The following is a 57671-nucleotide window of genomic DNA, read 5'->3' as shown; positions in this document are numbered from 1 at the left end:
ATTTAGTAACGTTCCTATTATTATGGTTACCGCTCGTGATCAAACAGTAGATGTCATCCAAGGATTAAAACTCGGAGCGGATGATTACGTAACGAAACCTTTCCATGAAGAAGAACTTTTCGCAAGAATTGAAGCCGTTTTAAGACGTACAAATGAACATAAACAAATCCAATATCACGGTATTGTATGGGATGAAACAAAACACTTCGCTTCTGTACATAATGAAGAACTTCTTCTCACACCGATCGAATTCTCTTTACTCGGGTTATTTTTACGCCATGTGAATTATGTATTAAGCCGTGATCAGCTCATTGAACGAATTTGGGGATTAAACACAAATACAGAAGATCGCACAGTCGATTCACATATTCGTAATTTGCGTGATAAATTGCGAAAAGCAAATTTCCCTATTGATCATCATTTAAAAACCGTGTATGGAGTAGGTTATCGATGGATTGATACCGAACATTAAGGAGCAAAGTGATGAAACGAATCTCTATTCAATTCGGATTTTATTTTTTAATTGTCACACTTTTAATTGAAAGTGTTCTATTTGTATTGCTCTATTATAGTCTCGTAAACACTAGAGTAAATGAAGAAATGACTGCTTTATTAAAACGTGGAAACAGTCATCGTGATGTACTTGAAAAATATTATGATAAGCAAACAATCTCTCACGTAGCACTAATGGAATCTGAAGCTGAAACAACTGTCGTTATTACAAATACAAATAAAGAAATACTAGCTAAATCTAACGAAATAAACACGACTATAAACAATCATATTAGTAAAATGCAAACTCGAACAGACCATAATGGAGCGATTATAGAAAATCATTGGAAAACATCTAATTATATATGTACAGTTAGCCCTATTGTAGTCGATGGAAAACATGAAGGCTATGTGTACATGTTTCTTGGAACAGAATCAATTGAAAAGTTGGTTAATGGATTAACGAAACAATTCATTATTGCTGGTGCCATCACGTTTCTACTCACAGTCATCACAATTTTCCTATTATCACGTTTATTAACAAAGCCATTGTTACACATGAAACATGCAACTGAAAAAATGAGTAAAGGCGATTTGTCCGTTTCATTAACGACTACTCGAAATGATGAAATTGGTGAACTAGCATCATCTATTCAAACGCTCGCAAATGATTTACATTATATGAAAACAGAGCGAAGTGAATTTCTAGCAAGTGTTGCTCACGAATTACGAACACCGTTAACATACGTACGAGGTTATGCTGACATTGCTTTAAAAGAAAGCACCCCTCCTGAACAACGTTTGCGATATTTATCAATTATAAAAGACGAGTCTGATTACATTACAAACTTAGTTCAAGATTTATTTTCACTTGCACAAATAGAACAACATAGCTTTTCTATTCAAGTAAAGGAAGTGCATTTACACACCTTCCTTACTCGCATAGCTAAAAAAGTAAACGCCATGTATAAAGAAAGATACATTAAAGTTTCTTTCTCTTGTTCTCCTACATTGCTAGTAAACTTAGATGAACAGCGATTCGAACAAGTGATAGTGAACATTTTAAATAACGCTTATAGACATTCAAAAGAACATTCTCATATAAACATTTCTATTACAGACGAACATAAACGTATCTCCATTACAATTGAAGATGAAGGCGAAGGTATTCCACCTGAAGACCTCCCTCACATTTTTGACCGCTTTTACCGTGTCGATAAAGCAAGATCACGATCTACAGGCGGAACTGGTTTAGGACTCTCTATCGTGAAGGAAATTGTAGAACTACACGGCGGAAATATTACTGTAACGAGCGAAGTCGATTACGGGTCTTGCTTTATAGTTTCATTACCATCCATAAAGAAACACAACTATCATCAATAGTCGTGTTTTTTTATCCCGCATTAACGGGCAGTAAGACCCCTACATCAAAATTCAGCGGAAGCAAAGAAGTTAGGTGGGGGATCAACTGCCCGTAAAAGCCCGATTGGTTCAACTAATAATCAGTGGGAGATGAACAAAACCCCCACTGATTAAAGTTTCACTTTATCATTTTACTTTATAATATAAATTTACAAATTGCCCAAAACGTTTCGTATCCGTTAAAGTTAAATTAATTTCTGGATTCTTGTCTTGAAATAACGGAACTCCAGAACCTAATATATGCGGTGTAATTGTAACAACATATTCATCAATTAAATTATTCTTAAAGAACTCTCTCAGTAGACTCCCTCCACCGACCATCCATATTTTAGATCCTTCTTGCTCTTTCAACCTTTTCGTAAACTCCACTACCTCTTCATTTACAAAATCCACGTGTTCATTTGAACCTTTTTGTGAGTTAGAAAAAACATAACATTTTTTATCTAAATACGGGAATGTTTCCATATGCTCTACTACATAATCGTACGTTCTTTTTCCCATAATTATTGTATCAATCGTTTCGTACATTTCTGTATAACCGTTATCTCCCTCTCCTTCGGTTTCCATTAACCACTGTAAATCATCATCTTCTTTCGCAATATATCCATCCAAGCTAGCGGCTATAAATAAAACTATTTCACGTGACATATTTTTTCCTCCTTACATCTCATCTTGATAACATTATGCTGTAAACAATATACTAACAATAAAACACGACAATTTATGTCATGTTTAAAAAGAAAAAAGGTGATACATTTGTCAAAAGCTAAACGCTTATTAGATATTCTTATATTTGCTTCTGCAAAAAAAGCATTTACAGCTCAAGAAATAGCTGATGAATTTAATATTTCCGTTCGTACTGTCCACAGATACATTTTAGATTTAAGTGATATGGGATTACCTATTTATGCAGAACAAGGTCGTAATGGAGGATATAAAGTATTAACGAATAAAGTCATTCCCCCTATTTTATTTACTGAAGAAGAAGCGGTATCCATCTTTTTTGCTTTTCAATCTTTAAGTTACTATCGAGACTTACCTTTTAACACAGAAATCAATTCCGTTACGCATAAACTGTATAGCTCTCTACAACATGATGCGAAAGTGAAAGTTAATAAAATACGTTCTTATATCGCTTTTTGGAATCCGAAGAGAACAATTGATACACCTCTATTAAACGCAGTGTTAAGTGCGGCTATTGAAAATAAAAATTTACACTTTCAATACGAATCTAAATCGGGGATAAAAACAAAACATGTTCATCCTATCGGTGTATACGCTCATGATGGGCTATGGTACTTACCATCCTATGACTTCAGGAGAAAAAAAGTATTACTGTATCGTGTTGATCGTATTCTTTCTATATTATCAACAGAAAAAAATGAAAGTACGTTCATGAATTTAGAAGAATGGTTTACCTCTAGCTCTAACGTAGTGCACATTCCTACCCAATTACATGTTTTACTAACGACAGAAGGCGTGCGCCAATGTAAAAGTGTTCCTTACCTTGAAGAATTCGTGGTAATAAACGAAGACGGGACAGGATATATACATTCAACAATTGATAAAGGCGAAATCAACTTTATTACCCCTTTATTTTATAGACTTGGAAAAGATGCACGAATTTTAGAACCGAAAGAATTGATAGATGGTTTACTTATGCGTGCGAAAGAAGTTTTACATATGTATGAAGACGAAAAAAGCTGCTAAATATAAGCAGCTTTTTTCGTCCCGTTGTTCCTATTGTTTTATTATTGACGAATGTCAAACCACCAACGATTTTTCGAATTCATATTCTCAGTTCCACTAAAACCACTGTAACGGAAAGCATCAAGGAAAATTGAATCTAGTTTATCCTCATCCACAAAATAACCTAAATTAACTTTCATCGTTTGGCCAGGTAGGATACTGCCAATATTGTAGAAGCTTTTCCCATCTCCGTGAGGCTCTAAATAATCAACTTCTCCCGTCATAATACGCGTTGCATCCATTCCCTCTTCTTTAGCGTATTTCCATGCATTCCCTTCAAATTTAAGCTGCTTTATGGATGGATGCATATAGATTTCTTCTGTCGCCTGTTTACCAATATTTCTCACTGTTGTTGTCAAGTAGACAAATTTAACATTAACTAATTGCGAATCTACTAATGTATCAATTGAATCTTTACCATTCCCTAATTTATATATATCCCGTCTGTACGATAGCAGTTTTCCCGTCTGATCTAAAGCCTTCTTCTTGCTTAATATCCCTAGGCCAAGTTCATTAAAGTTCTCTTGTTTAAAATCTTTAATCGAATCAAAAACTTCAACTTTTTCTATCACATATTCAATTTGGCTGTTATCCATAGATATCGTTACTGGAACCTTTTGCCCTATATGAAATAGTCGTTTGCTATCTTTTTTCAAAGGAATCACTTTAGATTTTTTAGGTTCATCTGCTTGGCTAAAATACTTTTTATCATAATTTGATATATGTGATGCCTTTTCTTTTGACGTGGGCTCAAGTGAAATATTCCCTAAGACATCTATCATTTGTTCTTCATTTATATCTGATCCAATAAAACTTTCTAACATAATCCCTTCTTTCTCAAAAAAGAGAAAGACCTTCCTATCAAACATTACATTGTTGTTTCCAGTTTCTTTATGAACAATTACTGCTTTCTTGCCACCTATCTCTTTTTCTTCGTAGCTTTTTGAATATAAAGTTTGAAAGTCCGCATTTTCCCCTACTCTCCAAAGACTAAATGAAAAGCCTCCATTTGCGTCGTTATCTTTAAATGAATATTTCATAGCAGAGTCATCAATTGCTTCCATATTTTCTGGTAATTTATCAATTTTCAGCTTATACCACTTATCAGCCTTTTTCGTGTCCTTATTTGTTACCGACACATTTACTTCATAATTTTGTTTTTGAACAATCATATTATAGACTTTTACTGCACCAAAAACGGTTGTCGGCATACCAATCAATAAGCAGGCAGCAGCGATTAACATACGATGTCTTTTACTCTTTTTCTGTGGTCGCTCGTCCTTCAGCTTCATTTCCTCCATAAACAGTTTCTTTTTGCGCGTATATGTATGTGAAAATTCATGTTGTTCTTCGGATTTATCAAAATCATCTAAAGCAATTTTTTCAGCAAGTTCATATATTTCTTTGGAGTTCTTTGAATTCGTCATGTTGTATACCTCCTATCATATTTGGGACTCGTTTTCGAGCGCGTTCAAACTGCTTGCGGACATTAGCCTCCGTAATCCCCATTACACTTAAAATTTCTTGATACGTTAAGTTATAGAAGACTTTGTACTTAAACACCTGTCTGTTAGATTCATTTAACTCTTTTAGCAATGTATCAATTTGAACCTCAGACATTTTACGTTTTTCCCACTCTTCAATATTTTCATCTACTGCTTCTATTGATTCTCTTTCATATTCTTCTAAAAATGTTTCATGTCGTTTATTTTTCCGGTAACTATCAATCGCCTTGTTTTTCGCGATCCTCAAAATATAGCGTTTAAGCTCTTCAGTGCTCAAGCTATGGAGCTTTTCCAAGTTCTTATAAAGAGTAATAAACGTCTCTTGAACCGCATCTTCAGCCTGTTGAATATTATTTAAAATAGAATAAGCTACATAATAAATTTTTTGTTCATACAACTCATATAGCTCTTCCATCTTTTCATAATCGTTGTTTGTAACTTTCATATAATTCCTCCTCTCACTCTATATAACGAATGAGCACTGTACTTTGTGACACTGCAAAATCTTTTTATAGATAAAATTTAATAATAGAATAAACAAAAGCCCAATTTCTCTATTGTAACTGAGAAATTGGGCTTTTTAATATTAGAATTTTCCTGACTGTATCTCTAAGAAAAATTCTTTTACACCTTTTCAATATGCAGTATTTGCTCTATCGCTTCTTTTAACAAATTCTTTGTCTCTTCAAAGTTATGATTCTTCTTTTCCTCCGGTTGCACCGTATAAAACTCAGCAAACGAACGCTCTTTATATCTTGGTACGACATGCATATGGTAATGTGTTAACTCGTTAAATACTCCACCATTTTGACAAACTGTAATTCCATCTGGTTTATATAATGACTTAATCGCTTTTGCAATAATCTTAGAAGCATCCGTAATTGATTTTGCCACAACATCATCTAATTCATCTACTTCTACAACATGTTGCTTTGGCACAATTAAAGTATGTCCTGGGTAGAAAGGCGCATGATCTAAAAAGCAAGTTACATAATCATCTTCATATACTTTATATATTTTTCCCTCTTCGTTTGCTAATTTACAACCTAAACAGTCCATTACACTTTCCCCTCTTTCTAAAAACATAAAAACGTGAGAATACGGCTCTCACGTTTTTATGTTTCATCTTATTAGTTCGATTGTTTCCGTAACTTTTATGCTATCTTTTACAGATTGAACAATCGTGCAATTTTTCACTGCAAGTTGCAAAGCCTTGTCCAACTGTTCTTCTGTAATGTTTTCCGCTTTAATTTTATAGTGCAAATGAACACTTTCAACTGGTTTTGATAAAGCTTCACTTCTACCAATTTCAGTTTCAATTGTAAACGTATCGTATGTAATACGTTTCTTTTCTAAAATTGTTCGAAAGACAATTGCACTACATCCTGCGATAGAAGAAACGAGTAATTGTAGCGGTGAATACCCGTTTTCTTTTCCAATCGCTAATTGAGCGTACGATAAATCTGCCTTTATATCATCGTGTTTGATTGTTAGTTTCATTTGTTTTGTCCATCTCCACTTTCATCGGTTTCTGCTGTTTCTTACTCATATAATAATAATATATATAGCAGAAAATGATAAATGGAATACCGCAGTATAACGCCATTCTTTGTTCAGGAATAAACGCTAAACTAATAACAACGATGCTATTTGTAATTAAAGCTAAAATTGGAACAATCGGATATAGTGGTGTTCTATACTTTAAGTCCTCTAACTTTCCTCCGCCTTTTATATACTGACTTCTAAAGCGAAGTTGCGATAGAGCAATAATGATCCAACTTGAAACAGCCGATAAACCAGCTATCGATAATAAGTACATGTATACTGTATCTTCTGCAAGGAAACTTGTGAATAGGGATAATCCAGCTACCGCAATCGTTACGACTAGCGCTGTAATTGGAATACCACGTTTATTTACTTTCTTGAAAGAAGTTGGTGCCATTCCTTCATTTGCAAGTGACCATAATATACGTGTCGCTGCATATAATCCAGAGTTCGCTACAGATAATAACGCAGTAATAATAACAAAGTTCATAATATCAGCTGCATATGGAATACCGATTTTATCAAATACAACTACGAATGGACTTTCAATTACGCCTGCTTCCTTCCAAGAAATTAATCCTACTAAAATTGTCATTGTTAAAATGAAGAATAACATAATGCGCCATACTGTATTACGGATCGCACGTGGAATTGTTTTTTCTGGATTTTCACTTTCTCCCGCTGCAATCCCGATTAACTCTGTTCCTTGGAACGAGAAGTTAACTGTAATCATTGTAAGTAATACGGCAGCTAGTCCATTCGGGAAAAGTCCACCATCGCTTACAAAGTTAGAGAAAAGAGGTGCTGCTTCTTTTCCGTCATATGATATAAATCCTAATAATGCACTACCACCAAGAACAACAAATGCAAGGATTGTAATTACTTTAATACTAGAAAACCAAAATTCTAATTCAGCGTAGCTTTTCGCTGAGATAGCATTTGACGCATATAGAATAACGCCGAATACAAGGCACCATACCCAAACATCAACATTTGGAAACCATCTTTTCATCATTAAACCTATTGACGTTAATTCTAGACCCACTGTTACTGCCCAGCCGAGCCAGTATAACCAACCAATCATAAAGCCTGTTCCTGGTCCAATAAACTTCGTTGCATACTTTTGGAAAGATCCCGAAACCGGCATTGCTACCGTTAACTCTCCAAGACAAAGCATTGTTAAATACATAATAAATCCGCCTACTAAATATGAAAGGATGGCCCCCCCTGGTCCAGCCTGATTAATGGTGTAACCCGAACCTAAGAAAAAACCAGTTCCAATTACACCACCAAGTGCGATCATAAATAAATGTCTACTCTTCATCGTACGATGTAATTTCTCATTCGTTGGTTGCTGCATCTAAATCCTCCCCCTACAAATACCCCTATATCTTGTTAAAATTTTCTGATAATAAAAATATACACGAAAGCGATTACATTTTCTATATAAAATTAAAACTTTTCTGATAAAATAATATAAAAAATCTAATTATAGCTAGATTTAGATTCTATTTAGAGGAAAATAAGGAGAAACAAGGAAAAACCCTTACATATATTGTAAGGGTTAACGAAGTTCTAATCTTCTGGATAAAATTGATAAACTATAATTTACGATAAAGTACATACAAGCTACTACCATAAACGTTGGAATCATATAATTCACATTTTGTCCGCTAATAATTTGAGCATTATGCATAAGCTCTGGCAGTGATATAACAACTGCTAATGCTGTATCTTTCAGTAATGAAATAAATTGACTGACAAGCGGTGGAACCATTCTCCTTAATGCTTGTGGTAAAATGATATGCCAAAGCGCTTGCACATACGTTAATCCTGAAGATCTTGCGGCCTCAATTTGTCCTTTTTCAATCGATAATAGACCACTTCGAACAATTTCAGATATCATTGCTGCTTCAAATATTGTTAAAGCAACAATTACAGCTGTTATAATTTCTAATTTCAAGCCTGCTTCTGGTAGTGCAAAATACGTGAAAAATATAATCAAAAGTAGTGGTAAATTTCGAATTACTTCAACGATAATTCCTAATACTTGTGAGACGACAGGTATTTTCATGTAGCGCAATATCCCTATTACACTACCAATAATAAAGCTAAGTACAATTGCTACGAGCGCTACCTCTAACGTTATAAGTAATCCTTTTAATAAAAATAGAATATGATCCCCTGTAATTGCTCCCTTAAAATCCATTTACACCGCCTCCTTTGCTAAGCGTTTTTCTAAATAACGCACTAGCATACTGAGCGGAATTGTTAATATTAAATAAAACATCCCGACAAATATATATACATCAAACGTAACAAACGTCTTCGTTGAAATTAAATCTCCTTGATACATTAAATCAGCACCAGCAATAATTCCAAGTATTGAGGAGTTTTTAACTAAATTGAGAAACTGGTTTCCTAAAGGGGGAATTACAATTTTCATAGCTTGAGGTAAAACGACATGGTACATTGCTTGCGTATAAGTCAATCCTGAGGAACGTGCTGCTTCCATCTGACCTTTCTCGACTGATAGAATACCAGCGCGAATAACTTCCGCAATAAACGCTGCTGTATATACGGTAAGCGTAACTGTTCCTGCTACAAAACCATTTAAAGTAATTCCTATTACAGGTAACGCGAAATAAAATATAAATGCAATTAATACGAGTGGAATATTTCTTACAAACTCTACAAAAGCTGAACCTACCCAATTTAAAATACGAATCGGTGCGATGCGCATTACTGCCAAAATTACTCCTAAAATAAAACTGCCTATCAATGCAATTACACTAGACATAACTGTATATTTAAATCCTTCTAAATACATATCAATGTTATTCGTTAATATAGAAAAATCAGGCACATATTCTCCCCTCTTTCTTTACAAGAAGAGGATGAGCACTCTCATCCTCTCACTTTTACTATTTATCAAGAAAAATAAAGTTTCACTTTACTTCTCTTGTTTTTGACCGATCCATTTTTCATACAATTTATCGTATTCCCCGCTCGCCTTCATATCTTTTAGTAAGTTATTAATCTCTTTCGTTAAATCGTCTGCACCTTTTTGCACTGCAATTCCGTACGGTTCATCTGTAAAAATTTTTCCTACTACTTCATAATTAGAATCTTGTTTTGCCATTCCGTAAAGGATTGCATTATCTGTCGTTAACACATCACCTTTACCTGCCTTTAACGCTGTAAATGCCTCACTATAATTTTCAAATTCTAATACAGTCGCTTCTGGTGACTTTTGACGAATGTTATTTGTAGATGTTGATCCTTTTACAGCTAATACTTTAACGCCTTGTTTTATATCATCGATGCTCTTAATATTGCTTCCTTTTTTCACAAGTAACGATTGTCCGGCTTTAAAATATACATCTGAGAAATCCACTTCTTTTTTGCGCTCTTCCGTAATTGTCATTGTCGCAATAATTGCATCAATATCACCATTTTTCAGCATTGGAATACGTGTTTTAGACGTTACTTCTTTCAGCTCTAGCTTCTTTTCATCTCCAAGAATTTTTTTCGCAAGTGCCTTCGCAACATCAACATCGAATCCTTCTACTTGCCCTGTTGAAGGATTTTTTAATCCAAATAAATTCGTATCATTCTTCACCCCGACTACTAATTTTCCTCGTTTCTTAATTTGCTCAACAGCCCCGCCTTGCTTCGTATTTGTTTCCTTTGCCTCATCTTTCTTACTTCCGCATCCAGCAACAACAAGCACGAATAAACATGAAAATACGATTAAAGTAAATAACTTTTTCATTTTAAGCATGGAATTCCTCCTCTAATGATTTAGCACCCGACTTAAAAATAAACGAGCTCTTTCTTGTTCAGGATTTGCAAAAAATTGCGCCGGTGTCGTATCTTCAATAATTTGACCATCATCCATAAATAAAATCCGATCTGCTACTTCTCGCGCAAATCCCATTTCATGCGTGACAACGACCATTGTCATCCCTTCTTTAGCTAGCGTTTTCATAACATCAAGTACTTCCCCGATCATCTCCGGATCAAGAGCAGACGTAGGCTCATCGAACAGCATAATTTCCGGCTGCATCGCAAGTCCTCTAGCAATTGCTACTCTTTGCTGTTGTCCTCCGGATAATTGATGTGGATATACATTAGCCTTCTCCGGGATTCCTACTTTCTCTAAATAAAACATTGCTGTTTTCTCTGCTTCTTCTTTGGAAACTTTATTTACTTTAATCGGTGCTAGTGTAATATTTTGCAGAACTGTTTTATGTGGGTATAAATAAAAATGTTGAAAGACCATCCCAATATTTCGCCGTAATTCATTCATGTCCGTCTTTTTATTGTGTACCTCTGTATTTTGTACAATTAATTCTCCATCTGTAATTGCCTCTAATTGATTTATACATCGAAGCAATGTACTTTTTCCTGATCCTGAAGGCCCGACAACTACTACCACTTCTCCTTTTTTCACTTGCACATTAATATTTTTCAAAACTTGAAAATTACCATAATATTTATTTACATTACGAAATTCTATCAACATACTCCCCCTTCCCCTAACAACGCATGTACATTCTTTTTATATTCAAAAATAGTCCCAAAAATAACTTTCAGCTTCAATTTGTCCATAAAAAAAGCAAAGGGTTTCCCCTTTGCTTCTTCATTTCTATTCTATTAAGATACTTCTTCTTTCTTATCTTTCCCGTATTCATGCTCCCAAAAATCAGCATTTTTAATTCCTAATGGCTGCGGATCGAATACTGGATCTTTTCCTTCTTTTTTCTGTTTTTCATAATCCTTTAATGCGACTAATGCAGGTTTTTGTAATAATAAAATCGCAATGATATTTACCCATGCCATAATTCCTACACCGATATCACCTAAAGCCCACGCCGTTGCTGCTGTTTTAATACAGCCGTAGAATACAGCTCCTAAAAAAACAAATTTTAGTACAATAGACAACCAAGGACGGTCTTTATCACGATTTAAGTACGCGATATTCGTTTCTGCAATGTAGTAATACGCCATAATTGTTGTAAACGCGAAGAATAATAACGAGATTGCAACGAAACCGTTTCCAAATCCAGGGAAAACAGATTCTACCGCCGCCTGTGTATATCCTGGTCCTGGCTGAGCGCCATTTAATTTATTAACGATAAAGTTTTTTCCGCTTGCATCAAATACGTTATACATGCCTGTAATAATCATCATAAATGCTGTTGCTGAACAAACAAATAATGTATCAATGTAAACGGAAAATGCTTGCACTAAACCTTGCTTAGCTGGATGTGATACTTCAGCTGCTGCTGCTGCATGTGGTCCAGTTCCTTGCCCTGCTTCATTGGAATAAATACCTCGTTTTACTCCCCAAGAAATTGCTAAACCGATAATACCACCGAAAGCCGCTTCTAATGCAAAAGCACTTCTTATAATTAGCATAAATGCTTCTGGCAACTTTTCAATATTCATAGCAACAATAACGCAAGCTACTAAAATATAACCAACTGCCATAAACGGTACGACAACTTGTGCAACGTTAACAATTCGCTTTACTCCACCGAAGATGATAATAGCTAGTACAACAACTAATAAAGCCCCTGATACGGTAGTGTTAATTCCAAAAGCTGTTTCTAAACTTACAGCAATACTATTTGCCTGCACACCTGGCAGTAAAAGCCCCGTTGCAAGAATTGTCGCTGCAACGAATACTAATGCATACCATTTCACACCTAAACCTTTTTCAATGTAATAAGCAGGTCCACCACGAAACTGTCCTTGATGTTTCGTCTTATATATTTGCGCTAATGTAGATTCTATATAAGCTGATCCTGCTCCTAAAAAGGCCACTGCCCACATCCAAAATACAGCTCCTGGTCCACCGAAGGCAACCGCTGTTGCTACCCCAGCTATATTCCCCGTCCCAACGCGTCCTGATAACGAAAGTGCTAACGCTTGAAATGAAGAAACACCAGCCTCTGATTTTTCACCTTGAAATGTCAGCTTCACCATTTCTCCTACATGCCTTACTTGTAAAAACCTCGTTCGAATGGAAAAATATAAACCTACTCCTAAACATAAATAAACAAGTGCTGGACTCCAAACAATATTATTTAACCAATTCACGAAAGCTTCCAACATTCCCCCTCCTTCTTTATAAAGAATATTCAGAATATATATAAAATTATAAGTGTATACTGAATCTAGGACAATATTATTTTAATAAAGTAAACATATTTTTGTATAAAAAAACAAAGTATATATTTGTTTTATATACTTTGTTTCGAACTAAATGTATTATATATTCACAATTGCTTCTCTTTTTATAATTCTTTCATATAGCTCTTCTGATAATTCTCGGAAGTTATCTGGCATACCTTTCCCCTTAAACTTCTTTTGAAGTGTACCGTATAAACCAACATCACGTAGACGTAAAAACAACGGTAACGATTCATACCAACTATCCGCCAGTCTGTGCTCATGCTCATAGCCTTTTCGTAACACTTGTAGCTGTTTACGAGCAAAGTCTGTCTTCTCTTCCGCTGTCCATGGTGTAAATAGAATAGAGTAATAGAGAACCATCGCTAAATCATGTATAAAGTAATTATAAGCCGCATCATCAAAATCAAAGATTGTTAGCTCTTTACCATCATAATGAAAATTACCGGGATGGATATCACCGTGCATAAGACCGAACGTTTCTCTTTCAACTGGAAGAGCCTTAATCTCATCCATTAATACCGCTGCAATCTTTTTCACTTGATCATCTTCTAATTCATTAACAATTCCACTTTCGTCTTCTTCCCACGTATCACGATAGTCTGTTTTGGGATAGCTCATTGTTAGGCGATGCAGTTGTCCAATCGCTTTTCCCCATGCTTCAAAGTAAGCCTCTCCCCAATAAGGTGATTCCTCTCCTTTTACTTGCTCACCTTTTGCATATGTAAATAAAGAAGCAAAAAAGCAAGTGCTATCTTCCGCTCCAATTTCTTCTACAAGATTTTGAGAAGTTGAGTTAAGAGGTCCTGCTACCTTTGCCCCATGCTCCGCAACATATCGTAAAAAATCTAGTTCAGCTTCAACTTCTTTTTTAGAGCGATGCGAAGAATGCGTTAAACGTAATACATAGTCCTCATCATTATCTCCCTTCGCCTTAAAAATATAATTTTCAAAATCTCCAAGCGGCTTCTCTTCCACTGTTACATGAAATGCCTTTGCCGCTCTTCTTAAGATCTCTTTCGTAAAAACACGTTCTACAGCTATTTCCATATGTATCCCTCCTATATATCTTCTTAATTCGACACAAATGTGAGAAGTACTGCTATGAAATTGAATAATGCACAAAAGACAATATAACGTAACTTTCAATTCTCTTTTAAAAAAATAATTCAAGCATAAATTTCTCACAAACGACAAAAATTAACAGAAACAGTTGCACTTTAAAAGAGGTGGAAATTATGACAGAGAGAAAAGAACAACAAGAGAGTAAAAAACAAAAACATATGTTTCCATCACTTCCTGAGAACATTAATTACATTGAAAATAAACTTTCTCATTCTGATGATATAAAAAAATTAGATATCCCTTTTCAAAACGGAAAAGGGATAATCTTATATATCGAATCTTTAGCAGATCCAAATTTAATTCATCAATTAGTTCTTGAACCATTATTAACGCGGTCGGATTTATCTTTAGATAAAGCTTTTTCTACATTAAATATGAAAAAAGAAACGAATTTAAATTATGGTGTGCAGCTTTTATTACAAGGTAAATCTTTATATTTTCATGAACATGTCGAAAGCTTTTGCATTTTTGAAACGGCTCTATCTTTAAAGAGAGATATAACAGAGCCTGATAATGAAGGTATTGTACGTGGACCGCATACTGGTTTTGTAGAAGATTTAGCAACGAATTTAGCCTCTATTCGTAAACTCATTAAGAGTCCAAATGTAGTTGTTAAATATTTTACACTCGGTGAAGAAATGCACACGAAAGTAGCTATTGCTTATATGCAAAACATAGCTAATGACGATTTAGTTACAGAAGTAAAAAGAAGGTTAGAAACGATTAAGACAGATGCACTTATGCCTCCAGGATATATACAAGAATTTATAGAGGATACGTCTTTCTCACCATTTCCACAGCAGTTAAATACAGAGCGTCCAGATAGAGTCGCAGCAAATTTAATGGAAGGACGAGTTGCTATTTTATCTGATGGAGATCCAACAGCACTTATCGTTCCTGTTACGTTATTTGCTTTCTATCAATCACCAGACGATTATAATAACCGCTGGATCGTCGGTTCTTTCGTCCGAATGATTCGCTTAGTTAGTTTCTTGATTGCCTTTCTCTTACCAGCTATATATATCGCAACCGTCGCTTTTCATCCTGATGTGTTGCCACTTGAACTCGTTTACACAATTAAAGCTTCTTTAGAAAAAGTGCCTCTTCCTCCTATTTTTGAAGCTCTCTTAATGGAATTAATCTTTGAATTATTACGGGAAGCTGGTATTCGCTTGCCAAGCCGAGTTGGACAAACAATCGGTATTGTAGGTGGTTTAGTAATTGGTGATGCGATTGTAAAAGCCGGGCTCGTTTCTTACACAATGATTATCGTTGTAGCTTTAACTGCAATCTCATCTTTTCTCGTTCCATCAAATGATATGAGTTCAGCAGTTCGGATTCTTCGTTTTCCGTTAATGCTCCTTGCTGCTATATTCGGATATGTAGGCATCTCATTTGGTCTAATTATAACTTTCGTTCACTTATGCCAACTACATTCATTTCATACACCATATCTTTCTCCTGTTGCCCCGATGCGGATAAAAGATATGAAAGATTCTTTTGTAAGACTTCCAATTTGGTCGTTTTGGGAACGACCACATGATCCAAAACCGAAAAAAATGCAACGACAACATGTAACGAGAGAGGATGAGGACGGTGACAAACACGCAAAGTAAAATTTCACTTGTTCAATTTACCTTTTTCGTTATTCAATGCCAAATTGGGGTCGGTATACTCTCTCTACCTAACCGTCTTCATCCGATAGCGAAAGGCGGCGGATGGATTTCTGCTCTCATAGCTGGTCTTGCAATTCAACTTATCATTTTACTTATGTGGCTTTTCTTAAAACGATTTCCTGATGCAGATATGTATGAAAGTGTTTGTATGCTATTTGGTAATAAGTTTGGAAAACTATTAGGTTTTGCTTATGTTTTTTATTTTACCCTTATTGGTATGACCGTTATGTTAAACGCTTGTAATGTCATTAAAGTATGGGTTTTGCAAGCAACCCCTTGGTCTGCAATTCTCATACTATTTACAATAGCTTGCTGCTATGTAGCCTATAATACATTTAAAGTAATTGTAAGGTTTTATGTGATGGCCTCTATTCTCATTTTGCCCATGGCTCTTTTAATTGCACTAGGGTTTTCACGAGCTGATTTTTCTTATATTTTTCCAATCACAGAAGCCGGATGGTGGAATATTATTCAAGCATCTAGGGAAACCATTACAGCTATGTATGGTTTTGAAATTATTCTTATCGCTTTCCCAAAAGTAAACGGGAGTTCTGTGGCAAAACTAAAGGCAATTTCTATCGCTAATGGATTTGTAACCCTTTTTTATACTTTCACTGTTTGGATTTGCTTTATCGTATTTAGTCCAAAGCAAGTTGAGCTTATTCCAGAGCCAGTTGCTTACTTATTGCGCTCCTTACATATCGGGATTATAGACCGTACTGATTTACTATTCATACCAATATGGATGATAACAGTTGTGGCTTCTATTGCTAGTTATTATTGTGCTGCTTCAATCGGAATTGGACATATATTCAATCTTGCTAATCATAAAAAAGCTGTTCCAATAGTTGGTATTATTGCCTTTAGTGTAGCCGTATTTATCGATACACCCGAAGAATTAAAAGTAATTGCAACTTTCACTGATAAGTTCACCTATATTTTCATCGTTGTCCTTCCTCTTTTATTTCTACTTTATTCAGTGATAAGAAATAAGAAAGGAGAGCAGTATGTTCAAAAAAAGAGTTAAATTACTTTTTTTATTATGTACTAGTGCATTCCTTTCTGGCTGTTGGGATCAAGAACCATTAAGAGAAGCGAGATTAGCTTATAGCATTGGATATGATATTACGGAAGAAAATAAACTTCAACAAACGCTTGAACTTGTAAAAAGTTCAAGCGGAGAACAATCTTCATTCGAGAATGAAGTACATTCAGCAACTGGATATAACATAAGGGATACAAGTGATGCCCTAAAAAAAAATGTAACTGGGAATATCCGCTATTTCAAATATGGCGTTCAATTACTTGGAACCAAAATTCTAAAGAAAGGTATACTACCCTATTTAGATGTCAGCTTTCGGGACCCAACAAACCCAACTGCTTTAGTAAAACTTATTGCAGTAGATGGTGAAACATCCGAGATACTCAAAAAAAAGAAAGTAGGAAATTTATTAATTGGAGATTTTTTAAAGAAAAAAGTAAAAAGCTTAGAAGATATGAGTGTGTTTCCGAAAGAAACTTTAGAAACAGCTGCTACAAAAATGTTAGATCCAGGTAAAGATTTTACCCTCCCCTCTATAAAAATAAAAGAAAAAGAAGTTATTACAGACGGATTATCTTTATTTAATAAAGACAAATTAACTGGGCATTTACCTTTGAAACAATCTGTTTTATTCGTGTTATTAACTGGAAAAATGGGAACAAGTGCCCGTATCACCCAAAAACTTACTAGCGATGAATCAGAGACGACATCTGATTATTTAACGATGGAAATTAGCAATCGGAAATTAAAACGAGACTTAAAAATAACAACAGATAAAAAAGGAAATGTTTATGCTCACATTAAGCTCCAACTAAAAGTTATAGCAATTGAATCTCCAAGAGATAATCTGTATACAATGGACGACAGAGAAAAACTAAATAAAGAACTGTCTAAACAGCTCACGAAAGAGGCGAAAAAAATAATAAACAAACTCCAAAAAGCAAACTGTGATGCTTTCGGTATCGGCAGACATCTTATCGCTTATCACCCTGAGTTATGGAGGAAAAAAAATTGGGATAAAGATTATGCAAAAGTAAAGTTTAAACCTGAAGTAGAAGTAAGCATTTTGTATAGTGGTGTCTTAAAATAAAAGGTTGTATGCCCATGCGGCATACAACCTTTTTATTTCGTATATCGATACACAATTGATTCATATGGTCTTAAGTTAAGTTTTGCAATATCCTTGCTGGCATCTTTATAATTCGACAGTAGTACTTCTTGTTTCATTCCATCTAATTGAACGTGCGCTGGTACAGAGTACGTTATTTCTTCTCCATAGAAGTTATTTATAACAAGTAGTACTTCACTTTCTGTAGTACGAGTATATGCCCAAATTTTAGGATCATTTTTATCCAAAATAGCATATTCTCCTTCTGTAATTACATCATACGTTTTTCTAAGTTCTATTAACTTTTTATAATGATAAAATACAGACTCTTTATCTTCTAATGCCTTCTCTACGTTTATTTCTGTAAAGTTTTCAGCCACTGAAATCCAAGGTGTACTTGTTGTAAAACCACTGTTCATCTCTTCATTCCACTGCATCGGAGTACGAGAGTTGTCACGAGATTTTTGTTTTAAAATCCCGATAATCTCTTCTTTTGATAATCCTTCTTCTCGCTTGATATCGTATATATTTAACGATTCCACATCGCGATATTGCTCGATGGACTCGAATTTAGGATTCGTCATACCGATTTCTTCGCCTTGATAAATGTAAGGTGTTCCTTGCAACATATGCATAGCTGTCGCTAACATTTTCGCAGATTCATTTCGGTACTTTCTATCATCACCGAAGCGTGACACTATGCGAGGTTGGTCATGATTACACCAAAATAACGCATTCCATCCTCCGCCCTTTTGCATTTCAATTTGCCAGTTAGACATAATCTCTTTTAATTTAATAAAATCAAACTCTGCTTTCGTCCACTTATCACCATTCGGATAATCTACTTTTAAATGATGGAAACTAAACGTCATGCTCAGTTCATTACGCTCAGGATTAGAATATTTAATACAATTATCAATTGTCGTAGATGACATTTCTCCAACTGTAATTACATCTTTTCCTGCAAAAACTTTTCGGTTCATCTCTTGTAAATATTCATGAACACGCGGACCATCTGTATAATACTTGCGTCCATCACTTGTCGCAGTATTACCTTCATCGTTTAAGAAACATTGGTCTTTTGAAATTAAGTTAATGACATCTAATCGGAATCCTGTTACCCCTTTATCCAGCCAAAAACGCATCATATCATATACTTCTTCGCGAAGTTGTTCATTTTCCCAATTTAAATCAGCTTGTGTTTCATCAAATAAATGTAAATAATATTGCTCCGTCTTCTCATCATATTTCCAAGCAGATCCACCAAACTTAGACTGCCAATTATTTTTTTCATCACGCCAAATATAGTAATTACGATATGGACTATTTTTATCTTCCTTCGCTTCTTTAAACCACTTATGTTCAGTCGAACTATGATTTACAACAATATCAAGCATAATTTCAATGTTACGTACTTTCGCTTCTGCTAAAAGTTCCTCAAACTCTTCCATCGTTCCGTAAGATGGATCAATGCTGTAGTAATCACTTACATCATATCCATTATCATTTTGTGGTGATTGGTATATCGGTGTTAACCAAATATAATCCACTCCGAGTTCTTTTAAATAATCTAGTTTCTCTGTAACCCCTTTTATATCACCGGTTTCTTTATTGTAATAGCTATTAAAGCTCTTCGGATAAATTTGATAGACTACACTTTTATGCCAATCCTTCATGTTTAACTTCCTCCTACTTCTGTTTGACTCTTTTTGCAAATAACCATGTTAAAGTAAATGGGATTACAACTGCAATAATCATTCCTACAATAAACATTGGAATCGATTTCGGAATGATAGAAATAAATGCTGGCAATCCGCCAATTCCGATAGCAGGTGCTAATACACCATTTAATGTAATGAATATCGCTGCCACAGCAGACCCTATAATCGCTGCATAGAACGGGAACTTATTTCGTAAATTCACACCAAACATCGCTGGTTCTGTAATACCGAAGTATGCTGAAATGGCTGATGTTGATGCCATACTTTTATCATTTTGATTTTTAGAAATCCAGAACATTGCAAGTGCCGCACTACCTTGCGCAATGTTAGAAAGAGCAATCATTGGCCAAATGAATGTGCCACCGTGCTGTGCAATCAATTGTAAATCAATTGCAATAAACATATGATGCATACCTGTAATTACAAGCGGTGCATATAATGCTCCAAACAATACTGCTCCAACTACTGGTACTGTTTCATATACACCTACTAATCCTACTGTTAATAAATCTCCAATATGACGTGTAACCGGACCGATAATTCCTAATGCTAACACACCTGTCACAACGATTGTTGTAATTGGTACAACTAATAATTGAATTGCATTTGGTACATGTTTCTTTAAGAAAATTTCCACTTTACTTAATACAAAAGCTGCTACTAAAACAGGTAAAATTTGTCCTTGATATCCTACCTTCTCAATTTGGAACAGTCCTAAAATATTGAAGTACTCAATCTTTTGACCCTCTAAACCAGTCGCTGCTTTTCCATAGTCCCAAGCGTTTAATAAGGCCGGGTGCACAAGCATTAATCCCATAACAATCCCTAGTATTGGACTACCACCAAAACGCTTCGTTGCTGACCACCCGACAAGTGCTGGTAAGAATACGAATGCTGTATTGGCCATCATATTAATTAAATCCCAAAGCCCGCCTAAGTTCGGATAAACATCTAATAAATTTTTCCCATCAAAAAATAAGTCCTTTGCCCCTAATAGATTGTTAATACCCATTAGTAAACCAGCTGTTACGATCGCTGGTAATATCGGCATAAATACATCCGAAAATATTTTCACAAACTTTTGAGCTGGATTTAACTTCTGATTTCCAGAATCTTTTACGTCAGCTACAGTCGATTCTTCCATACCTGCAAGCGTTATTAATTCAGCGTAAACACGATCTACATCCCCTGGACCAATTACAACTTGAAATATACCAGCGTTATGAAACGCTCCTTTCACTAATGAAACAGACTGTAATTTATCATTATCTATTTTACTTTCATCTTTTAAAGCGATACGGAGCCTCGTCACACAATGTGCAGCTTGTTCAATATTGTCTTTCCCACCAATATACTGCAACACTTCCTCTGCTGTTTTACGATAGTCTTTCCCCATATTCCCGTCCCTCTTTTCTTTTTTTGATACCGTTTACAATTACATATTAACTCGTATATATAAGTTAGTCAACACTCGTATATACGAGTTTGTGTTTTTTTTTATAAAAAAAGAGATGAAACAATATTTTGTTCCACCTCTTTACTTCCTGCGTGCCACATCCGAAAAGTGAAAAATATCTAAACGGTGGCGTGATTCTGTGTATTCAAACTGACTTCCATCATACAAATGTGTAAAGTTTTTCACAACGACAACATAGTCTGTTCCATTTAAATCTAAATACTTTCTGTCATCCTCTGTACACGGCTGTACTTCAATTACCCTCTGCGAATAACTAATATGTAGCCCAAGCTCTTTCTCAATGTATTTATAAATCGATGCAGTTGCAATTTCTTTCGTTAATCCTGGAATAAACTCAGATACAAAATGATTTATATCTAAAATTACTTTTTCTCCATCAATATTTCGTACACGTTTAATATGATCAATCTCTGTTTTTTCTTTTACATTTAATAATTTCGCAATTTCTTTTGTGGCTTTTTCTTTGTCCATTTCCACAACTTCCGTAATACAATGACGTCCTAAACGTTCATTTTCTTCTTGGAAACTTACAATACCGCCAAAATTAAATTCAATATTTTTTCGCTTTAAAACAAAAACACCTTTTCCATGAATTTTTTGCACATATCCACGCTCTTGCAGTAAATCTACAGCTTTTCTTACCGTGCCTCGGCTTGCCTCATACTGCTTCATTAATTCTGTTTCTGATGGGATTTTGCATCCCTCTTTTAATTGTTTATTATCAATAGATTTACTGATTTCTGTATAAATTTGTTCATACTTACTCATCATCTACAATAGCCCCTTGTCACCTTCTAATTCTATATGTATTATAACATGCTTCACTCTTCTGCCAATCTCTCACTTATTTTCCAGTACAAGAAAAATATAGGTAAATATTTAATCTTTAAAACGTATTTTTATAAAAATTTTTATATTTTTCTTTTCATTCAAAAAAACATGTAGTATACTAACTTCAAAATCAGAGGAGAAAGGGAGCAAAGAACTATGCTTACTTATACAACAACTGTAGTTTCATTTGCACAAAAACATCATCATCATACGTAACCCTTGAAACCTAGCGGAAAAATTACGCGTAGGTACAAGGGTTATTCCCGTTGTACCTACGCTTTGGCGAAAGAGCCATGTAGGTATTTTTTTATCTACATGGCTCTTTTTTTATTGTCAAAAAGCTAGTAAAAAATGATGTTTAAGCAAAACTTACTACAAAGGAGTTAACAAAAATGGAAACGAAAAAATGGGGATTATGGGTTTTAACAGCATTTGTTATCGGGAATATGGTTGGCGGTGGCGTATTTATGCTTCCAGCAAATTTAGCACAAGTATCAGGGCCAATGGGTTCTACACTCGCATGGAGTATTACAGGCCTTGGCGTATTTATGATTGCACTTGTATTTGGAAATTTAGCGATTCGGAAACCAGAATTAAAAGCTGGACCACAAAGCTACGCTCAAGCGATGTTTCCTTCAAAAAAAGCTGGTAAAGTTGCGGGATATAGTATGGCATGGGGATATTGGGCTGCTAACTGGGCTGCAACAGCATCTGTTATTATTTCCTTTGCTGGATATTTATCAACATTCTTTCCAGTTTTACAAAGTAAGCAAATTCTTTTTTCAATAAACGGATTTTCACTAGAACTCGGAAAAGGATTAACTTTCCTCGTATGTAGCCTTATGCTGTGGGGAATTCAATATATTCTTTCTCAAAATATTGATCGAGCTGGAAATATGAATCTACTTGCTACCATTGCAAAAATTATCGGATTTACAATGTTTATTGTAATTACATTATTCATTTTCAATGCCTCTAATTTCGGAGACGGTCAAACCTTTATGAATGAAGCAGGACAATCCATCTCGTTAGGTGGACAAATCAATTCAGCTGCTATTGCAACACTCTGGGCATTTATCGGTATTGAATCAGCAGTTATGCTTTCTAATCGTGCAAAATCACAGCGCGATGTAAAAAAAGCTACGATTTTCGGATTAATTATCGCTCTTCTTATTTACATGTCAATTACTTTACTTACAATGGGAGCTCTTCCGCAAGATGCTTTAAAAGAGTCTCAAAAACCATTAGTAGACGCATTAAATTTAGCAATTGGAAATAAAGGCGCATATATCATGGCTTTACTCGCTCTTATATCTTTATTTGGATCTACAGTTGGTTGGATTGTTGTTAGTTCAGAAGTACCTTACCAGGCAGCAAAGAATGGACTTTTCCCTAAGTTTTTCGGGAAAACAAATAAAAAAGGTAGTCCTTCAAAATCATTATTGATTACAAATGTAATGACGCAAATTTTCTTATTTTCAACGATTTCTGGTACTGTTTCAGAAGCGTATAGTTTCGCTATTGTCGTAGCAACATTAGCCTATTTAATTCCATACCTAGTTTCTACTCTGTACCAATTCAAACTGGTTATTACAGGAGAAACGTATGATATAATGCCTGGTTCTCGAATAAAGGACGGGATCATCACTACATTAGCATTTGTATACTCAATTTGGGTTATCAAAACGGGAACTGCTGATTTAAAAACGTTCTTCTTAGGAATTGGATTGTTCGTATTAGGTCTTATTCTTTATCCAGTACTAATGAAAGACTCACAAAAAACGGATTAAATAAAGAGAAGCTGCTGGCTTCTCTTTTTTATTAAAAATCTGTAATTAACTTTTCTTTTAACTCTCCTACAGATAAAGGTTTCGCATAATAAAATCCCTGTACATAATCACAGCTCATTGATTGTAACAAACTCTCTTGCTCTACTGTTTCTACCCCTTCAGCAACTACTGCTAAATTTAAACTATGAGCAATTTCAATAACAGATTTTACAATTGTTCGTTCTGGTTGCGCGTGATCATAATGAAATTCACGAATAAAATTACGATCAATTTTCACAATATCCAGTGGTAGTTGTTTTAAATAATATAAGGAAGAATAGCCAGTTCCGAAATCATCCAAAGCAATTAAAACACCCATATTTCTTAATTCTTGTAATGTAGCAATAATATAATCAAAATGGCGGACTGCAATGCTTTCCGTTATTTCTAATATTAAACGGTTCGGAGGAAAACCAGTTCTCTTTAAAATGCTACGTACAGACAAAATAAAACGTTTCTGCATTAATTGTTGTATAGATAAATTCACAGATAACTTTAGTCCTTCTTGATAATTTGGCAATGTTTTAAACAATCGGCACGATTTTTCTAATACCCAGTCTCCTAGCTTTATAATAAGTCCAGACTCTTCAGCTACCGGGATAAATTCGCTTGGTGCAATGGGGCCGTCTTCTGTCATACAGCGCACTAAAGCTTCTATACCAGAATATCTCTTCGTTTTCAAATCAATAATAGGCTGCAATGCTACATCTAACTCTTCATCACGAATTGCCTTTTGCAAAGCAAACTCAACTTTCATTCTACGATTTATTTTCGCCCGTAGCTCATCTGTAAAGAAACATGCAGCGTTTCTACCTTGTTCTTTTGCACTATACATAGCTAAGTCAGAGTTTTTCAATAACGTTTCCACGTCTAGTCCGTCTTGTGGATAAGAACAAAGTCCTAGACTAGCTGAAATGTATACTTCATGGCCTTCCAACATAAATGGTGCCTGAAAACATGACAACACAGATGTCGCTAACTGACTCATATCATCTTGCCTATGATTTTTTGTTAACAGCACAAATTCGTCGCCACCTAGCCTAGCCAGAACATCTTTCTCTCCTAGTACATAATGCAACCGTGAAGCGACTTCGCTTAAAAGTAAGTCCCCTATCATATGACCTAACGTATCATTTACTAATTTAAAACGGTCCAAATCAAAGTAAATCATACCAAATTCTTTTTTATCTGCAATCAATTTATTAACGGTTGTTATTAATTGCAAACGGTTCGGCAAACTGGTTAAAGCATCATGATAGGCAAGTTCCCTATAACGACTTTCACTTAGCCGCAATCTATGTTCTGCTTCTTTTCTACTACTAATATCATTTCGAATTGCGATAAACTGGTATGGCTCTCCTTTTTCATTTAAAAATGGAACAATTGTTGTTTTGACCCAATAATATGTACCATCTTTTGCTCGATTCCGAATCTCACCTGTCCATACTTTCCCATTCAAAATACGTTTCCATAAGTTTTGAAAAAAGGTTTTCGGATGATGTCCTGAATTTAAAATACGGTGATCTTTTCCAATTAATTCTTCTCTTTTGTATTTAGAGATTTCACAAAATTTATCATTTACATATGTAATAAGACCTTTTCGATCTGTAATTGCAACAATTGAAGACTCATCTAATGCTAACTTTAAATCTCGCAATGAAGAGTCATATAATGCATGACCTCTCTGTTCTAGCATGCGCATCTCTCCTTGCTTCCTATCTGACTAAAACACAACCTGTTTCTCTTCATAGAAATAGAGATATTTCATTTTCTAATACTAGCCCATTACATAAATTATCTTTTTAAATAGACCGATTAAAATAACATAATATTATTTGTAATAAAAAGCAATATTATACCGTTTCAATTATAACTAGTAGCTTCTCATCTCCCTAATTATTTCGCACCTTATTATACTGCAATCCTTTTAAGTGGCTCTATCCAAGCCCTGTTTCTAACTAATACCATTCACATCTGATCTCTTTACTCTTTAATAACAAAATAGAAATTAGACCATACTACATAACTATTCACGAATAATAATATGAAAATCTACATTAATGTATATGTTTTTGAATTACAATAACAAAATATTAACATATTTTCACCTTAATTTTGGAAGTATTTTATAAATAAATACCGTATTAAACTAAAAAAGAGGGTAGCCTCTTTTTTAGTTTAATACAAATATGGTATTTGCTGATAACCTGGGTATGGCATTGGATACGTTACAGGGTATGGTGATGGATAAGTTACTGGATATGGCGCTGGATAATACCCTCCACTTGCTGCACCCGTTAATGCGCCAGCTGTCAGTCCACCTAACACTCCTCCTGCAAAGCTTCCAGGGAAAAATCCGCCTCCCCATGAACTACCCCCCCAGCCCCATCCGCCTCCGTGATGATGATGGTGATCATGGTGATTGTGTCCTCCATGGTGATGATGTCCGCCGTTATGATTGTGCCCACCATGATTGTGTCCTCCATGATGATGATTCCGATAATACAATCCATTATTTTCTATATAATTCATGTTTCTCCGCTCCTTTTCGATTTTTTCATTTTCATATGCATTAAGAGTGGGATAAAAATGTGATAGTACACTGTATGTAGGACAAATGCGGAAAGTATAGGTGAAATGTCTATATTTTGTAAAAAAAGCAAAACACCTTATAATAAAGATGTCATATTACATCTTCTATTTAAGAAATCTATATTGAAAAAAGATTAGGGGAATTATATAGAAATGAAGAAGCCTATCGTTCAGTTACTATTAATATTTACAATTGTATCTATCGTTCTGTTCCTATTAAATACATCGTATATTTCGTTATATACATTTGTCGGTGCTCTATGGTCCATCACAATCGTAGGAATTTCATTCGTTATCTTTATAGAAAATAGATCTCCACAAAGCACATTAGCATGGTTTTTAGTATTAGCACTTCTTCCTATTATAGGTGTGCTTTTATACGCTATTTTCGGGCGCAGCCGCTGGAGAAGAAAAAAACATCTCCATCGTTCAGAAGAACAAAGAAAATTATTCCGTGAAATATTAGAAGGAAGAAGACTAGAGTTATTACTCACAGTCCCACTAAATGAACGTTCCATACATTTAACAGAAGTCATACAAAAATTTGGAGGCGGTCCTGCCGCAGATAAAACAACTACAAAACTTTTAACAAACGGAGATCAAACATTTTCAGAAATTTTGCGAGCTATAGAGCAGGCAAAACATCATATACATATTCAATACTACATTTATAAATCTGATGAAATTGGTACAAAAGTTCGAGATGCTTTAATACAAAAAGCAAAAGATGGTGTTATTGTACGCTTCCTTTATGATGGTCTTGGAAGTAACACGTTAAGAAGACGATTTTTGCAACCTATGAAAGAAGCTGGGATTGAAATTGTAGAATTTGACCCTATTTTTTCAGCTTGGTTACTTGAAACTGTCAATTATCGTAACCATCGAAAAATTGTTATTGTAGATGGAGAAATTGGTTTTACCGGAGGACTCAATGTCGGTGATGAATATCTTGGCCGTTCAAAGAAATTTCCTGTTTGGCGTGATAGTCATCTAAAAATAGAAGGAAAAGCATTATATAAATTACAAGCAATCTTTCTAGAAGACTGGCTCTATGCCTCTAGTGGTTTAAATACTTATTCCTGGGATCAATTCATGAATAGACAATACTTCCCAGGTAAAGAGATTTCACATGCAGAAGGTGCTGTTCAAATCGTAGCAAGCGGACCAAGCTCCGATGATAAAAGTATTCGTAATACATTATTAGCTGTTATGGGCTCTGCAAAAAAATCCATTTGGATCGCTACACCCTACTTTATTCCAGATCAAGAAACTTTAACATTATTACGCTTAAGTGCAATTGCCGGAATAGATGTACGGATTTTATATCCAGGTAAAAGTGATAGCATCATTAGTGATCAAGCATCTCAATCCTATTTCACTCCACTTTTAAAAGCTGGTGCTTCTATTTACAGTTATAAAGATGGTTTTATGCATGCAAAAATTGTACTCGTTGATGATACAATTGCAACTATCGGAACAGCGAACATGGATGTACGTAGCTTTGAATTGAATTACGAAATTATTAGCGTACTTTATGAATCAAAAACAGTTCACGATATTAAACGTGATTTTGAAAAAGATTTTAAACATTCAACTGAAATTAAATGGAACTCTTTCCAAAAAAGAAGTATAAAAAAACGCATATTGGAGTCTTTCATGAGGCTCATTTCTCCTTTACTGTAAGCAATCAACTTCATCTTGATTGCTTTTTCTTTTCCCTTTATCCTCCTTCCTTTTCTTTGCATACCATATTAAAACAAGTTATCATAAGATGTATTACTTTATGAAAATAATGTTAGGTGGGAAATACATGTTAGAACAATTTCATATACATTCTGATTTAAAACAGCAGCTTTCTACGATTCATGAAAAGAATAAACAAGAAGCTGGTGAAAATGCTCATTTAATCGGTACTAAAATATATAAAGCATCTGATAACAGCATTATCGAAGATGCGATTACAGCACTTCTTCTTGGCAAGAACATTCTATTAAAAGGACCGACTGGTAGTGGTAAAACAGTACTAGCGGAAACTCTTTCTTCTTTATTTCAAAAACCAATGCATAGCATTAACTGCTCTGTCGACTTAGATGTAGAAGGTATTTTAGGATACAACACACTACAAACGAAAGATGGTGCATCTGAAGTTTCATTCGTTAACGGTCCTCTTATGAAAGCAATGAAGAACGGTCACTTCCTATATATTGACGAAATCAATATGGCAAAACCTGAAACTTTACCGCTACTTCACGGCGCATTAGATTACCGTAAAATGATCACAAACCCATTTACACAAGAGGTTGTATACGGTGATGAAGAATACCGTGTAATTGCTGCGATTAACGAAGGTTACGTTGGAACAAGTGAACTAAATGAAGCATTAAAAAACCGTTTCGTTATTATTGAAGTTCCTTACATTCAAGGTGACACATTAAAAGAACTATTATTAGCAGAATCAAAATTAAATGATGTTGCAACAATTGAAAAGTTTGTTGCATTTGCAAGCGACCTTATGCCTTTAGCTCGCGATGGACGTGTAAGTGAAGAAGCAGCAAGTATTCGTGGTATTATCGACGCATGTGATTTAGGTGTATATATTCCTGTTATGCGCGCTATTGAACGAAGCATAATTGCAAAACTTAATGATGAAACAGAACAAATGACTGTCCGTGAATTAGCAGAAAGTTATTTCTTTGAGGGATAATTTATGAGACAAATTTTTAGTGACAAAAAAATTGATGCGTCGCTGTTTCTACAAATGGAAAACTTAATGTATGCCCTTCTCAAAGAAGACGATGCCTATCTTGAATATGGCTATAAAGCATACTACGACGAAATTGAAAAGAAAGTTGTCATTAGTCACTTTTGGGATGATCGAAAAGAAGAAGATACAGTAATCGGATTAAAAAGCGAAGTGTTCTTAAAAGCACTTGGTAATAAACATTACTCGGACATGACTTTAATTCGTTCTTATGCGATTGAATTGCAAGAATCGCCCCTAAAAAAGTTTTTAACACAATTATTTGTTCTATTAGAAGATTTACGCGTTGAGGAAATCGTAAAGAACTTACGTCCTGGCACGAAGCATATTTTTAAACGCCGAAAAGAAATGTACCGCAATTATTTCGGCTCTCAAAATGAAATAAACCGCGTTCGTAATTATCACGGTGATCGTTTGTTTTGCCTATGCTATCTTTCATTAACGAGCGATAAATATGAAATGTTTAATAATGAATATTTTGAGCAAATTGAAGCGATTTTACATGAAACATTCCAAGCACGTAATACAGAAGATATTATGTATGTCGTTGAGAAAATTCGCTATCGCTTAGAGGCGCTTCTTGAAAGTGATATGCTTAACAACTATTTCGGACATGCTCCACTTTACTTATCTGTTCTTGCAGACGAAAAGAACTGTCGCGTCGAAGATTTAGCAAATGATGATACACAGCTTATAGATGACGATGAAAATAAAAACAAAATGGATGAAAGTTTCTCCACATGGCATCGTGAAAATAAAAATAACGAAAACGAGAACTTTTTACGCTTTGAATTAGAAAGCGGAACAAAAACAAACATGATGGGCGATACTGCTCGTGAATCAGAAGATGGCGACCAAGCACTTGGTTCTGTACAAGGTACTTCTCAAAAAAGTACACAATCCAACTTTGATGGCGCTGATACAGAAGAAGCAAGAGCTTCACACGCTTCTAGCCAGCACGACGGTGCATACGGTAAGTATAATGTAGGTGCTTCTCATACATTTAAAGAAGCTCGCAAAGCAAATATCGATGAGAAAAAAGATTACCAAGCTATCAAATCAGTCGTCAATAAAGATGTAAAAGAATTAAAGAAAATTATCGAAAAAACGATTGAAAATAAAACGAATGCGAATAGTGATAAATATTACGGAAGGCTTCGCAAAAAATTCCTTCGTATTTATACCGAAAAACAACCGCGTATGTTTTATAAAAAAGGACAAGAGTCACAAGAACTCGATGTTGCATTCCAACTGTTAGTTGACTGTTCTGGTTCTATGTATAACAAAATGGAAGAGACGAAGAAGAGTGTTGTACTATTCCATGAAGCTTTAAAATCTTTAAAAATCCCGCACGCTATTAGCGGATTTTGGGAAGATGCCTCTAGCGCTAAACCTGAAGATAAGCCGAACGTTATCCATGAAGTTGTAAATTATAAAAACTCAACGTTACCAAACGTTGGTCCGGAAATTATGCAACTTCGTGAAGAAGAAGATAACCGCGACGGATATATTATTCGTATCGTTTCTGAAAAGCTTGCAAAAAGACCTGAGAAACATAAATTCTTACTAGTCTTCACAGATGGTGAGCCTTCTGCGCTAGACTATCAACAAGATGGAATTTTAGATACGCATGAAGCTGTTAAACTCGCGCGTAAAAGTGGCATGGAAGTAATCGGTATCTTCATCGAAGAAGGCGAGGCAAAAGAAGCAACTTATCAATTGATGAAGAACATTTATAACCATCACTTCTTAGTTGCAAATCATGCTGAAGATTTACGATTGAAGATTAAACCATTACTGAAAAAATTATTACTGAAGACGATTGAATAGAAGATAGGAGCCTTGTGGCTCCTGTTTTTTCATTCAATTACTTTGTTTCTGGTTGAAACTTATATGGAATGGCTACTTCTAATAAGGATTCAAATCCTCCGTCATAGTATGGGAAGCGCTCATTCGCAATTGTTCGATCCACCCACTCTATTGCAGAAATTTCACCTTCATCTTCCGCAATAAGTTCACCTTTTACTACATTCGCTCGGAATGTAAAAAATAGTGCATGATTCCCTGATTCCTCAAAGAATTTTTCATTGATCGCAACAAGTCCACCTAACGTAGCAATTAAACCTGTCTCTTCTTTCACTTCTCTTATTAGTGCTTCCTCTAATATTTCACCTTTTTCCACAGCCCCACCTGGCAATGACCAAACGTTTTGTTCTGCATTATGTACCATTAATATTTTATCTGTTTCCTCGTCATGTATTAGTGCGTATACGACATCTACTCTTTGCATAAGACTTCTGTCCTCCCAAAAATAATGAAGAGCCGATTCCTAAGAATCGACTCTTCCTATTAATTCATCACTAACTCAGCTGTGAGCTTTTTTTTTAACTTAGCCAACATGTCCGTTGTCATTTTGTCTAAATCGTATTCTGCTTTAAAGCCCCACTCTTTCATTGCTGCAGTTGCGTCAATAGAGTTTGGCCAACTATCAGCGATTGTTTGACGAGCTGAATCTACTGCATAATCCATTGTAAACGTCGGAATGTGTTTACGAATTGATGCTGCAATTTGCTCTGGCTCAAAACTCATTGCCGTAATGTTAAATGCATTTCTATGCACTAGCTTACTTGGATCAGCTTCCATTAAGGAAATGATCGCTTGTAAAGCATCAGGCATATACATCATGTCCATGTACGTTCCTTCAGCAATGTATGAGGTGTATGCACCTTTTTTAATCGCCTCATAATAAATTTCAACTGCATAATCAGTCGTTCCGCCTCCTGGAGGAGCTACGTAAGAAATTAAACCTGGGAAACGGACACCGCGCGTATCTACGCCAAACTTTTGATGATAATAATCACATAGTAATTCTCCTGCTACTTTGTTTACCCCATACATCGTAGTAGGACGCTGAATTGTATCTTGCGGTGTATTATCTTTTGGCGTCGATGGACCGAATGCACCGATCGAACTTGGCGTGAAGAACTTACAGTTTAATTCACGAGCTGCTTCTAATGCATTTACAAGTCCGCCCATATTTAAGTTCCATGCGAATAACGGATTTTTTTCTGCTGTTGCTGAAAGTAAAGCTGCTAAATGAATAATTGTATCTACTTCATTATGCTTTGCAATATCATGTAATTTTTGTCCATCTGTTACATCTAACGTTTCAAACGGACCAGACTTTACTACTTCACTATCTGTTTCACGAATATCTGTTGCAATAACATTTGATGCGCCGTATACATCACGAAGTTTCATTACTAGTTCAGAACCAATTTGCCCTAAAGAACCGGTTACTAGAATTTTTTTCATTTTCCCCACTCCTCATTTGCAAGCTATTCAAAAGATGCCCTTACTTAAATGATGCCCATTTCTTTTCCTACTTTTTCATACTTACGAATTGCTTCATCTAACATTTCTTTCGTATGAGCTGCTGTAGGCATATTACGAACACGACCTTTTCCTTTTGCTACAGTTGGGAACACAATAGATTTTGCGTATACACCTTCTTCATTTAGACGCTTACTAAATTCTTGTGTTAACACTTCGTCCCCAATAATACAAGGTGTAATTGGCGTTTCACTTTCCCCAATGTTAAAGCCAAGTTCTTTTAATCCTTGTTTTAAGTAGCGGCCATTTTCCCATAAACGATCATGTAACTCTGTGCTTTCCATTAAGATTTCAATTGATCTCATGCAAGCTGCTGCATCAGCTGGTGTTAATGCTGTAGAGAATAAGAATGGACGTGAACGAACTTTTAACCAGTCAATTAAGTTTTGTTTCCCTGCTACATATCCACCAATTACCCCAATTGCTTTTGATAATGTACCAATTTGGAAATCAACTTTATCAGATAGACCGAAGTGCTTTACAGTTCCTGCACCTTTTCCAAGTACACCTGAACCGTGTGCATCGTCTACATATGTCATTAAATCTAATTCTTCTGCAATCTCAACAATTTCTGGTAGTTTTGCAACATCTCCATCCATTGAGAAGACACCATCTGTAATTACCATTAATTTATTGTAAAGACCCGATTCTTTCGCCGCGATTGCTTTTTGGCGTAAATCTTCCATATCAGAATGTTTATAAACAATAATTTTTGCCTTTGATAGACGACTACCATCAATAATAGAAGCATGGTTTAATTCGTCTGAAAGAATTGCATCATTTTTATCCATAACAGCTGAAATCGCTGCCATATTACAGTTAAATCCTGATTGGTAAGCAATTGCCGCTTCTGTATGTTTAAACTTTGCAATTGTCTCTTCTAATTTAATATGCAAATCTAAAGTACCGTTAATTGTACGAACAGCTCCTGCCCCAACACCGTACTTATGAATTGCACCAATTGCTGCTTCTTGCAAACGGCTATCTGTTGCTAATCCAAGATAGTTGTTTGAAGATAAGTTAATATATTCTTTTCCGCCAATTGTAATGATTGGTCCATTTGAACTCTCAAGCGGATCAATTACGTTATAAAGCCCCTTTGATTTTAAATCCTCTAAATTTTCTTCTAAAAATTTTGCAAGTGTTTTACTAGACATCGTGAAGCCTCCCATCGTTCATGTAAGCGGATTATTGTCTTAATAGTTCTAATAATCCCTCTACTAGCTTAACACGTTTTCAGAATTTATTATAGAAAAATAGTTTAAAGTAACCGCTTACAATTTTAGATTATATATGATTCATTATAATAAATCTATCATTTACTTTTCATATTTGATAGAATTAAAAAAATATTTTGGGAGGTTCAAACATGGCATTTACAGAATCTGATGTATACAATAACACAGCATTTTTCGAACAATATATGAAACGAAGATACCGAGAAAATAGCCCAAATGAATCCATTGAAAAACCAGTATTCTTTCAGCTCATTGGTCATGTGCAAGGAAAACAAATTCTCGATTTAGGCTGTGGTGACGCTAAGTTTGGTGCGGAATTATTAGAAAAGGGATGCTACTCTTACACTGGCATTGAAGGCTCCGAACTTATGTATGAAAAAGCTAAAAATCAACTAGAAAATAAAAATGGATCTGTTCATTTTTTAAACCTCAAAGATTATACCTATCCCTCTTCCACTTTTGATTTAGTAACATCTAGACTCGCCTTACATTATATTGAACATCTTGATACCATTTTTCAAAATGTGTTTCAAACTTTAAAAACAAATGGCACCTTTACCTTTAGCGTTCAACATCCCGTTATTACTTCTTCATTTGAAAGCTTACAAACAAGTGGTAAAAGAACGAGTTGGCTCGTCGATGATTATTTTAAACTAGGCAAACGGGTTGAACCATGGATTGACCAAGAAGTTATTAAATATCATCGTACAACGGAAGAGTATTTCACATTATTACAGCAAGCTGGATTTACCATTACATCATTAAAAGAAGCTACACCAAATCCAATCTATTTTCAAAATGAAGAAGAGTATAAACGTCGCTTACGAATTCCTCTCTTCCTCTTATTTTCTTGTACCAAATAAAAAAAAACGATGAATCACTCATCGTTTTTTTATCTTATCGCCTGAGCAACTTCTTTAACTACACGTCTTCCTCTTCCATGCGGGATACAAAGCGGTGTTCCAAACAACGGATCCGTACTAATTTGACACTCCATTCGGAATACATCACGTACTAGTTTCTCATCTACCACTTCTTCAGGTTTACCTTGTGCATATATTTGTTTATCTTGAATTGCTACAATGTTATCTGCATAGCGGCATGCTAAATTTAGATCATGTAATACCATAACAATTGTTCTTTGTTCTGTTTCATTTAATTCGAATAATAAATCCAGCACTTCAATTTGGTGAGTCATATCTAAGTATGTAGTGGGCTCATCCAGTAAAATGATATCTGTATCTTGTGCAAGTGTCATTGCGATCCAAGCACGTTGACGTTGCCCACCTGAAAGAGCATGCACATCACGCTCAGCAAATTCTGTCATACCTGTCGCTGCAAGTGCTTTCTGTACCATTTCCTCGTCTTTTTCTGACCATTGCTTCAGCCATGTTTGGTATGGATAACGCCCTTGCTTTACAAGTTGTAATACTGTAAGTCCTTCTGGTGCTTGTGGTCCTTGCGGTAAAATCGCCATTTGACGAGCGATTTGCTTCGTTTGCATACTTTGAATGGCTTGATTATCTAACAAAATATCACCAGTTGTTGGTTTTAATAATCTAGCTAGTGAACGTAATAAAGTTGATTTCCCGCAACCGTTAGAGCCGATAAAGATTGTAATTTCGCCTTTTGGAATTTCTAAATTCAACTCATCAATAATACTTGTTTCACCATAAGACAACGTCAAGCGTTTCGTCTCCAATGCTTTTTGCATATTCATCTCCCTTTATGAATTCCGACTTTTATAAAGTAAATAAATAAAATAAGGTGCACCAATTGCTGATGTAAATACCCCTGCTGGAATTTCAAGTGGCATGAAAATTGTACGCCCTATTAAATCTGCAGCAAGTACTAGAATTGCACCGACAATAGCTGCAACTGGGAGTAATGCACCGTATAAAGAACCAACCAATCTTCGTGAAATATGAGGTGCCATTAAACCGACAAATCCAATCCCTCCGGCAAAAGCTACCGCACCACCAATTAAAGCTGTACTAAGTAATAGCATAAATACACGCGACTTCGTTAAAGGAACCCCAAGTCCTACCGCTATATCATCCCCTAGCTCTTGTGCATTTAAATGCCTAGCTGCGATAAATGATATTACTGTTAAAATGAGAACCCAAGGCGCAAGTACCATAACATTTTGCCAAGAAGAGCCATAAACGGTACCCGTAATCCATACATTTGCTTGGCTCGCTTGATAAATTGGTGCTAGCAACATAAATAATGTTGTCGCAGCCTTCGTTAATGCCCAGAATCCAACACCAATTAAAACGAGACTAATTGGTGATAATCCATCATTTTGCCATGCAAATAAGTATACAAAAACCGCTACAATCGTTGCTCCTGCAAAAGCTGCGAGCGGCATATAATGAATACTTACCGTTAGTGCATTATTTTTATCACTAAATAGCGCTAAAAATAATACAACTGCAACACTTGCCCCGCCCGTAATCCCGATGATATCAGGAGAAGCAAGTGGATTTCGAACAAGCCCTTGTAAAATACAGCCCGCTACCGCGAGCGCAATTCCTACGAGGATAGCAATTAAAATACGCGGCATACGAAACTTATTTACAACCATGTTTGACATCGCATCGCCATTTCCGGTAATTGCTTGCCATACGTCATAAGGAGCAATTTTCATGTCTCCCATACCTGCGCTCGCAAAGAATAATCCTATTAAAACAAGTAGTAAACTTAACAAGACGAGACAAGCTCGTTTATACATTAAAAACGAGAGCTCGCCTTTTCCTATACGAAACGGAATATATTTCTTCATTTGCTAAGCCCTCTCTTACGTGCAATATAAATAAAGAACGGTGCTCCAATAAATGCTGTCATAACTCCTACTGGTACTTCTTGTGGCATAATGACATATCTTGCTGCTATATCAGCCAATATTAGTAGTATTGCACCTAACAATCCGCTATAAGGCACTCTCCATCTGTGGTCAACTCCAACAAGAAATCTAGCAAAATGCGGAGTAATAATCCCAATAAATCCAATTGGGCCAGCAACCGCAACTGAACCACCAGACAACAGTACAATAATAAGTAACACGAATGATTTCATTAAAATTGTTCGTTGTCCAAGTCCTTTCGCGACGTCTTCTCCCATCATCAATGTATTTACTTTTCCTGCCATAATAAGAGATGCAATCCATCCTATTAATAAATATGGGAATACAGATTGTAAAATTTCTAACTTTCGCCCTTGCACAGATCCAGCAAGCCAAAATAATACCTCTTCAAGTGCTTTTTCATTTAACACAAGTAATCCTTGTGTTAATGATGAAAATAACGCACTAATTGCGACCCCTGCTAACGTTAACTTAAGAGGAGTAGTCCCTTCTTTTCCTAAAGAACTAGAAGCAAATACAAGCACAGCTGCAACCGCCGCTCCTAAAAAGGCGATCCATGTGAAAGCTGATAATGATGTTACTGAAAAGATTACAATTGCTACAACTATGAAGAACGCAGCACCTGAATTTAATCCAATAAAATCTGGAGAAGCAAGTGGATTCTTAGTTAAAGTTTGCATAAGACAACCAGCAATGGCTAAACTAGCACCAACACTAGCTGCAATTAACGCCCTAGGCAGACGTACATTTTGAATAATAATATGTTCATTGGAACCGTTAAAATGGAAAAAAGCATCCAATGCTAGTTTCCAACTCGTATTTGTATATCCGAAAATAATACTTCCCCAAATACAAATAACGACTGCAATGATTCCAACAAATAATCCAATCCCTTTTGCTCGATTTGTTTTTAATAACATGCAGCGTTTCCCCTTCAATGTATAATGATACGTTGTTAGTGTATTTCAACTTAATTCTTATTGTCAACGGAAATGAGAATTATTTTCACCCATATATATTGACAATTAAAAGATAAAGGCTTAATATCATGCTTGCTATTGAAAAATATTCTCAACATGTAGGGGGTACATAATGAATTTCATGCGGAAGAAATCGTTTACAGTATTTGTATTTTTACTAGCATTTTCAATGCTTTTAAGCGCTTGTGGAAAATCAAGTAACAAAGAAGAATCTACAAAAGAAGATAATAAAAAAGAAGTGGTTACTGTAGAACATGCAATGGGTAAAACAGAAGTTCCTGCTAATCCAAAACGTGTAGTTATCTTAACAAATGAAGGAACTGAAGCTTTACTTGAATTAGGTGTGAAACCAGTTGGTGCTGTAAAGTCTTGGACTGGTGACCCATGGTATCCACATATTAAGGATAAAATGAAAGATGTAAAAGTTGTTGGTGATGAAGGACAAGTTAACGTTGAAACAATTGCTTCTTTAAAACCAGACTTAATTATCGGTAACAAAATGCGTCACGAAAAAGTGTACGAACAACTAAAAGCAATTGCACCTACTGTGTTCTCAGAAACATTACGTGGTGAATGGAAAGATAACTTCAAATTTTATGCAAAAGCATTAAATAAAGAAAAAGAAGGTCAAAAAGTTGTAGCTGATTACGAATCACGTATGAAAGATTTAAAAGGCAAACTTGGCGATAAAGTAAATCAAGAAATCTCTATGGTTCGTTTCATGCCTGGTGATGTTCGTATTTATCATGGTGATACATTCTCTGGTGTTATTTTAAAAGAACTTGGATTTAAACGTCCTGGAGATCAAAACAAAGATGATTTTGCAGAGCGTAACGTATCTAAAGAGCGTATTTCTGCAATGGATGGTGACGTATTATTCTACTTCACATTCGATAAAGGAAATGAGAAAAAAGGATCTGAATTAGAAAAAGAATATATTAATGATCCGCTATTTAAAAATTTAAATGCAGTAAAAAATGGTAAAGCATACAAAGTTGATGACGTTATTTGGAATACAGCTGGTGGCGTAATGGCCGCTAACCTACTATTAGATGACATCGAAAAACGCTTTGTTAAATAATATTTCCTTAACCAGCTCCCTTCTATGGAGCTGGTTATTTTTCAATTCACTTAAATGTCACATTATTTCGTTTTGTATTTTTATTCCCAATATGTTATATTGAGAAAGTAAATAGAATATATTTTCTTTATATCAGAATAAATATTTTAATCTAAATTTTCTGATTAATCACTATTTTATTTTCTTTTAGAATTCAATTATTACATTTGAAAACGCTTACCATCTTGTTTTCAGGGCAAAATACAGTAACGGTCGAAGAAAAATAGAACTTTTTCAGAAATTTTCTTTCTATTTCCATATAATTCTATTGACTTCTAAATATTTTGTAAATTAAAATGATTACATAAATATCCGTTATACAGGATTAGGGGGAAACAAACATGGATGCAGCTTTAAAATTAGACAAAGCTGGAGAGCAACAATCACCAAAAAAACATCCACCAGGGTTATACTTGTTGTTCTTTACAGAGGCATGGGAAAGATTTAGTTATTACGGAATGCGTGGCTTATTAGTTCTTTATTTAACAACGAGCTTAGTAAGCGGCGGTTTAGGATTTGATAAAGCAGTTGCAGTTCAAATTTACGGTATTTTCACAATGCTTGTATATTTCACACCTATTATTGGTGGTTGGTTAACTGACCATTTCATTACGAAGCGACATGCCATTACTATTGGTGGTATCATCATGGCAATTGGTAACTTCGTACTATTTTCAATGAATACGAAAACTGGACTATTTTTAGGATTAGGATTATTAGTTATCGGTAACGGATTCTTCAAACCGAATATTTCGACTTTATTAGGTCAATTATATAGTGACAACGATTCTCGTCGTGATAGTGCCTTCACTATCTTCTACATGGGGATTAACTTAGGAGCTCTTATCGCTCCATTCATTTGCGGTTACTTCGCAGATTATAGATACGGTTTCTTAACAGCTTGTATCGGTATGATTATTGGACAAATTGCATTTAACTTATTAGCACCTCGTTACTTAGGATCAGCTGGAACAACAGTTGTGGGTAAAAAATCTAAAGAACAAAATGCAAAAGCTGTTGAGAAAAAACCTTTAACACCACAAGAGAAAAAACGTACTGTTGCAATTTTAATTTTAACTTGTTTCGTTGTATTCTTCTGGGCAGGATTTGAACAAGCTGGTAGCTCTTTAACACTTTACACAGATAAGTTCGTAGATCGTACAATTGGTGGATTTACAATTCCAACACCTTGGTTCCAATCTGTAAACCCACTATTCATTATCTTACTAGCATTACCTGTTTCTGCGTTATGGATTAAGCTTTCAAAAACAAAAAATGGTGATTTGAAAATCCCAACAAAAATGGCATTAGGTATGATTTTACTAGGGATTGGATATTTAGTTCTAACTTTAGCTGTTTTAAAAACTGGTAGCGATGAAGGTAACATTACAATGAAAGCAAACTTACTATTCATTGTATTCACTTACATGTTCCACACAATCGGTGAGTTATTCTTATCACCAATCGGATTATCTATGGTAAGTGCAATCGCTCCTGTTAAACTAGCATCATTATTAATGGGTGTATGGTTAGCTGGTACTGGCTTCGCAAACTTATTAGCAGGACAATTAGCCGCTTTCACTCAATCTTTAGGATATTTAGAAGTATTCGCAAGCATCGGTATTATCGTAATTGTACTGGGCTTAGTACTTCTTATGTTCTCTAAGAAAATTGCACATATGATGGAATAACAAAAAGACGCTTCTAAAATTAGAAGCGTCTTTTTTATTATTTCTCCTCTAAAGCTGTCACGTCCACATGAACGCTCTCACCAGGATTAGATACATCATACACTTGAGCACTCCCCTTCTGCTCATCACAGCTCTCAATCCATACTGGTACGCCCTCATATGTAACGTCAATTCTACTTGAAGAAGATAAGATTTGTTTCACACGTTTCACATCCATACTACTATCCCTCCTTTTGCTTACTACACTCCTTTCTATTTTTTCTTTTCCTTTTAGAATATATTCGGTAAGGCAGCATATTGATTAATAGTCATTTCTACCTCACATGCTAATATTTACTCTCTCGCTACCTTTCTGACAAATAAAAAAAGACGTATATTCTACACGTCTTTTTCCATAATATTCAAATTTTAAGAAAATAATGTTTTTACTACCGCACTTACTTTATCATTATGGATTTGATAATACACTTCTAATCCTCGTCTTTCAAAGCGCACTACTTTATTTTGCTTTAACTTCGTTAAATGTTGTGAAACCGTTGATTGCGGAATTTCTAATACTTCCTGTAGTTGTGTTACATTACATGTTCCTCTTTGCATAAGTTCCATTACTAGACGTAGACGAAGTGGGTGAGCTAACGCTCTTAACATTTGTACATCTTCTTCTGAAATACGACATTCGAATTGATTTTGGTTCATAAAGTTCCCCTCATTTTCGTTTTTATTTGCGTTTTTATGTTCTTTTTATTTATTTATATATCTGTTCTTATATTTCCTGTTACGACATAACTTTATCAACCTATAAAGCCGAAAATTTTTTCCATCTTCATCAGCAAAAATTCAGGAAAAAATCCTTGCTGATTTTGAATATTATACTATATGATATAACGAAAAAGCAAAATAATGGCCTACGAATACTTTGCTTACAAACGTTGTTTTATCAGGCTTTTTGTTATATTTTCACCTCATTGAAATGCACAGTAACGGTATTGTAAAATATCGTCTATAATTGATAACCTATCGTAATGTAGTTGAACTATACTTAACCTCTTTGTTACGCTAAAAGGAATTTTCAGTAAAAAGAGATGATATGGTATTAAAAATTTGTTTCTTATTTTTTATTCGTATTGCAAGCGGTTGAATTGTTGTGAAAAACTTCCTATTAAATCCACTGACCGTTCCTCTCTCACTAAATCAAACAGGACAGATAAGTGCATATATCAAACTTTAATCAGTAGGGTTTTTGTTCATCCCCACTGATTATCAGCCCTCACCAACCGGGCGTTTACTGGCAGCCCGATCCCCACCTAACTTCTTTGCTTCCGCTGAATTTTGAGGTGTGGGTCTTACTGCCCGTTAATGCGGGATAAGAGACGGCATCTAATATACACCTATAGGGAACATGCCATCTGAATAAGCAAAATAATATGCAAATAATTTATACAGCACACTTAAATTCATTTGAGTGTGTTTTTTTGTCTACTTTATGAACAAAGCTTTTCTTTTAACACTATTATGGAATAATTATACTTTTTTACGTTGACAATAGTGTTGAAGGAGAATATACTAAGCATGTAAGTTGATTGTGAATAGTTTCACAAATAATGTGAATTTCTTCACATATAATAGATAGGAGTTGTCATTATTATGAGTACTTGGACACAAATTTATGATCCATTAAACAATATTTGGTTATCTGCACTAATCGCAGCACTTCCAATTTTCTGCTTCATCATTTGTTTAATGGGACTGAAAATGAAAAGTTATATCGCTGGTCTTTACAGTGTGATTGTCGCTATTATTCTTGCAATATTTGTTTATAAAATGCCAGCAACAGTAGCTGTAGCATCTGCTGGATTCGGTGTTTTATCTGGATTTTATCCAATTTGTACTATCGTTATTGCCGCAATTTTCCTTTACAAATTAACTGTTAAAACAGAGCAGTTCAATATTATTCGCGATAGTATTTCAAGCATTACAAATGATCAACGTTTACAAGTATTATTAATTGCTTATTCTTTCGGTGCTTTCTTAGAAGGCGCAGCTGGTCTAGGGGTTCCAGTTGCTATTACAGCTGCACTACTTGTGGGTATGGGCTTTAATCCATTAAAAGCAGCAGGTATTTGTTTAGTAGCTAATATTGCTGGTGGTGCTATGGGTGCTATGGGTATTCCAGTTACAGTACCGGCACAATTAACTGAACTTGACGCATTAACTATTGGTCGTCAAACTGTTCTTATTTTACCTTTCATTAGTATTATCTTACCTTTCTTACTTGTTTCAATGGTCGATGGAGTTAAAGGTATTAAAGAAACTTGGCAAGGTATTCTTGTAAGTGGTGTTTCTTTCGCTATTACTCAATTCGCTGTAACTTACTTCTTAGGTGCAGAACTTACTAATATTTTCGCAGCCGTTGTAAGTATGATTGCTCTTGCATTATTCTTACGTGTTTGGCAACCAAAATCTTCTACTAAAGAAGAAAAACAAGAAACTAAAGTATCACATACATTCAATCAAATTTTATATGCTTGGTCTCCATTCGTATTCTTAACTGCATTTGTAACAATCTTTAATTTAAAACCAATTAAAGCTTTATTTGCTCCAGATGGTGCGTTAGCAAACTTAGTATTTAACATTCAGTTCCCTGGTCTTCATAATGCTGTTATGAAAACTACACCAATTACAAAAGCTGATACACCTTTCGCAGCTGTTTTCAAATTTGATGTATTTTCTTCTACAACTACTGCGATTGTACTAGCAATTATCGTTTCACTTATCGTTTACCGCGTAAAAGGTAAAATGGTTAAAGAATTAATGATTGAAACAATGAAAGAATTAAAAGCTCCAGTATATACAATTTGTAGCGTTATCGCTTTAGCTTACGTAGAGAACTACTCTGGTATGTCATCTACACTTGGACTTGCATTCTCATCTACTGGTAATGCATTCCCAATTCTTTCTCCAATCTTAGGATGGATTGGCGTATTCATTACAGGTTCAGTAGTTTCAAGTGGTTCTTTATTCGCACCACTGCAAGCAGTAACAGCAGACCAATTAAACATCGTTCCTTCTACACTCGTTGCCTTAAACGTGGTAGGTGGTACAATGGCAAAAATGGTTTCACCACAATCTGTAGCAGTTGCTTGTGCCGCAGTTGGACTAGTTGGTAAAGAATCTGCTCTATTTAAAACAGCAATGAAATACAGTTTAATCTTCTTAGCTGTTATTAGCTTACTTCAATTAAACGCTGTGTTTAATATCTTTTAAAAATAAAACACCGATCCAAATGGATCGGTGTTTTTCACATTATATTTTTTTATTTTTTAATAAAGAAGCTCCAGCAATTTCAGGATGAGTCATTTCGAATGGATCTAAAATAATATCCAATTCCTCTTCTGTCAGTACACCATGTTCTAAACATAACTCCCTAACAGATTTTCCTGTTTCAATTGCTTCACGTGCAATACGAGATGCTGCTTCATAACCAATATGAGGATTAACTGCTGTAATAATTCCAACACTTTTCTCAACATATTGCTTCAGCAATTCTTCATTTGCTGTAATTCCTTCAATACAATATTCACGGAATACACGGAATCCATTATTCATAATGCTTATAGATTGAATTAAATTAAATACAAGCACAGGCTCCATTACGTTTAACTCTAATTGTCCTGCTTCTGATGCTAAGCAAATTGTATGATCGTTTCCGATTACTTGGAATGCGACTTGGTTAATTACTTCTGCCATAACTGGATTTACTTTTCCTGGCATAATGGATGAACCTGGCTGACGTGCTGGCAATTGAATTTCAGCTAACCCAACACGTGGACCAGACGCCATAATACGAAGATCGTTTGCAATTTTAGACATGTTCATCATACATACTTTAAGCGCTGCAGATACTTCTGTGTATGCATCTGTATTTTGCGTTGCATCAACTAAATGCTCTGCACCAACAAGTGGGAATCCACTAAACGTTCTTAAATGTTTTACCACTTGTTCAATATACGTAGGATTTGCATTTAATCCTGTACCAACAGCTGTCGCCCCCATATTCACTTCATATAAATGTTGACGAGACTGTTTAATTCTTTTTATATCACGCTCAAGCACTCGGCTATACGCTTCAAATTCTTGTCCAAGGCGAATTGGAACTGCATCTTGTAAATGTGTGCGTCCCATTTTAATAACGTGATCAAACTCTTTTGCTTTTTTACGAAAAGCAGAATGAAGTTCTTCCATTGTAATAAGAAGCTCTTCTAACATCATAAGAGTTGCAATATGAATCCCTGTTGGAAACGCATCGTTCGTTGATTGGGCCATGTTCACATGAGTGTTTGGGCTAATTTTCGCATATTCCCCTTTTTCATATCCCATACGCTCTAACGCTCTATTCGCAATTACTTCATTTGTATTCATATTAATAGAAGTTCCGGCTCCGCCTTGAATAGGATCCACGATAAATTGATCATGAAACTTTCCATCAACAATTTCTTGCGCTGCTTCTGCAATTTCATGTCCAATGTCTTTAGCTAAGTAACCAGTATCTATATTCGCAAGTGCCGCTGCTTTTTTCACAATTGCCATTGCTGTAATGAGTGATGGATGAATGCGGTATCCTGTAATTGGGAAGTTTTCTACGGCACGTAATGTTTGTACACCATAATAAGCTGCACTTGGTACTTCTTTTTCACCTAAAAAATCTTTTTCTATACGTATATCCTTCGTTGCTATCATTTTTATCACCTATACTTTTTCATTCTAAATCCTTATCCAAAAAATCCGCCCTCTAAAAACACGAGTATCATTCAGAAGAATTTTTCAGTATCCACCTTCACTATATAGCACCTTTTTTGAAAGCGCAAACATTTATTTTTCTGTATATCCTTTTTATTAAAGTTTATAGAAAATCATTCTTCTACTTTCCTTATTTCCACTCGTTTAATTTGATGCATATCCTTTTCAAGGACTTTAAAATAAAAACCGTGTTTCTCAATAACATCTCCTTCAGCAACGATTTGTTTTTGTACCATAATCCAGCCACCAATTGTATCTACATCATCAGCAATTAAATGTATGCCAAGCAAATCATTTACTTCACTAATAAGCACTTTTCCCTCTACGATTTTATATCCTTCACTTACATGCTCTATAGGTGGATTCTCATCTTCATCGTATTCATCTCGAATTTCTCCAACAATTTCTTCTAAAATATCTTCTAGTGTAACAATCCCTGCTGTACCACCATATTCATCATATAATACAGCTAATGGAATGTGTTTTCTTTGCATTTGTAACAGTAAATCATGAATTGGAATATTTTCTAGCACTTCAATAACTGGCCTTGTATATGGCATAATTGAGCACTCCTCGTCCCGATTACCATCCATATAACGAATAAATAAATCTTTTACATTTACCATCCCAATAATTTCATCTTTATCTTCACCAAATACAGGATATCTCGTGTACTTTTCTTGTGCGATGACTTTAATATGTGTTTCAAATGGTTCGTCCTCATATAAGCCTACAACTTCCGTACGAGGTACCATAATTTCTTTTGCTACTCTATTATCAAATTCAAAAATATTATTTACATATTTAAATTCCCTTTGGTTAATCTCTCCGCTCTCATAGCTCTCAGATAAGATTAACCTTAATTCTTCTTCTGAATGAGCTACTTCATGTTCAGAAGCTGGATGTAATCCGAATAAACCAGTTACAACCCTCGCTGAACCATTTAAAGCCCAAATAAACGGGTACATAACTCGGTAAAAATAAATAAGTGGTTTCGATAACAATAAGCTAACTTGTTCTGCTTTTTGTATAGCAAATGTCTTTGGAGCAAGTTCCCCAATGACAACATGTAAAAATGTAATTACTGCAAAGGCAATAATAAATGAAACTGTACTGGAAATTGCAGGTGAGAATTGTAATTTTAAAAACAACGGCTCGAGTAAATGTTTAATAGTTGGTTCCCCTAACCACCCGAGCCCTAAAGCAGTAATTGTAATACCTAGCTGACAGGCCGATAAATACTCGTCTAAATTTGAAGTTACCTTTTTAGCTGCCAGTGCACCTCGTCTTTTTTCACTAACGAGTTGATCAATACGACTGCTACGTACCTTAATAATTGCAAATTCAACAGCCACAAAAAATGCTGTTAACCCAATAAGAATGACTACCATCAATAATTTTAAAATATCCACATATGCTCTTTAGCTCTCTTAGCTAAAGTTACACCTCCTTTTAAAAAGAAGTTTCACTTTAGTTTCTTCAATTATTGGAAAGCAACTCTATATAAAATCCACCAATTTTCAAACCTCATACAATTCTAAAGGTAAACCATCAGGGTCTTGGAAAAAGACGAATTTCTTCCCCGTTATTTCATCAATACGGATTGGTTCTGTCTTAACACCACATTGGTTTAAATGCTTCACAGCTTCTTCTATATTTGTAACAGCAAATGCTAAATGTCTAAGACCGGCTGCTTCTGGAAAACTTTTGCGCTCAGGCGGATTTGGAAATGAAAATAATTCGATTTGATACTCTTCTCCTACACATAAATCTAATTTATAAGAATCTCGTTCCTTTCTATATACTTCATTTATCTCTTCAAACCCTAATATTCTAGTATAAAAATTCTTTGACCTCTCATAATTCGAACAAATAATTGCAACGTGATGCACTCTACATATATTCATACTCTCTCTATTCCTTTCTTTACCAAAGATGCATATTCTCCCTTGAAATGAAAAACATATATAGCAGAATATCTCTTTTAGGGGGCTTATCATGAAATTCATTACTTTTTTCGTCGGACTAATTGTTGTTTTCTTACTCGCTTATATTGCTAGCAACAATAAGAAACATATTAAGTTTAAACCAATTTTCATCATGCTTATTATACAGTTAATTTTAACCTACCTATTATTAAATACAGAAATCGGTCTCATACTTATTCGTGTCATTTCCAGTCTGTTTACAAAGCTACTCGAGTATGCTGCTGATGGAATAAATTTCGTATTTGGTGGTATTGCAAATAAAGGTGAAATGCCATTTTTCCTTACTGTATTATTACCAATCGTCTTTATTTCTGTTTTAATTGGTATATTACAACATTTCAAAATACTACCATTTTTTATTCATTGGATCGGGTACTTTCTTAGTAAAATAAATGGTCTTGGGAAATTAGAATCTTACAATGCTATTGCCTCTGCCATTGTCGGTCAATCAGAAGTTTTTATTACAGTGAAAAAGCAATTAGCTCAAATTCCAAAACACCGTCTTTATACACTTTGTGCCTCTGCTATGTCAACCGTATCTATGTCTATCGTAGGTGCCTATATGACAATGATTGAACCTAAATATGTAGTAACTGCACTCGTTCTCAATTTATTTAGCGGTTTTATTATCGTACTCATCATTAACCCTTACGACGTTAAAGATGACGAAGATATTTTAGAAATCAAAGGTGAAAAACAAAGCTTTTTTGAAATGCTTGGAGAATACATTCTTGATGGTTTTCGTGTAGCCATTGTTGTCGGCGCTATGCTCATCGGATTTGTCGCATTAATTAGTTGTATTAATGACCTGTTCCTCATTATATTCGGTATTACGTTCCAACAATTAATCGGCTATGTATTTGCACCTATCGCATTCCTTATCGGTGTACCAAGTTCTGAAATTGTCGCAGCTGGCAGCATTATGGCAACGAAGCTTGTAACGAATGAATTTGTCGCAATGATAGACCTTAGTAAAATTTCTAATAGCCTTTCTCCCCGTACAGTTGGGATTATTTCTGTTTTCCTTGTGTCTTTTGCCAATTTTTCTTCCATTGGTATTATTTCAGGTGCGGTAAAAGGACTAAACGAAGAACAAGGAAACGTTGTTGCGAGGTTTGGCCTTAAATTACTATATGGAGCTACTCTCGTTAGCATTTTATCCGCAATTATCGTAAGCATTATGTTGTAATTAGGTAAAATTTTATCATTTTCTTATCCCTATCTTTTGTATACAATAACGAATAGATGTCTTATAAAGTGAAACTTTACTCAGAGGGGCTATCCCCCTCTGAGTATTAGCCTTCACCAATCGGGCTTTTACGGGCAGTTAACTCCCACCTAACTTCCTTGCGTTCGCTGGACTTTGAGGTGGGAGTTTTACTGCCCGTTAATGCGGGATAAATAATCAAGACATCTATTTTTTATACATGTACAATCGCTTTTATTTAGCGTAAAATATTTTTTATGTGTTTGAATACACTTCTAAATGTATATACTTCGATAGTTTTAAAGGAGAAAAAATGATGAAATCCGACCCGAACAACAATACGCGAGCCAGAAAAGGACGCTCAAAGAAAAAACGCCTACTTTGGTTCCTTCTTATTCCATTACTAATTGTAGCACTTGGAGCAGGAGGCTACTCCTTCCATATATACAGTAAAGCAAAGTCCGTCTTAAATAATGCTTATGCTGAACTAGGTCGAGGAGATAAGTCCAGTAAACGTGAAAAAGCTGTTAAACCTATGACCGACAACATTTCTGTACTAATTATGGGTGTTGATGAAAGTGATATTAGGGAAAAAGGTTATGGAAAAGCAACTCGAACAGATGCGTTATTACTTGCAACAATTAATAAAAACGATAAATCCGTTAAACTTGTAAGCATTCCACGTGACTCACGCGTCTACATTAAATCACGTGATAAATACGATAAAATCACACATGCGCACGTATTCGGTGGTGTAGACAGCACAATTGATACGGTAGAGAACTTTTTAGATGTTCCAGTTGACTACTATGTAAAATTCAACTTTAAATCATTTATTAAAATTGTTGATTCCCTTGGTGGTATTACTGTAGACGTTCCAGTTGAGTTCACAGAGCAAAATAGTAAAGATGAAGCAGATGCAATTCATCTAAAAAAAGGACGTCAACATTTAAATGGAGAAGAGGCACTGGCACTGGCTAGAACTCGTCATATCGATAGTGATTATATGCGTGGTCAACGCCAACAGCTTGTATTAGAGGCCATTGCTGAAAAGGCACTATCTCTTAATTCCATTAATAAAATCGGAGGCCTACTAGACGCTGTCGATAAAGACTTAAAAACCAATTTAACTTTTGATGATATGATGACAATTACAAAAAATTCAATGGATTCAAATTTAAAGATGGAAAAAATGCAAGTAGAAGGTACAGATAAATATATAGGCGGTATTTATTATTACGTTCCAAATGAAAAAAGCGTCAATAATATTTCGACAAAACTACAAGAACATCTCGGTGTTACGAATAAAAATGAGCATAAAAAATTATAATAAAAAGGCTGCTAGATTTCTCTAGACAGCCTTTTTATTATATTTTTCAACATATTTTTCATACACATTGTGACAAGAAGTGACAATTATTACAGCGGTGTAACATTTTTTATGAAAACATTACACACACAGTGAAAATAATAGTATACTAGTACGTACATAATGTTATTTTCATCATTTTTATACAAAAAATGTAATACATATATTTATACATAAATTTCTGGGGGGAAATAAATGAAGCTAAGTAAAATACTGATCGGTTCTGCAATTGCTGGGGGCATATTACTTTGTGTAGGCGGTGTTGGGGGATATCAATATGTCTCCAAATTAAATAATCAATTAGATACTACTGCATTACCGAATACTACATTTGAAGGTATTTCTCTCGATGGAAAAAATAAGAAAGATATTCAAGCAATTATTAATCAAAAGGTAACTGAATTAGATCAAAAATCCCTTACCTACATATTCCAAAACGATAAACAAACTTACACATGGAAAGATTTAGGGATAAATTATAAAGAGAAAGATATTATTGACAAAATCTTTAAAGAACAAGAAGGAAACGTAATGAATCGTTACAAAATGCGTAAGCAAGCTGAAAACGGTGAATTAAAACGTGACTATAAATTAACACCACAATTAAATGCAACAGCTTATGAAACCTTTATAAAAGATAAATATAATGAAACATTAAAAAATCCTATTAATGCAGAATTCAGTATTGAAGGCTCAACAGTAAATGTTAGTCAAAGCCAAAACGGAGAAAAAATTGATAAAGGGAAACTAAACGGTTTAACAAACGAAGCTATTACTACCGGTAAATCAGATGTCACATTGCCAGTCACATTCATAAAACCAGAACGCTCTACAGAAGACATACAGAAAATGGGGATTAAAGAAGTCATCGCTGAATATTCTACTCCAATGGCCGGCCGTAACGGAAATCAATCATTTAACGTAAATAAGTCAGCCAATACTTTAAGTGGGGTTATTGTCGCACCTGATGAAACGTTTAGTTTTAACGGCCGCGTTGGCGTAACTGATGCTGCACATGGTTACAAATCTGCAGCAGTATATTCACAAGGTAAAGTAATACAAAGTGCAGGCGGAGGAGTTTGCCAAGTCAGTAGTACATTATACAGCGCAGCTTTAAGGGCAGATTTAGGCATTGTTTCTCGAAGCAATCATTCTATGCCGGTAAATTATTTACCACTTGGGCAAGATGCAGCAGTAGCAGATTATGGTCCAGATTTAAAATTTAAAAATAATACGGGCAATCATATTTATATTCAAGCATTTTCAAATGGAGGTAGTATTACTACACGCATTTTCGGTACAAATACTGGTAAAAATGTTGAAGTTTCTTCTCAAGTAATTAGTAGGACTAGTGATAAAATCACAGCGGTTACGTATAAAAAAGTAACACAAAACGGGGAAGTAATATCAAATGGACAAATTTCAAAAAGCGTATATAAAAGCGCTCCAAAAGAATAGCTAATATCCACCGAATAGCATAAAGAAAAAGGCGTGATTATATCACGCCTTTTTCTTTTGCAGTAATAGTAAAAAAGTTTCAAGATGGTCTTTCGTTTCTTCTAAAGACCACATACGATTGCCTTGCTTCGCAGCTAATACACACGCCTCTTCCCACGCGTTCTTTTTCTTCATATTTATTAATTCATCACGTAATTTCAAAACAATTTCTTCGTCTTCTTGTTCAATAAACTCTTCCATCACGCTTACTATTTCATCCTCATGAATACTTAACGTACAGTACGATTTAAGAAAGTATTGTAATGTCGTATACATAATGTACTCCCCCTTCTTATTTATCAGATGGATAAGAAGTAATAATCTTAAACCCTAATTCTCCTGACTTATCTCTTGCTAAAACAGTAACAGTTTTTACCAACTTGTCTTTTACACTCATATTTTTCTTTATTACCGTTTTTCCAACCGGGAATGAATGTGTTGTATTTAATACGAGACGAGCCTCTTTAGAATTTTTTAACCAGTCTTGAATTTCCTTATCATGCTGCTTCAAACTATCTTTTACAGCTTTCGTTGCTGTTTCCTTGTCATAGTATGTACTTGCTGCTGATACTTTATCTGTCTTCAAGCGATTCTTCAAATCTTCTTCTGATTTGCCTACATGTCTTTCAATCGTATGACCATTTTTAGGTGGCCCTTCCATTTCATCTAAAATATTATCATTAATTTTTTCTACTGATGTCGATTGATTCCCTGTTTGTTTCTCTGTTTTTTGTTCTTTTCCTGCACATCCACTTAAGATCAGCATTAGTGCCAATAAACCACTCAAGAAAAGACTACTTATTCGTTTCATCATATCACCTCTTTCATGATTATTATCGCAACTTCACTAAAAGTCAATTTCACAACGAAAAAATCTATCAGTTTTCATTTTTTTCATCTATTTTTCCATATTTACCCGCGCAATTTCATCAACCCTCTATTTTTCGACTTTTTATAATATATACCCCCTATATTTTATGATTATTTCCCAGATGAAAACACTGATGACATAACTATAAAACTCTTTTATAAAAAGGTTTTTATAGTGTTTTTTAAAATATTTTAAAATACCCCCATTTTTATATACCTAATACCCATATAAGGTATAAAGACCCCTTCTTATCAACGTTTTTCTACATTATGTAAATTTACCCTTGCCTATACAAACGAAATATGGTGTAATGCAAAAAAAGATAAAGGATTTTAAACAATGGCTGAAACGATTCAAAATTTCTTAACAGAATACTATTCAATCGCAATTCCACTTAGTATCTTAATTAACATCATCATTAGTCTTTTAGGTGTTATTCCTAGCATCTTTTTAACCGCCATTAATATACAGCTCTTCGGTGTAACAAATGGCACAATCATTTCGATCGCAGGTGAGGCCTTAGGGGCTATTATCTCGTTTTATATTTATCGCATAGGCCTTCAAAAGTTCACTCACGATAAAGTAAATAAGTACCCAAAGGTAGAGCGTCTTCTTTATGTAGAAGGTATAGAGGCCTTTCTACTCGTTCTATCGTTTCGATTGATACCTTTCATCCCATCAAGTATCGTGACTTTATTTGCAGCTCTAGGGAAAATGTCATTACTCTCCTTCAGTATTGCCAGTACAATAGGTAAAATACCGGCCTTATTGATTGAAGTATATTCGGCATATCATGTTATGAACGGAACAAATGAAGCGAAGTGGATTGTAACAATCGCAGGCGCTATTGGATTGTTTTATTTGTGGAAAAAATGGAGAAAAAAATAAAGAAGGAGCCTATGCTCCTTCTTTATTTTTGAAGTATTTTATTAATATCTGTCCCTTAAATCCTTAATTTACACCAACAGCACTAAATGATTGCTTCACTGCATTTACTTCTGCAGAGCTAGCACCATATAAATCCGCAGCAGCTTGTACTGCACCAGCACGAGCTTGACTAAATGTAGTAGATTGCGTGAAATACTGTGTATTTGCACGGTAGTAAATCGCACCTAATTTATCTTTACCAATACCAGTTACAGTTACACCAGAATGCGTACCACCATTTGCTAATAAATAAGCTTGTTTGTTAATAATACCACTGTTTGTATGAACGCCACCGTTATCACTTGAACCTGTGTAACGCTTAGAATAGTGGTCTGGGTCACCATATTTCGCTGGATCACTCATAGAGCGAAGCGCGTCTCCTGCTTTACCAGGCGTGTAAATATCTTCACCAATTTCCCAATCTGGGTTACGGTTATCATAGAATTCTACTAAAGTACCAAAGATATCAGAAATCGCTTCATTTAACGCCCCTGATTCATTTTGATAAATTAAGTCCGAGCTATTTTCCGTAACAGCATGCGTTAATTCGTGACCAATTACGTCAATTCCACCAGATAATGAAGTGAATGTTACACCATCACCATCCCCGTATACCATTTGTGAACCGTTCCAGAATGCATTATTATACTTACTTCCGTAATGAACTGTTGATTTTAATGGTGCTCCTGCATCATTAATAGAGTTTCTGTTAAATGTAGCTTTATAATAATCATATGTTCTACCTGCATAGTAATGAGCATCTACTGCCGCTGCATCATACGCTGCATTGAAAACATTATCTGCATCTGCCCATAATGTTCCTGGTAATGTTGAGCGGTTTTTCGCATCGTATGTGAAAATCGTTGCTCCGCGCGTATTATCTTGTAAGTAGTAAGATGAACCAGATAATGTTGTATTAAGTGATTTCGTATCTCCTAATACACCTTTACCAGTTCCTACTTTATTTGTTCCTGTTACAGGTTTTACTACTGCTTTCGCATCCTGTTTAGGAGCCTCTTGCTTAACTGGTGACTTATCTTCATTTGCTACATGATCCAATTTATTATATTTATTTAATACTTTACCGCTGTCTGCTTCAATGAAATAGTAGTAGTTTCCTGGACTAGGATCTAAGAAGTTTAGATTTACAACGTATGCATATGTTGTTTCTTCACCATTTTGATATACATATAAGTCCGCTTTTGGTTCTACCTCATATTTCGGTGTTACCCCTAAGTCTTGCTGCGCGATTTCAATCGCTTTTGCGCCTTCAATCTTATTTTTATTTTTCAACTTTTCCTTCTTGTCTAAATCAGGTGCAACTGTTCCAGACAATACTTTTAAAGAACCGTCTTTACTTACGTGAGCTACTTGAGTAGAACCCCATACAGGTACTCCTTCGTAAACTTGTTGCATACGTACTACTGTTGAATCAGTTACAGCATCTTTCTTCACTTGTTTCACTTTGAAAGAATCTTGCGCACTCTTTTCCCCTAGCTTGTAATCACCTTTTGCTGCGTTTAAGTAATCAAACACAACAGATTCTGCTTTCTTACCAGTCGCTCCAGTTAAATCACCAGAAATAAACTCAGGTGACTGTACTGTCTCATTGTACTTCTTCGTAGAGAGTACATTTTTAGAATCCGCAAATGCAGAGCCTGTCCCTCCAAACGTTGTAACTGCCATTCCTGTCGCTAACACTAACGCTAAACTTTTCTTTTTCATGAACCTTCCCCCTAATAAAATTTTTTTGAAAAAGAGTAGTTTCATATTAGCATTATGTTTTCACTATTAATATACTAAAAATTCAATTAATTTATTTCTCAAGTTTTGTAGAATTTTGAGGAACAAATATTGAAAAACCCCCTTCCGATTGGAAAGGGGTTTCTGTTAAGAATTTATTAATTCTACTACTTTTTCTCCTTGACCATAAATATCCGATGTCCAAGCATATTGCGGTTCCAATACCACTAATACAGCTACCAAAGCCAAAGCACCAATAATTATTTTTTTCATATTATTTTCCTCCCTTTTCTTCTAATAAATTAATTGCTAATTTATAGTAGTTATTACTTTCCTTAAATTCTAGTAATTCCTCGTGATATCCTGCTAGTTCTAAATACACCATTTTTAATTCCTTTTTATTTTCTTCGCCTCTAAAAAATGGGATTGCCTCAACTTCTAAAAATCTTTTATAAACATCTTTCGTTTCAAAGTATTTATTCTTAAGCATTGAAAGTATATATAGCATACTTTTATACTTTTCATCCCTCTTGGCAACATCTATTCCTTTATTAATCCAATCTTTCGCTTCTTCAAATTCTTTTAATTCAATACACTGCAAAGCGATCTCATACACTGCATCAATATAATTTAAATCCTCTTCCTTTTTGTACTTTAGGCATTGTAAATAATAATCTTTTGCTTTTGAATAATCTTTTAAGTTATAGTACAAGAAGCCTAAATTATTTAAAGCAATAGCTGTTATACTTTCTTTATCAGCAAAAGAATTTGCTTCCCTCAAAATATTATTATAAATAGATAGTGCTTCATTATATTGCTTTTTTTGTATATAACTCAACGCAATAAGTAACTGGCAATTTATCACATAACGGAATTTATATTCATTCTTAAATCCTTCCATTGCTACATTAGCAAAATGTAAAGTCATATGTTCAACTTCTAATTCATTATAAACAAGAGCCAAATTGAAATATATTCCATTCTCATGATAACCTTGTTCCTTTGCCATTACTTCTGTTCGAGTCAAATACTCCAATGCCTTCTTATATCTATGTTGTAAAAAATAATATAACCCTTTGCTATACGTATATAATAATTTTTGGAATGGTGAATACTTTTTGTACATCTTCTTTAAGCTCTCTAACTCTTTTTCGACAGCAGGAAAATCCCTTTTCATAATTAAATAACGTGTATACAGCAGTTTATAATAATTTATAATTTCAAAATCCAACACATGCTTCATTTCACCTTGTAACTCTTCATATATACGTTCTACTTGTGGCTTGTCCAAATGAACTAGTGCATTCAGCCATTCATCCAACTTCCCCTTCACATCTTCTTCTACATCCCTCAAATCCGTCACGGCAATTTCTAACCTTGTGCAGAGCAATTGTAGAATTTCTTCTGATGCTTCGATCTTTCCATTTTCGATTTTACTTAAGTATGAGACAGAACAAATGCCCTGACATAATTCTTCTTGTGTCATTTTTTGCTGAAGCCGTTTGTAAAAGACTTGTTTGCCTATTTTTTCTAATGTTTGTTGCATTGTCCTCCTCCATTCTCATTACCCCATTACTCTAATAATACATAAAATCTGGAGAAATATAAATTGATAAATATAAATTTTCTAAAAAATATGCATAATTTCATTTTTTTCTCTCTTGACTTCACTTCAATATCTCTTCTTTGCTACGAATGGTGAAAAATTGGTATACTATAACCAAATTATGGAGGTGTTCTCGCGATGACTCATTATAAAGACGATAGTTATGCCTTACATACAGACCTATATCAAATCAACATGGCTTATACATATTGGAAAGATGGTATTCATAATCGCCGTTCCGTGTTTGATTTATACTTTCGAAAGCTTCCATTCGAGAACGGTTATGCTGTTTTTGCTGGCCTTGAGAAAATTGTAGAGTACATAGAAAATTTCAGCTTTACTGAAAGCGATATCGCTTATTTAGCAGAATTACAATTTGAAGAAGAATTCCTTCATTATTTACAAAATATGAAATTCACTGGGACGATTCGTAGTATGCAAGAAGGTGAAGTTGTATTTAATAACGAGCCTTTATTACGCGTTGATGCACCACTTGGTGAAGCACAAATTATTGAAACCGCCCTCTTAAATATTGTGAATTACCAAACATTAATTGCAACAAAAGCTGCTCGTATGAAACATGCTGCAAGTAATGATGAGCTTTTAGAGTTCGGCACAAGACGTGCCCATGAGTTCGATGCCGCCCTTTGGGGGACACGCGCTGCCTTTATTGGTGGTTTCTCCTCTACAAGCAACGTTCGTGCTGGGAAACGCTTCGGGATCCCTGTAGCTGGCACACACGCTCACTCTTTCGTTCAAGCATATCGCGATGAATACGTCGCGTTTAAGAAATACGCTGAAACTCATAAGAAGTGCGTCTTTCTCGTTGATACATATGACACATTGAAATCTGGTGTTCCAAATGCAATTCGTGTTGCAAAAGAATTTGGGGATCGTATTGATTTCTATGGTATACGTCTTGATAGTGGTGATATGGCTTATTTATCGAAAAAGGCACGAAAACTACTAGATGAATCAGGGTTTACAAATACAAAAATTATCGCTTCTAGCGATTTAGATGAATACACAATTATGCACCTTAAATCTCAAGGGGCAAAAATTGACGTATGGGGTGTTGGGACAAAATTAATTACGTCCTTTGAGCAACCTGCATTAGGGGCTGTTTACAAACTAGTTGCGATTGAAGATACTGCCGGAAAATTAAATGATACGATTAAAATTTCATCTAATCCTGAAAAAATTACCACTCCAGGACTGAAACGAATTTATCGTATTATCAATCGGGTTAACGATCATGCAGAAGGCGATTATATTGCGTTAGATTCTGAAGAACCTGGAAAA

52 protein-coding genes (2 of these 52 cut by a window edge) are annotated in these 57671 nt (G+C 35.0%); 19 read left to right on the top strand and 33 right to left on the bottom strand.

All coding sequences use genetic code 11. The features are described 5' to 3' along the window. Together DOS87_RS03400 and DOS87_RS03395 are read left to right on the top strand one after the other, a co-directional pair. Positions 1-472, top strand: the 3' portion of a protein-coding gene (locus DOS87_RS03400) for a response regulator transcription factor (protein WP_000565487.1). The gene continues 206 nt to the left of window position 1, outside the view; only the last 472 of its 678 coding nucleotides appear in the window; its start codon lies beyond the left edge, outside the window; it ends in the stop codon at positions 470-472. Between the two features lie 11 nt (positions 473-483). After that, positions 484-1875 carry a sensor histidine kinase gene (locus DOS87_RS03395; protein ID WP_098577997.1) on the top strand — a complete coding sequence of 464 codons (1392 nt, stop codon included), beginning with the start codon at positions 484-486 and terminating at the stop codon, positions 1873-1875. A 165-nt stretch (positions 1876-2040) separates the two neighbouring features. On the opposite strand, the gene DOS87_RS03390 is transcribed toward DOS87_RS03395, so the two are convergent. Beyond that, the gene (locus DOS87_RS03390) at positions 2041-2562 is read right to left on the bottom strand and encodes a dihydrofolate reductase family protein (protein WP_000085772.1); all 522 of its coding nucleotides are present in this window, start codon (positions 2560-2562) and stop codon (positions 2041-2043) included. Positions 2563-2637: 75 nt separating this feature from the next. Between DOS87_RS03390 and DOS87_RS03385 the strand changes: the two genes are divergently transcribed. Next, the gene (locus DOS87_RS03385; RefSeq protein WP_114365429.1) at positions 2638-3624 is read left to right on the top strand and encodes a helix-turn-helix transcriptional regulator; all 987 of its coding nucleotides are present in this window, start codon (positions 2638-2640) and stop codon (positions 3622-3624) included. Positions 3625-3665: 41 nt separating this feature from the next. Here DOS87_RS03385 and DOS87_RS03380 read toward each other — a convergent pair whose 3' ends face one another. The 11 genes from DOS87_RS03380 to DOS87_RS03330 all read right to left on the bottom strand — a co-directional run bounded on the left by DOS87_RS03380 (position 3666) and on the right by DOS87_RS03330 (position 13964). Next, on the bottom strand, positions 3666-5090 hold the full coding sequence (locus DOS87_RS03380; protein ID WP_000185124.1) for a DUF4367 domain-containing protein: 1425 nt from the start codon (positions 5088-5090) through the stop codon (positions 3666-3668). Then, entirely contained in the window at positions 5056-5613 is a 558-nt protein-coding gene (locus DOS87_RS03375) for an RNA polymerase sigma factor (protein ID WP_098577998.1), read from the bottom strand. Before DOS87_RS03375 ends, DOS87_RS03380 begins: the two co-directional genes overlap by 35 nt. A 179-nt stretch (positions 5614-5792) precedes the next feature. Further along, a complete protein-coding gene (locus DOS87_RS03370; protein ID WP_086398189.1) occupies positions 5793-6227 on the bottom strand; it encodes an HIT family protein in 435 nt (144 codons plus the stop codon). A 63-nt stretch (positions 6228-6290) separates the two neighbouring features. Then, positions 6291-6668 carry an OsmC family protein gene (locus tag DOS87_RS03365; protein ID WP_086398188.1) on the bottom strand — a complete coding sequence of 126 codons (378 nt, stop codon included), beginning with the start codon at positions 6666-6668 and terminating at the stop codon, positions 6291-6293. Beyond that, positions 6643-8073, bottom strand: a complete 1431-nt coding sequence (locus tag DOS87_RS03360; RefSeq protein ID WP_001187093.1) for an amino acid permease — start codon at positions 8071-8073, stop codon at positions 6643-6645. The genes DOS87_RS03365 and DOS87_RS03360 overlap by 26 nt, the downstream gene beginning before the upstream one ends. Before the next feature lie 204 nt (positions 8074-8277). Beyond that, complete coding sequence (locus tag DOS87_RS03355) at positions 8278-8922, bottom strand: amino acid ABC transporter permease (protein ID WP_000345975.1); 645 nt, start codon at positions 8920-8922, stop codon at positions 8278-8280. Further along, complete coding sequence (locus tag DOS87_RS03350) at positions 8923-9579, bottom strand: amino acid ABC transporter permease (protein ID WP_001112685.1); 657 nt, start codon at positions 9577-9579, stop codon at positions 8923-8925. A gap of 87 nt (positions 9580-9666) precedes the next feature. Continuing rightward, positions 9667-10497, bottom strand: a complete 831-nt coding sequence (gene glnH / locus DOS87_RS03345) for a glutamine ABC transporter substrate-binding protein GlnH (protein ID WP_000916489.1) — start codon at positions 10495-10497, stop codon at positions 9667-9669. A 12-nt stretch (positions 10498-10509) separates the two neighbouring features. After that, complete coding sequence (locus tag DOS87_RS03340) at positions 10510-11238, bottom strand: amino acid ABC transporter ATP-binding protein (protein ID WP_002162934.1); 729 nt, start codon at positions 11236-11238, stop codon at positions 10510-10512. Positions 11239-11372: 134 nt separating this feature from the next. Beyond that, the gene (locus DOS87_RS03335; RefSeq protein ID WP_000387172.1) at positions 11373-12833 is read right to left on the bottom strand and encodes an alanine/glycine:cation symporter family protein; all 1461 of its coding nucleotides are present in this window, start codon (positions 12831-12833) and stop codon (positions 11373-11375) included. A 159-nt stretch (positions 12834-12992) separates the two neighbouring features. After that, positions 12993-13964 (bottom strand): phosphotransferase enzyme family protein, encoded by a 972-nt coding sequence (locus tag DOS87_RS03330; protein ID WP_086402802.1) that lies wholly within the window; start codon positions 13962-13964, stop codon positions 12993-12995. A gap of 188 nt (positions 13965-14152) precedes the next feature. Here DOS87_RS03330 and gerKA point away from each other — a divergent pair, with 188 nt between their 5' ends. Genes gerKA through DOS87_RS03315 form a run of 3 tightly spaced genes read left to right on the top strand, consistent with a single transcriptional unit; the run spans position 14153 to position 17847 of the window. Further along, entirely contained in the window at positions 14153-15655 is a 1503-nt protein-coding gene (gene gerKA / locus DOS87_RS03325; protein ID WP_086402803.1) for a spore germination protein GerKA, read from the top strand. Beyond that, the gene (locus DOS87_RS03320) at positions 15636-16742 is read left to right on the top strand and encodes a GerAB/ArcD/ProY family transporter (RefSeq protein ID WP_044783724.1); all 1107 of its coding nucleotides are present in this window, start codon (positions 15636-15638) and stop codon (positions 16740-16742) included. The genes gerKA and DOS87_RS03320 overlap by 20 nt, the downstream gene beginning before the upstream one ends. Beyond that, positions 16723-17847 (top strand): Ger(x)C family spore germination protein, encoded by a 1125-nt coding sequence (locus tag DOS87_RS03315; protein WP_086402804.1) that lies wholly within the window; start codon positions 16723-16725, stop codon positions 17845-17847. The genes DOS87_RS03320 and DOS87_RS03315 overlap by 20 nt, the downstream gene beginning before the upstream one ends. Before the next feature lie 32 nt (positions 17848-17879). Here DOS87_RS03315 and treC read toward each other — a convergent pair whose 3' ends face one another. The 3 genes from treC to treR all read right to left on the bottom strand — a co-directional run bounded on the left by treC (position 17880) and on the right by treR (position 21834). Continuing rightward, positions 17880-19541 (bottom strand): alpha,alpha-phosphotrehalase, encoded by a 1662-nt coding sequence (gene treC, locus DOS87_RS03310; protein WP_000656109.1) that lies wholly within the window; start codon positions 19539-19541, stop codon positions 17880-17882. 13 nt (positions 19542-19554) lie between these two features. After that, entirely contained in the window at positions 19555-20982 is a 1428-nt protein-coding gene (gene treP, locus DOS87_RS03305; RefSeq protein ID WP_000513939.1) for a PTS system trehalose-specific EIIBC component, read from the bottom strand. A gap of 141 nt (positions 20983-21123) precedes the next feature. Then, complete coding sequence (gene treR, locus DOS87_RS03300; protein ID WP_000987242.1) at positions 21124-21834, bottom strand: trehalose operon repressor; 711 nt, start codon at positions 21832-21834, stop codon at positions 21124-21126. 452 nt (positions 21835-22286) lie between these two features. On the opposite strand from treR, the gene DOS87_RS03295 reads away from it, so the two are divergent. Beyond that, a complete protein-coding gene (locus tag DOS87_RS03295) occupies positions 22287-23684 on the top strand; it encodes an amino acid permease (protein WP_000448446.1) in 1398 nt (465 codons plus the stop codon). 31 nt (positions 23685-23715) lie between these two features. On the opposite strand, the gene DOS87_RS03290 is transcribed toward DOS87_RS03295, so the two are convergent. Together DOS87_RS03290 and DOS87_RS03285 are read right to left on the bottom strand one after the other, a co-directional pair. Next, positions 23716-25419 carry a putative bifunctional diguanylate cyclase/phosphodiesterase gene (locus DOS87_RS03290; RefSeq protein WP_000893348.1) on the bottom strand — a complete coding sequence of 568 codons (1704 nt, stop codon included), beginning with the start codon at positions 25417-25419 and terminating at the stop codon, positions 23716-23718. A 482-nt stretch (positions 25420-25901) separates the two neighbouring features. After that, positions 25902-26255, bottom strand: coding sequence for a cobalt transporter (locus DOS87_RS03285; RefSeq protein ID WP_208730204.1), 354 nt, complete (start codon positions 26253-26255; stop codon positions 25902-25904). A 213-nt stretch (positions 26256-26468) separates the two neighbouring features. Between DOS87_RS03285 and DOS87_RS03280 the strand changes: the two genes are divergently transcribed. The 3 genes from DOS87_RS03280 (at position 26469) to DOS87_RS03270 (ending at position 30906) form a co-directional block, all read left to right on the top strand. Further along, entirely contained in the window at positions 26469-27998 is a 1530-nt protein-coding gene (locus tag DOS87_RS03280; protein ID WP_000743027.1) for a cardiolipin synthase, read from the top strand. Between the two features lie 127 nt (positions 27999-28125). After that, complete coding sequence (locus DOS87_RS03275) at positions 28126-29019, top strand: ATP-binding protein (protein WP_000892989.1); 894 nt, start codon at positions 28126-28128, stop codon at positions 29017-29019. A gap of 3 nt (positions 29020-29022) precedes the next feature. Next, complete coding sequence (locus tag DOS87_RS03270; protein WP_001248845.1) at positions 29023-30906, top strand: vWA domain-containing protein; 1884 nt, start codon at positions 29023-29025, stop codon at positions 30904-30906. A 37-nt stretch (positions 30907-30943) separates the two neighbouring features. Here DOS87_RS03270 and DOS87_RS03265 read toward each other — a convergent pair whose 3' ends face one another. The 3 genes from DOS87_RS03265 to DOS87_RS03255 are packed head-to-tail and all read right to left on the bottom strand — an operon-like array spanning position 30944 to position 33626. Then, the gene (locus DOS87_RS03265) at positions 30944-31366 is read right to left on the bottom strand and encodes an NUDIX hydrolase (RefSeq protein ID WP_001189930.1); all 423 of its coding nucleotides are present in this window, start codon (positions 31364-31366) and stop codon (positions 30944-30946) included. A 59-nt stretch (positions 31367-31425) separates the two neighbouring features. After that, the gene (locus tag DOS87_RS03260; RefSeq protein ID WP_000723120.1) at positions 31426-32391 is read right to left on the bottom strand and encodes an L-threonine 3-dehydrogenase; all 966 of its coding nucleotides are present in this window, start codon (positions 32389-32391) and stop codon (positions 31426-31428) included. A 44-nt stretch (positions 32392-32435) separates the two neighbouring features. Then, positions 32436-33626 (bottom strand): glycine C-acetyltransferase, encoded by a 1191-nt coding sequence (locus tag DOS87_RS03255; protein ID WP_000095903.1) that lies wholly within the window; start codon positions 33624-33626, stop codon positions 32436-32438. A gap of 212 nt (positions 33627-33838) precedes the next feature. On the opposite strand from DOS87_RS03255, the gene DOS87_RS03250 reads away from it, so the two are divergent. Continuing rightward, positions 33839-34570 carry a class I SAM-dependent DNA methyltransferase gene (locus tag DOS87_RS03250; RefSeq protein ID WP_000885973.1) on the top strand — a complete coding sequence of 244 codons (732 nt, stop codon included), beginning with the start codon at positions 33839-33841 and terminating at the stop codon, positions 34568-34570. 29 nt (positions 34571-34599) lie between these two features. Here DOS87_RS03250 and DOS87_RS03245 read toward each other — a convergent pair whose 3' ends face one another. Genes DOS87_RS03245 through DOS87_RS03235 form a run of 3 tightly spaced genes read right to left on the bottom strand, consistent with a single transcriptional unit; the run spans position 34600 to position 37493 of the window. Continuing rightward, on the bottom strand, positions 34600-35421 hold the full coding sequence (locus DOS87_RS03245) for an ABC transporter ATP-binding protein (protein ID WP_001167972.1): 822 nt from the start codon (positions 35419-35421) through the stop codon (positions 34600-34602). 12 nt (positions 35422-35433) lie between these two features. Then, positions 35434-36492, bottom strand: a complete 1059-nt coding sequence (locus DOS87_RS03240) for a FecCD family ABC transporter permease (protein ID WP_098577999.1) — start codon at positions 36490-36492, stop codon at positions 35434-35436. Then, complete coding sequence (locus tag DOS87_RS03235; protein ID WP_000925213.1) at positions 36489-37493, bottom strand: FecCD family ABC transporter permease; 1005 nt, start codon at positions 37491-37493, stop codon at positions 36489-36491. Before DOS87_RS03235 ends, DOS87_RS03240 begins: the two co-directional genes overlap by 4 nt. Positions 37494-37665: 172 nt before the next feature. Between DOS87_RS03235 and DOS87_RS03230 the strand changes: the two genes are divergently transcribed. Further along, positions 37666-38634, top strand: coding sequence for an ABC transporter substrate-binding protein (locus DOS87_RS03230; RefSeq protein WP_001010281.1), 969 nt, complete (start codon positions 37666-37668; stop codon positions 38632-38634). A gap of 380 nt (positions 38635-39014) precedes the next feature. Next, a complete protein-coding gene (locus tag DOS87_RS03225) occupies positions 39015-40364 on the top strand; it encodes a peptide MFS transporter (RefSeq protein ID WP_000338303.1) in 1350 nt (449 codons plus the stop codon). Positions 40365-40401: 37 nt separating this feature from the next. Here DOS87_RS03225 and DOS87_RS03220 read toward each other — a convergent pair whose 3' ends face one another. Together DOS87_RS03220 and DOS87_RS03215 are read right to left on the bottom strand one after the other, a co-directional pair. Further along, a complete protein-coding gene (locus DOS87_RS03220) occupies positions 40402-40581 on the bottom strand; it encodes an acid-soluble spore protein H (protein ID WP_000382679.1) in 180 nt (59 codons plus the stop codon). 191 nt (positions 40582-40772) lie between these two features. After that, complete coding sequence (locus DOS87_RS03215; RefSeq protein ID WP_001075219.1) at positions 40773-41060, bottom strand: ArsR/SmtB family transcription factor; 288 nt, start codon at positions 41058-41060, stop codon at positions 40773-40775. Between the two features lie 948 nt (positions 41061-42008). On the opposite strand from DOS87_RS03215, the gene DOS87_RS03210 reads away from it, so the two are divergent. Further along, positions 42009-43628 carry an L-lactate permease gene (locus tag DOS87_RS03210; protein WP_000109120.1) on the top strand — a complete coding sequence of 540 codons (1620 nt, stop codon included), beginning with the start codon at positions 42009-42011 and terminating at the stop codon, positions 43626-43628. 39 nt (positions 43629-43667) lie between these two features. On the opposite strand, the gene aspA is transcribed toward DOS87_RS03210, so the two are convergent. The 3 genes from aspA to DOS87_RS03195 form a co-directional block, all read right to left on the bottom strand. Next, positions 43668-45101, bottom strand: coding sequence for an aspartate ammonia-lyase (gene aspA / locus DOS87_RS03205; RefSeq protein ID WP_000562136.1), 1434 nt, complete (start codon positions 45099-45101; stop codon positions 43668-43670). A 173-nt stretch (positions 45102-45274) separates the two neighbouring features. Continuing rightward, positions 45275-46573, bottom strand: a complete 1299-nt coding sequence (locus DOS87_RS03200; protein WP_000353320.1) for a hemolysin family protein — start codon at positions 46571-46573, stop codon at positions 45275-45277. A gap of 108 nt (positions 46574-46681) precedes the next feature. Continuing rightward, entirely contained in the window at positions 46682-47068 is a 387-nt protein-coding gene (locus DOS87_RS03195; RefSeq protein WP_098505644.1) for an SMU1112c/YaeR family gloxylase I-like metalloprotein, read from the bottom strand. A gap of 91 nt (positions 47069-47159) precedes the next feature. Between DOS87_RS03195 and DOS87_RS03190 the strand changes: the two genes are divergently transcribed. The 3 genes from DOS87_RS03190 to DOS87_RS03180 all read left to right on the top strand — a co-directional run bounded on the left by DOS87_RS03190 (position 47160) and on the right by DOS87_RS03180 (position 51183). Then, positions 47160-48338, top strand: a complete 1179-nt coding sequence (locus DOS87_RS03190; RefSeq protein ID WP_208730203.1) for a NupC/NupG family nucleoside CNT transporter — start codon at positions 47160-47162, stop codon at positions 48336-48338. A gap of 331 nt (positions 48339-48669) precedes the next feature. Continuing rightward, the gene (locus DOS87_RS03185) at positions 48670-49686 is read left to right on the top strand and encodes an LCP family protein (RefSeq protein WP_002083775.1); all 1017 of its coding nucleotides are present in this window, start codon (positions 48670-48672) and stop codon (positions 49684-49686) included. Between the two features lie 234 nt (positions 49687-49920). Next, positions 49921-51183: a VanW family protein gene (locus DOS87_RS03180; RefSeq protein WP_000777351.1), complete on the top strand. Its 1263-nt coding sequence runs from the start codon at positions 49921-49923 to the stop codon at positions 51181-51183. Positions 51184-51225: 42 nt separating this feature from the next. On the opposite strand, the gene DOS87_RS03175 is transcribed toward DOS87_RS03180, so the two are convergent. Further along, a complete protein-coding gene (locus DOS87_RS03175) occupies positions 51226-51498 on the bottom strand; it encodes a hypothetical protein (RefSeq protein WP_000288803.1) in 273 nt (90 codons plus the stop codon). 16 nt (positions 51499-51514) lie between these two features. Then, positions 51515-52033 (bottom strand): RNase A-like domain-containing lipoprotein, encoded by a 519-nt coding sequence (locus tag DOS87_RS03170; protein ID WP_139788877.1) that lies wholly within the window; start codon positions 52031-52033, stop codon positions 51515-51517. A gap of 399 nt (positions 52034-52432) precedes the next feature. Here DOS87_RS03170 and DOS87_RS03165 point away from each other — a divergent pair, with 399 nt between their 5' ends. Beyond that, positions 52433-52981, top strand: a complete 549-nt coding sequence (locus DOS87_RS03165) for a TVP38/TMEM64 family protein (RefSeq protein ID WP_000852229.1) — start codon at positions 52433-52435, stop codon at positions 52979-52981. A gap of 63 nt (positions 52982-53044) precedes the next feature. Here the strand turns inward: DOS87_RS03165 and DOS87_RS03160 are convergent, their stop codons facing one another. The 3 genes from DOS87_RS03160 to DOS87_RS03150 all read right to left on the bottom strand — a co-directional run bounded on the left by DOS87_RS03160 (position 53045) and on the right by DOS87_RS03150 (position 56309). Beyond that, positions 53045-54745, bottom strand: a complete 1701-nt coding sequence (locus DOS87_RS03160) for a M4 family metallopeptidase (RefSeq protein ID WP_000730377.1) — start codon at positions 54743-54745, stop codon at positions 53045-53047. 165 nt (positions 54746-54910) lie between these two features. After that, the gene (locus DOS87_RS03155) at positions 54911-55036 is read right to left on the bottom strand and encodes an NprX family peptide pheromone (protein ID WP_000720172.1); all 126 of its coding nucleotides are present in this window, start codon (positions 55034-55036) and stop codon (positions 54911-54913) included. Position 55037: 1 nt separating this feature from the next. Then, positions 55038-56309, bottom strand: a complete 1272-nt coding sequence (locus DOS87_RS03150) for a helix-turn-helix domain-containing protein (protein WP_001187951.1) — start codon at positions 56307-56309, stop codon at positions 55038-55040. Between the two features lie 198 nt (positions 56310-56507). Here DOS87_RS03150 and DOS87_RS03145 point away from each other — a divergent pair, with 198 nt between their 5' ends. Next, positions 56508-57671: the 5' portion of a nicotinate phosphoribosyltransferase gene (locus DOS87_RS03145; protein WP_000150190.1), read on the top strand. It continues 300 nt past the right edge of the window; only the first 1164 of its 1464 coding nucleotides appear in the window; it begins with the start codon at positions 56508-56510; the stop codon falls past the right edge of the window.

It is taken from the genome of Bacillus sp. CR71 (assembly GCF_003429245.1).
Classification (GTDB): Bacteria; Bacillota; Bacilli; order Bacillales; family Bacillaceae_G; genus Bacillus_A; species Bacillus_A thuringiensis_S.
This window is presented reverse-complemented; position numbering and strand designations above follow the sequence as displayed.

Coding starts and splice junctions, on each gene's coding strand:
- DOS87_RS03250 (WP_000885973.1), top strand. CDS start 33,839: ATGGCATTTACAGAATCTGATGTATACAATAACACAGCATTTTTCGAA.
- DOS87_RS03220 (WP_000382679.1), bottom strand. CDS start 40,581: ATGGATGTGAAACGTGTGAAACAAATCTTATCTTCTTCAAGTAGAATT.
- DOS87_RS03195 (WP_098505644.1), bottom strand. CDS start 47,068: ATGAATATATGTAGAGTGCATCACGTTGCAATTATTTGTTCGAATTAT.
- DOS87_RS03380 (WP_000185124.1), bottom strand. CDS start 5,090: ATGACGAATTCAAAGAACTCCAAAGAAATATATGAACTTGCTGAAAAA.
- DOS87_RS03395 (WP_098577997.1), top strand. CDS start 484: ATGAAACGAATCTCTATTCAATTCGGATTTTATTTTTTAATTGTCACA.
- DOS87_RS03375 (WP_098577998.1), bottom strand. CDS start 5,613: ATGAAAGTTACAAACAACGATTATGAAAAGATGGAAGAGCTATATGAG.
- DOS87_RS03270 (WP_001248845.1), top strand. CDS start 29,023: ATGAGACAAATTTTTAGTGACAAAAAAATTGATGCGTCGCTGTTTCTA.
- DOS87_RS03330 (WP_086402802.1), bottom strand. CDS start 13,964: ATGGAAATAGCTGTAGAACGTGTTTTTACGAAAGAGATCTTAAGAAGA.
- DOS87_RS03255 (WP_000095903.1), bottom strand. CDS start 33,626: ATGTCTAGTAAAACACTTGCAAAATTTTTAGAAGAAAATTTAGAGGAT.
- DOS87_RS03150 (WP_001187951.1), bottom strand. CDS start 56,309: ATGCAACAAACATTAGAAAAAATAGGCAAACAAGTCTTTTACAAACGG.
- glnH (WP_000916489.1), bottom strand. CDS start 10,497: ATGCTTAAAATGAAAAAGTTATTTACTTTAATCGTATTTTCATGTTTA.
- DOS87_RS03290 (WP_000893348.1), bottom strand. CDS start 25,419: ATGCTAGAACAGAGAGGTCATGCATTATATGACTCTTCATTGCGAGAT.
- DOS87_RS03185 (WP_002083775.1), top strand. CDS start 48,670: ATGATGAAATCCGACCCGAACAACAATACGCGAGCCAGAAAAGGACGC.
- gerKA (WP_086402803.1), top strand. CDS start 14,153: ATGACAGAGAGAAAAGAACAACAAGAGAGTAAAAAACAAAAACATATG.
- DOS87_RS03165 (WP_000852229.1), top strand. CDS start 52,433: ATGGCTGAAACGATTCAAAATTTCTTAACAGAATACTATTCAATCGCA.
- DOS87_RS03190 (WP_208730203.1), top strand. CDS start 47,160: ATGAAATTCATTACTTTTTTCGTCGGACTAATTGTTGTTTTCTTACTC.
- DOS87_RS03385 (WP_114365429.1), top strand. CDS start 2,638: ATGTCATGTTTAAAAAGAAAAAAGGTGATACATTTGTCAAAAGCTAAA.
- treR (WP_000987242.1), bottom strand. CDS start 21,834: ATGATGAGTAAGTATGAACAAATTTATACAGAAATCAGTAAATCTATT.
- DOS87_RS03175 (WP_000288803.1), bottom strand. CDS start 51,498: ATGTATACGACATTACAATACTTTCTTAAATCGTACTGTACGTTAAGT.
- DOS87_RS03260 (WP_000723120.1), bottom strand. CDS start 32,391: ATGAAAAAAATTCTAGTAACCGGTTCTTTAGGGCAAATTGGTTCTGAA.
- DOS87_RS03360 (WP_001187093.1), bottom strand. CDS start 8,073: ATGCAGCAACCAACGAATGAGAAATTACATCGTACGATGAAGAGTAGA.
- DOS87_RS03240 (WP_098577999.1), bottom strand. CDS start 36,492: ATGAAGAAATATATTCCGTTTCGTATAGGAAAAGGCGAGCTCTCGTTT.
- DOS87_RS03245 (WP_001167972.1), bottom strand. CDS start 35,421: ATGCAAAAAGCATTGGAGACGAAACGCTTGACGTTGTCTTATGGTGAA.
- DOS87_RS03315 (WP_086402804.1), top strand. CDS start 16,723: ATGTTCAAAAAAAGAGTTAAATTACTTTTTTTATTATGTACTAGTGCA.
- DOS87_RS03215 (WP_001075219.1), bottom strand. CDS start 41,060: ATGAACCAAAATCAATTCGAATGTCGTATTTCAGAAGAAGATGTACAA.
- DOS87_RS03265 (WP_001189930.1), bottom strand. CDS start 31,366: ATGCAAAGAGTAGATGTCGTATACGCACTAATACATGACGAGGAAACA.
- DOS87_RS03225 (WP_000338303.1), top strand. CDS start 39,015: ATGGATGCAGCTTTAAAATTAGACAAAGCTGGAGAGCAACAATCACCA.
- DOS87_RS03365 (WP_086398188.1), bottom strand. CDS start 6,668: ATGAAACTAACAATCAAACACGATGATATAAAGGCAGATTTATCGTAC.
- DOS87_RS03210 (WP_000109120.1), top strand. CDS start 42,009: ATGAGTACTTGGACACAAATTTATGATCCATTAAACAATATTTGGTTA.
- treC (WP_000656109.1), bottom strand. CDS start 19,541: ATGAAGGATTGGCATAAAAGTGTAGTCTATCAAATTTATCCGAAGAGC.
- DOS87_RS03295 (WP_000448446.1), top strand. CDS start 22,287: ATGGAAACGAAAAAATGGGGATTATGGGTTTTAACAGCATTTGTTATC.
- DOS87_RS03170 (WP_139788877.1), bottom strand. CDS start 52,033: ATGAAACGAATAAGTAGTCTTTTCTTGAGTGGTTTATTGGCACTAATG.
- DOS87_RS03370 (WP_086398189.1), bottom strand. CDS start 6,227: ATGGACTGTTTAGGTTGTAAATTAGCAAACGAAGAGGGAAAAATATAT.
- treP (WP_000513939.1), bottom strand. CDS start 20,982: ATGGGGAAAGACTATCGTAAAACAGCAGAGGAAGTGTTGCAGTATATT.
- DOS87_RS03280 (WP_000743027.1), top strand. CDS start 26,469: ATGAAGAAGCCTATCGTTCAGTTACTATTAATATTTACAATTGTATCT.
- DOS87_RS03275 (WP_000892989.1), top strand. CDS start 28,126: ATGTTAGAACAATTTCATATACATTCTGATTTAAAACAGCAGCTTTCT.
- DOS87_RS03235 (WP_000925213.1), bottom strand. CDS start 37,493: ATGTTATTAAAAACAAATCGAGCAAAAGGGATTGGATTATTTGTTGGA.
- DOS87_RS03285 (WP_208730204.1), bottom strand. CDS start 26,255: ATGAATTATATAGAAAATAATGGATTGTATTATCGGAATCATCATCAT.
- DOS87_RS03155 (WP_000720172.1), bottom strand. CDS start 55,036: ATGAAAAAAATAATTATTGGTGCTTTGGCTTTGGTAGCTGTATTAGTG.
- aspA (WP_000562136.1), bottom strand. CDS start 45,101: ATGATAGCAACGAAGGATATACGTATAGAAAAAGATTTTTTAGGTGAA.
- DOS87_RS03390 (WP_000085772.1), bottom strand. CDS start 2,562: ATGTCACGTGAAATAGTTTTATTTATAGCCGCTAGCTTGGATGGATAT.
- DOS87_RS03160 (WP_000730377.1), bottom strand. CDS start 54,745: ATGAAAAAGAAAAGTTTAGCGTTAGTGTTAGCGACAGGAATGGCAGTT.
- DOS87_RS03180 (WP_000777351.1), top strand. CDS start 49,921: ATGAAGCTAAGTAAAATACTGATCGGTTCTGCAATTGCTGGGGGCATA.
- DOS87_RS03355 (WP_000345975.1), bottom strand. CDS start 8,922: ATGGATTTTAAGGGAGCAATTACAGGGGATCATATTCTATTTTTATTA.
- DOS87_RS03230 (WP_001010281.1), top strand. CDS start 37,666: ATGAATTTCATGCGGAAGAAATCGTTTACAGTATTTGTATTTTTACTA.